The following is a 57,671-nucleotide window of genomic DNA, read 5'->3' as shown; positions in this document are numbered from 1 at the left end:
TGGGCATAAGCTACATCGAAGGCGGGTGGCCGGGAAGTAATCCCAAAGACTTGGAATTTTTCACCCGCATAAAGGAAGTTGACTTGAAGCACGCCCGCGTAACTGCGTTTAGCAGCACCCGGAAACCGAACGCCAGTGTGGGGCAGGATGCTAACCTGCAGGCTCTCTTAGAAGCCCAGACCGAGGCGGTCACGATTTTCGGTAAGAGCTGGGACTTTCACGTGTACCGCGCTTTGGGTACTACCCTGGAAGAAAACTTACAGATGGTGCGGGATACGGTTTCATACTTAAAGGATCGCGGATTAGAGGTTATTTTCGATGCCGAGCATTTTTTCGACGGTTACCGGTGTAATCCGGATTATGCTCTGCAGGTTCTGGGGGCTGCTACTGATGCCGGAGCTGACTGGTTGGTCCTCTGTGATACCAACGGGGGCACTCTCCCTTGGGACCTAGAAGAAACGATAAGCGAGGTTAAAAAGCATGTTAGCCTGCCCCTGGGTATTCACGCCCATAACGATAGTGCTTGCGCGGTAGTTAATTCCCTGATTGCGGTCAAGCTCGGTGCTACTCAGGTTCAAGGCACCATGAACGGTTACGGGGAAAGGTGTGGAAATGCTGATATTTCAAGTATAATTCCCAACCTGGAGCTGAAGATGCAGAAACGGTGTCTTCCGGGCAATCACCTGTCACGGCTTACTGAAGTGTCGCACTATGTAAGTGAAGTGGCAAATATGCCTCGATACAACAGCCAGCCCTTCGTAGGGTACGGGGCATTTGCTCACAAAGGAGGCGTTCATGTAAACGCCCTTTTGAAAGATCCTTTAACCTACGAACACATCGATCCGGCTGCGGTTGGTAACCACCGCCGGGTCTTGGTGTCAGAGCTGTCAGGCCTTTCCAACCTGCTCTACAAAGCCAAAGAGCTCAACCTCGATGTTAATGCCTATGACAGCCGAACGCGAGAGGTCATACAAGAAATAAAGGAGTTAGAAAGCCAAGGATTCCAGTTCGAAGGCGCAGATGCTTCGTTAGAGTTGTTGCTACGGAGGGCTTTTGGCGAGTATCAAGACTTTTTCCAGCTGCAAAACCTAAAGATACTCATCGAAAAGCGGGAGGATAACGGCATTATTGCCGAGGCGATGATAAAGCTAACCGTGGACAGCAAAACCGTTCATACCGCAGCTGAGGGTGACGGGCCAGTAAATGCCTTGGACAACGCTTTAAGGAAGGCTCTTACGGAGTTTTATCCAATGATACAGGAGATGCACCTGCGGGACTATAAAGTCAGGGTCTTGGACGGTACTGACGGTACGGCAGCCAAGGTTAGGGTGTTGATAGAATCTTCGGACGAGAAAGATAGCTGGAGTACCGTTGGAGTTTCGGAAAACATCATCGAAGCCAGTTGGCAGGCATTGGTAGACAGCCTCAACTACATGCTTATGAAAAGGCTGAGCCCGACTGGTTCGAAGGAAGACACAGACGAACAAGACGAATAAAAAAGAGGCCCTTTTAAGGGCCTCTTTTGATTTAGCCTGCTAAGCCCACAGCAAGGTTAGGACCGCAGCCACGCTGGTAAGTATGAGTGCTAGTATTACCGCGACTTTTATTACTTGTGACTCGGTCCCCAGGGCGTCTATGGTTGCGGCTGCGTTTTGCAGTTTAGCAGGAGATATGACGCTGGCTAGGCCTCCGGCTATCGCTGTTCCCGCCGTTACTATGAGCGCGTTTACGTTCAAGAGTTTGGAAGTTAATAGATGATACTTGGTAAACAGGGCTATGGTGGAGGCTTCGCTGCCTGTTACGAAGCCACCCAACAAACCGAGAAAGGCGGCTACGGCCGGGTATAGGCCTCTGAAGAACTCGGCTGAACTGGTGGCCAGGATGTAGACCATGTTATTGCTCGGTTTGAGCAATGACCAATTGCCTGTAACTGAAACGTAACCAGAATAATTCATTACGTAAGCTATGGCAAAAAATACAGCCGCCGAAAAAACAGGACGCGGGGCTCTATGCCACCACTTGACCAAAACCTCACGCCACTCCTGCTTGGAAGGCCGGATGAACGGCACTGCCAGCAAGGTACTTATAATAACCCAGGTGTAAGCATTCCACAGCATCCTGGTCATTATCGGTTTGCCGCCGGGAATGATGTTGACTGGCATTGCCAGCTGTTTGAACAGGTAGTCGAAGACCGGGGGATAGAAGTTGATAAAGAGGCAGGCACCGATGAGGATGAGCCACGGGCTCAAAGCCCGTTCCAGGGACATGGTACTCTCAGTTTCCAGTTCTTCCGGAGTCAAAGAAGACCGGTCGAGTATGGGGCGACCTTTCAATTTCAAGTATAGGAGCATCATGAGGATAGTGGCTATGCCGGCTATGACCCCTGTTAACACGATGCCTTTGCCGATGAGGGCTACGGCCACCGCAGTGAACCCCATGGTTAAACCCGCCAGCAAGCACGGAACAGCCCCTTCTTTCATTTTCTGCCATCCCCCGACTATCCAGAGCATACCGAAGCCAATCATAGTGGAGACCACTGGCATAAACTTCGCAAAGATTAACGCCGAAGTTGTAAGAGGGGTTCCGGTCATGTCTGCGTATACCACTAGCGGAGCACCTAAGAGGGCATAAGTGCACAATGAGTCAAACCCTAGAGCCGGAAGAGCGATTGCCACGAACGTCGAGTAGCCGAGGGCGATCATAATAGGGGGAAGAATCGATACCGGGGTAGCCCCAACCGCGACGAGAAGAGTCCCGATACCCATGTTTATAATCATGACCTGAACGCAGTGATCCTGGCGGGCCACAGTCTTTACGAAAAGAACAATGCGCTTCAAAGCCCCGGTGCATTCTAGAAAGGTTATTTGAAAAATAGAAGTAGCTACCATCAAGGAAACAGGGAAAGAAGCGATTATCCCTGCCAGGCTCGCGGTCAGACCAACCTGCATCGAGGTATGAAAGAAAAGGCCAGCGATTATAAGGGTGAGGACCCATCCTACCAACCCACTGGTATCAGCAGCCCATTTTCCGTACACCAATAACACCAATACGAGGGCAATAGGCAGCAGCGTCAACAATACTTTCACTGGTTCCATCCTCCCGTCCTTCATTGTCAAATTTGAGACACGACTCAGTGATACTTCTCCGCAGCAACCAAAAATCCTGCTTTAACTGGGGATAAGCCAAACATTTTTTGGAGCCATGCTTACTCAAGACTGCTGCCCAAGCCTTGAATTACCGCTGTTCCGATTAAAAGGGGCCATTTACGCAAAACTTTTCTAAACCGACCTACGGGGCGGAAGTTTTGATTTCCGCAATCCTGTAGCCTATATCAGCTCTTATTCTCTTAACCTGCGCTTCACAGACCGGGCAGATGACCACTTCGAAATCGGGAACCCGGTTGTCGTTGACTGCTACTACCGTCAACTTGCTCCCGCAGTCCGGGCAAACCATATCTGACCATTCCAGATCTAAGCCGTTGGCGGAAAGATAAGCTAATTCGTATGCAAGATCATCACTTATCGCCATGCGCAAACCCTCCGCTTCCTAATTATGTAGGACATTGTTCAAACCAATTCTTTCAGATGGTTTATCTTGCTGTAGTTATTGAACTGCGCGGCCTTTACGCTCCAGAACACCCGGGTAAAGAACAAGAAGCCGTCGAGTGCTACAGGCAGTCCGGCTAATACCCGTTTAAGTGTACCCGGCACTGAGCCAGCCTAAATCCCAATAGGGCGTTGAGGCCGAAAACGCCGGTCGCCAATCAAGATCGACACTGAAGGTCGGGCCAGGGTTAAGAAAACATCAAGGTGTTGTCATGGGTTTAAGGATGGACTCCCCTTTTCGATCCACTGTTAAGAAATCCCCATAAAAGTCTCGGAAGTCAACCCGTGCCTGGCAAGACTTGGGGTGTACAGTAGCTGCTACCCGAAAAAGGGATACTTTCCCCGGGCGTAAAGTCTTCGATTCGATATCGGCGGACTCGTTTTTCAAAAGATTGCCTTCTTTATCGTACAGGCTAAACACAACTTTTACTTGGTCCAAATCCTCCTTGCAAACATTTTTTATCTTGCCTTCAGCTACAAAGAAGAGGTCCGACGACTGGTACCAGCGCCAGTTTATCACCTGTACCTGGGGCGACTCGCTAGACTCCGCTTTTTTGGGTATAGGGATTTTGGAGGCACAGGAGGTTCCTCCCAATAAGGCAGCCAGCAACAAGCAAAAGATTCCAATTTTGCTAAGGTTCAGTTTAACTACACCTCCATACGACTCATCTAGGCATGCATACAAAGTTGCCGAGCTTCGAGCAGGAGAAGCCAACCACGATGTCAAATACCTTCAATAACCGAGTTATGCCTGGGCGGAGACGTTGTACTACGTCCTTAAATGGGGAGGAATATTATGGTCGTAATCCTACTCGTCGTCACCTTTATGGTCTCCTTTTCGGTGGCATTTATAACCGACCGGGTCTTTCGACGACCCATAGAGTCTATACTCAACCGGCTCATACCCGAGGACATCAATTATGCCTGGAGCAAGTACCTGCAGTTTGCCATCTATGTAGTCGGCCTGTCGAGCGGGGTCAGGATATGGGAACTAGAAAAGTATATTACACCTTTGTCACCGGGAGAAAAAACACAGGTCATAGTTTTGACTCCTGAACGCTGGGCCTTAGAAGTCTACCGGACGGTTATCCAGACCCTGGCAGGCATCGCCTGGATGCTCCTGGTCTTCTTTATTATTGCTCTCATCGCCTACGTTATCATCAAGATCTTTGAAAGTAAACGCGAAAAAAGAGCTACAGACCCTAACGACACTTAAAAGTGTCGCCACAAGAGAATTAAAACCTCATTGTTCATAGGGACCGAAGAAATTTTCAGTACAATATCATCAGTACAGGCAAATACTGGTCAACCGAAGTGTTTTTTTGGAGTAGAATTATAATACTTATTTTTCATAATAATAATTCTGCGTTAATCTGCGTCTCATTCATAACCACATCAGCTACGCGATATCTTCTGGACCTCGATTTCCGAACTCACCATTTTCTCTAATTCTTCGTTGCTAAAAGTGACTCCGTGTTTAGCCGCCAGCCTTTGCAAATGGCCCAAGTATGACCGGTCTTGGAAGAAGGTCTTGACATAGGCGGCTACCCACTGCATTTTGCTCGGTTTTTCCGGGAGTTCGGGGTTGACCTTCCGGAAAGATGACTCGAACCAGTCGTCTTGCATGGACACCAGCTCGTCTTTAACCAGTGCCCGCAAGTTGCCCAGGCAGTGCTCTACCGCCTGCAGGTAGATGTTGTCCCTTTTTAGAGCTGCTTTGAGGGCAACTATGTCCTCGTTGCTGTAGCTGAAGGTGCGGGCCCAAGCCTCTGCGTCCTGAAAACTCGGTCGCTTGCGAATCCCGTACTTGTCCAGAAGGCTCCGGATTTTCTCTTCAGACGTATCGTACTGTAAAAGGGACAAATCCACCCCTTTTTCGGCCAGGGCTGTCTCTAACTTACCCATATCCTGCCACGGGATATCTATCTCTTGAGGCCACGGAATCCCCGGTTTTCGATATCCGGCCACGAACTCGCGAATCACGGGACGTGCTTCCGATAGCATCTTTTCGTTGATTTCTTCTCGTATGAGACCGGGCAGGTTAGCCGGGGGCCGCAGGTCGTTGTCTTTAAGGATGGCGGAAATTTTTTCGGCCAAGGCCTGGACTTCTTTACGCATTATTTCTTTTTTGTCAAATACGGCGCCGAGAGACGTAGCCTCTTCAATCATTTCTGTCCAGTCGGCTAAGAGGTCTTCCCAGTTCTCTTCTAGGTAGCTTTTAATGAACGGGCGGGCATCTCCCTGTTTCGCTTTCTTACCGGTTAGAAAATCGAACCACCCCACGAAGCACAGCCCCCTTTTTCGTATCCGTCTGGTCTTCGGCTTTAATTTAAATCTCATTCTACAAAAGTTGGAAGGAATCCTGCTTGGGGTGTGCTTAGTTATCCAAGTGGCAGTCTCGGGCGGTTTATGGTAAACCCCGCGCAGTGTTATGATTAAGATAGGCTGGAGCACGAAGGAAGGGTGGGAGTATGAAGCTGGAGCAGGTAGGTTTCAACCGTTACCGCCTGCCCCGTCAGGGCAAGATGAGGGTCAGCGGTTTAGTTTATGCTAGTCCCGCGCTGCTGGAGCATGTAAGGGGGGACAACTCTTTGCAGCAGCTAGCTCACGCAGCTCAACTGCCAGGGGTAGTAGAGCCAGTGCTGGGAATGCCCGACATACACGAAGGCTTCGGTTTACCCATCGGAGGGGTAATGACAGTGAGCGAAGAAGGCGTGATTTCTGCGGGGGCGGTAGGGATGGATATCAACTGTGGGGTTCGGCTCTTGCGGACCGAGCTTTCTGCCGACAGTTTTGACCGGCCTCTCTTACGCAAGCTTATGACCGAAGTCGAAGCGCTGGTTCCGACCGGGGTCGGGAAGAAAGGACTTCACCGTGGCATTACTGCCCGCATTTTCGAAGAGGTAGTCTACCAGGGGGCAGCAGCGGTAGTAAAGGCTGGCTTTGGATGCCCGGAAGACATAGAACGTATTGAAGAAAACGGCTGCCTGCCAGGAGCTGACTTGGCAGAAGTAAGTAGAGAAGCGATCAAGCGGGGCTCGGAACAGCTGGGGACTCTAGGGGGAGGGAACCATTTCATCGAGTTACAGAGGGTAGACAAAGTCTTCGATCCGGAAGTGGCTGAACGTTTTGGCCTTTTTGAAGGACAGTTGACAGTTATGATACATACCGGGAGCCGGGGCTTCGGTCACCAAATCTGTACCGATTACTCCAAGGGCCATATCCCGGCCGCAGCCCGTTATGGAATTGAGCTTCCAAGTAAAGGGCTGGCCTGTGCTCCCATTGATTCCGCAGAAGGAAGGAGTTACTACGCTGCTATGGCCTGTGCGGTCAACTACGCTTTTGCTAACCGGCAGATAATTACGGCCGACATTCGGCAGGCTTTTGTCCAGGTACTGGGGCTGCGGTTAGAAAACATAGGATTGCAGGTAGTCTACGACGTGGCTCACAACATTGCCAAGTGGGAGGAGCACGGCGGAAGACGGCTGCTGGTGCACCGCAAAGGGGCGACCCGAGCCCTGCCTCCCGGACACCCGGCTAATCCCCCTGTCTATCGCGGGACCGGGCACCCTGCATTGGTACCGGGCAGCATGGGCACTGCTTCGTACGTATTAGTGGGGACAGATCTGGCTGCAGAGTCTTTCTTTTCCGTGAATCACGGAGCGGGAAGGACCCTGTCCCGCTCGGCTGCGGAAAGGAGTATTACGAAGGAAGAGTTCGAAGCCAGTATGGGGGAGATTCTCTACAACACGCGCAATTTTCGAGATGTTGTGGATGAGGCTCCGCAGGCCTACAAGGACATCGAGGAAGTAGTGGATACCCTGGTCGACATCGGCCTCACCCACAAAATCGCCCGCCTGGTACCCCTAGCTGTTATTAAAGGCAAGGACTAAACGGTTGTAGCTTTAAACAGCTTAACGATTTCCCACCACAGAGTTGCGACAGCCGCCAGTCCGATGGCGGTCACTAGCTGGAATGGGTTTAAGGGTGCTGTTTTTACCGCGGAGTTAGCTGCGGGCCAGTAGACAATGAGGAGATCGTGCATCTCGACGATCTTGCCGTCGGCGGGAATTCTTTCGCCTTCTTCGAGGATCATCAGGTCTCCAACCGTTAATTCTGTACTGTTTACGCTCTCTACGGTGCCGTTTGTTATGACCCTCACCGAGGGAGCAGCTAGATCCTTCAAAGCCCGCAGGGTCTTGTCCGTACGCCACTCGTGGAACAAGTTAATGGCCGACCTAAAAACCACGAAGCACAGCATAACCGTGCCGTCTCGGGGTTCCCCAAGGACGAAGTAGAGCAAGGCAGTGCAGAAAAGCAGTAGAAACATGGGTTCCTTAAAAATTGAAAGCAGCCTGGAGAGAAAAGTGCTTTTCTTTTCTTGGACCAGCTCGTTTTTTCCGTACTCGAGCTGACTGGATATGACCTCTTGCTTCGACAGACCACGGTAGTCGCCGTTAAAGCCGCTGACTCTAACTATCATTCTCATTCCTTTACGGGGTGAGAAGCTTGCATAAAAAGAAAACCCCAAAAAATTGGGGTTCTTATAACGACGATTATACGCGTATTTCCTTCTTTTGTCCAGGAGCCGGGGCTCGACACCTGTTGTCCCGACTACAGGGAACAGGCGAGAACGAGAACTGTCCGCCTCTAGTCAAATTTTCAAATAAACTTAGCGAACCTCAAAACAGGTCAGTCTCCGACATTAAAGCGCGGGTGGTTTCTAGGCGCGTTGAAGTACCTGACGATTTTCTTGCCCGGGTCCCAGCTTATCATCTTGCACCTGTCATTCTGCGGGCCCAGCATATCAGTGCCGTCCAGGTAGATGTAAGCGCGGATGATGGCATTGGCCCATTCGACCCCGCCGGTGGCGTAAGAGCGGTTGGTCCAGGAGTAGCCGCTGTCCAGAGTGCTGAGACCGGAGTTGCTGGCCCAGACGACCTGGCCGCTGTCGCGGTCGATTATTTCGATCCGGTCCAGACAAACAATGGTCCGGCCCACCCCACCTTCGGCGGAAAGGGTGATCCCGGGGGCGCTCTCCTCGATCAGGAACGACAAGAGATCGGCCGAGGTATCGCTCATGGTCGGGATCAGAGACTGGGCTGTTGCTGAAGCCGTTTCTCCCAGCACGGTCCCCGGGTTGTACTCGGTGCTGACATTGTAAATGGCAGCCGGACCGCTGGCCAACTCAACCTTGAGTTCGGCAATCTGCGAATACTCGTTGCGGTACTTCAGGCGGATGCCGAAAATACCCAAAGTGGTACTGACATCCCACCCTTGGGTGAAGAAGGTGTCGGGAACGCTGGCGGCAATAGCCCGCGCGCACCCCTTTTTCTTGATTTCATGCCAGCCCGAAGCCGGAGGTGGCGGCGGGGGCGGTGACACGACCAAGTCTACCCGGTACCTCAAGCCCGGGTAGAAGCACTCCGGTTCCGACCTGCCGCTGGCGTTGCCCTTAACGGCTTTAAGGTACATGGGATCTACATTGTGGTTGTCGAAGGTTACGGTGTAACTGCCGCTGTTGTCGGTGGTGGTAGAGGCAACGACGCTGTTATTAATCCACTTGATCACGTCTACCTTTTGGCCGCCCAGGGGATTTCCATTTTGATCTACTATTCTACCGCTTACCGTGGTCATGGTGGTATAGCTCAAGGTGCCGGTCACGTCGGTCACCTGTCCTGCCCTCACTGTGCCGGTTACGGTAGTAGGTGCGAAGCCCCGCTTGGAGAGGCGGAAGGTATAAGTGCCGGCCGGCAGGCTGAAGCTGGCGGGTCCAGCCTGGGTGGTCATGTCTTGCTGCCCTGTTCCTACAACCTCCACGGTCACTCCGGAAAGGAAATTGCCGGTAGCCTGGCTCTTGGCCCCGACCGCGGCACTCCCCATGTTGGTGAGGTAGAGCTTGACATTCATACTGCTCGAGATCAGCATACCGCTGAAGATGTCCTGACCGTTATAGCCCATATAGCCGGGCTTGCTGGCTTTTACCAACAGGTTAACCCCGATGGGGACATCGCGGAAGACAGCGATGGAGGCTTCTCCCGTGTTTATTTCCTGGGAGTAAGATCCGGCACTGCAGGTGACGGTGAACCCCCCCTGGTCGAAGATGCTGTCGTCGGGCTGGCGGATCAGAGCATACACAGTTCCGGTTTTGAGCACCTCGAGGGTGATGGTTTTACTCAGGGTCGCCGGAGAGATAAGCAGGCTTCCCGATCCCGGCGGGTTGACGGTGACGGTATAGGTGACCGTGTTCTGGCCCGGAGGTAGGGCTCCGGGTCGTACCACCACGTTGAACTCGGTAGTGACTGAGCTCTTCGGGTTGATATTGACATAAGTGGTGGTAATTGTCTGACCTTGGTAACTGAGCTGCACCGGAAGGTTGGTTATCTGGTAGTTCGAGGTGTTTTTCAAGGTGGCCTTGAAGAATATAGGGTCACCCAGAGCCGGTTTGCCGCCACCTGCCGACCAGTAACCGCTGGAGGTGAGGGAAATGAACTCCACGGTCGGCAGGAGGAGGTTCGGCTGCAGGCTCGCGCTGTTGTTGGCCGTCGAGACCTCGCCTACTCCAGAAGGCGTCGATATTTGGGCGACAAGCTTGTCGGTGGTATTGGAGGGCATGGGGAAACCGTTGAAGACCACCTGTTTTTGAGAGTTTTTGGTCATAGGCGTGGATACAGTCTGCAATGACAAGGCTCCTGGGCTTCCGGTAAGCTTCACCGTGGCTCCGGCCGGGCAGGTACCGGGTCCCAGGTTCTTGACCGTGACCGTCACTTTGACCGGCGCTCCGGGAGCGGCCTTGAAGGGACTAGTGGAAATACCAGTCACGGTGAGGTCCGGTTTGATGATGTTCGGGGTATACTGCTGGCTGTTGTTGTCCGGGTTGATATCACCCGTACCGGCAGGCGGTTCCACCTGGATGGTCATGACTGGGCTGCCAGCGGTAGGTAAAGGAACCGCACCTACGGAGAAGGTGGCACTGGCCTGGGCCGCAAGGTAAGACATGTTTTTGAGGCGGACCGTGCCGCCAGAAGTGACCTTGACTTGGCCGTTGGCCGGACAGGGAGTGCTTCCGGCGTTCTTGACGGTTACCGATAGCGTGACGCTCGTCCCCAGGCTGGCCGGATCCGGGGTCATCTTGACCGCAGTTATGGTTAGATCGAAAGACGGCAAGCTGGGCGCAAGGCTCAGGGCATTGTTGCTTGCTGAAACTTCTTTGACATCAGGCGGGGGTAGAACCTCAGCTGTTAGGCTATCGGTAGCTTTCGACGGCATCGGGAAGTTGGTAAACGTAAATTGGCGCTCCGACCCCTTGGCCATCGGGGCAGGAGAAGTTTGAGTGACCTCCGGAGTGCCGGGGCTTCCGGTTAATTTCACTACCGCCCCGGCTGGGCAGGAGCCGGGTCCCAGGTTTTTAACCGTCACCGTGACTTTAACCGGCGATCCAGGAGCGGAGACCGAGGGATCTGTTAAGATCTTGGTCACCGCGAGGTCCGGTTCCAGGGTATTAGGGCTGTACTGCCGGCTGTTGTTAGTCGGGTTGATGTCAACCGTGCCGGAAGGCGGTTCTACCTGTACGGTTATTTCCTCCTTGCTGGTCTGGGGCAAGGTGACCCCGGCTACGGTGACGGTAGAACTGGCCTGGGCATTAAGCGAAGGCAGGTTTTTGGTTTTAACTACCCCGGCAGACACTACCTTGACCGTACCCCCCGCGGGACAGGCGCTGTTGCAGGAATTCTTGACCGTTACCGAAAAGGTAACATTAGCCCCTAGATTAGCGGGATTCGGCTGCATCTTGATCTCGGTTATGGTCAGGTCAGGTCCGGTCTGGGCGGCTGAGGAGGGTATCGGTTCTTCTTCATCGGAGGCTCGAGAGAGGTCCTGTCTTTCCTGCACTGAGGGCAGGAGTTTTGATACATCCAGCGGGGTCGCAGACGTTTTAGTTGGGGGAGAGGCAGACTGGCTTTGCGGCCTGACGCTGAATGCCCCCGACATAGCGGAAATGGTGCTCTTGGATACGCTTGTGATTTTTATCTGGTAATCGTCACCTTGGGCCAGGGAAGAAGAAACCTTCCAAGAGTAGCTCCCGGATCCGTCACTGCCGGCCGACGTGTAAGAAGAAATGGTGGTCTTGAGTGAGCCACCCTTATAAAGCTGAATCCGGAGGTATCGCCCTACATCGCCGGTATAGGTCCAAGCAACGGTACAAGACTGACCGGCCAGAAGAGTCTCCCCTTCCCTCGGAGAAACGACAGAGAATGAGCCGTCCGGTGATACGCCACCGGCAGAACCGGTAAAGGGAAAGAGCAAAAGGGAGACCAACGTCACAAAAGACAAAAAGGCCGCTGAACCGCGTCTCTTCAGCAATTTCAATAGCATAAGCGTCCCTCCTTTCCTAAAAGCAAACGATTATCCGTGCTGCCTGATAAGTTTTGCCAATCGGCAGGTGAAGCCACCATGACTCGAGCCCAGCACCCCTCAGTGAAGCTGGGGTTCGTATTTTTCCTGCAGCGGCTTCAATATGTCTATCAGTTCTTTGACTTCTGGCGGGCACGGTGCCTTCAAATCGGCCACGACCGCTCGGCCATCGTAAGGGGGCGAGTTCTGGGTCTGTCCCAGCCACACCATAACCTGGTAGTAAGGGTTTTCGTCACTGGGAAACGGCCATGATTTAGGAGTCGCGGTATAGGCGACGTAGTCCTTCGTGGACCACAGGGGAACCAGGGACCAGTTAATTTTGGCCAGAGCCGACTTTACGGCAGCCAGTTCCTGGTCCGAAAGTTTACCCTTCTCGATGTTGGTATTGCCCCAGTTGCCCTCGGAATCGATTCCTATTTTATAACAGTGGGCTGAACCTACCTTTGGAAAATGGACGAAATCAACGTGCCATAATTCCGGCAAAGTCCCGCCGGGGCCTAGGCTCTGGGGACCGGACCATTCGGGCCACGTGTTTGAAGGCTGATGAGACTCAGGAACCGCACCGGTTTCGTTCTGCTGCGCTTCCTGTTTCGGTGAGCCACAGCCCGCGAGTACCGCTAGTGACAGCACCACAAGGATTATGATCGCCCAAAGGTGTCCCCGCATTCATTCATCCTCTCCTTTCTCAGTTATAACTTTTCGCGTCTTTATTTTTTTTCTGCGGCAGCGAGCATGTACCAAATACCACCTGCTCCGACTGCCGCAAAAATAAGACCAATTACCAAAACTCCAAAAGTAGCCCACGAGAATCCGGTTTCCAGGACGGCTTCCGCCGGGTTGTCGGGGTTGTAGTACACTGTTACTTTTTTCCCTTCCGGGTACCTGTCGACCAGTCGCCGGGCCGGGCCAGGACTGCCTGAGCTGTACTGGCCGAAGAAAACGTTTTCCGAGGTGTACTCTTTACCGTCAACCGTGTACCGGTAGACTACCTCCGCCCAGTAGGAAGGACCGTCTCGTGGCTCGTGGCTGATGTCTTTTACCTGAGAAGACACAACCCGCCCCGGACATGAAGGCCAGGACAGGCTGGCCAAGGCCTGGTAGACGATGCGGCCCCCCCATATGGTGACCGCGAGGCCTGCCAGCATTATGAAGCTGAAGCCGAGGATCTCCTTTGTTCGGTTGCGGTCTTCATCCATGACACGTGGTTCCTCCTTAACCGCATCCCTCTGCAGGGCGTGCTACCGATTTGGGAGGTTGACCGGGAGCTTGTTCATCATGCTGTTGAGATCCGTAACTTGGACGCCGGGAGGGAGTTCGAAGGTATCGGCCGGCAAGGAACCCACGTAGATGTTTTTGTATTCCATTATTGTCTTTTCTCCTGAAGCGGCGGTAGTTTCAACCCTGACAGGCAAACCCAGATCCTCGCGAACCCAAAGCAGGACCTTCTCTCCCTGGCTGCTCGGGGCAATCATTTCCAAGACCTTGCAGCGTGCCCCGTCGTAGATCTCGGTTCGGATTACTTTTACTTTATTGGGGTTGAGGTTTCCGGTGTAGTCGGTGGGAGAAGGGGCCTCGTTCGAATCTGTTCCTGCGGACAACTTGACGGCTTGGTTTTGTTCGGGGTAGTAAGTAATGACGGTGTTGGTAGTGCGGTCAAAAAAAGTAACTATCCTTTTGCCCTCGATAGTGGAATCGGTCTTGAGGCGATTCCCGTCGAGCCACACCTTTCCGGTTTGAGTCCCCTGGGGGGTTGTCAGAATGAATTCATACGACATGCTTTTCAGCCCTTGCCCTTTGGCCAAGACATCGGAAAGCGATTCCTCCTTCGCCGGCTCGCTGACCTGCGTCTTGGTGGAAGGCTGATTGCTTTGTCCCTGCGGCTCGTTCTTGGATTCGCCTGGGCCGCACCCGGTCAGAGAAAAACACAGTATCATCGCGAGCAACACTGCGCTGTAGACCCGAATCTTTTTCAACATAGATCGACCTCCCTTTCGTAAAAACAAAACTTGCGGTTCCCGAATACGGGAAGGAAATCCGCAAAATTCTTGAAGGAAATTATAGCGGGAGATCGTCAAAAAAACGTCAAATCCGATCTCGATTTGAAAATTTAAATATGATTCAGACGCTGATTTACGCAGGCTTTTTCGGAATTAGTAATCAGATATCACGGCGAAAAGGGTCAGCCGCATAGTCTTAACCTAATATGTTGTGGCCATTATTGGCCTCGGCGCTACATACAGGCAAACAGGCAGCCGCCGGCTCTTCGGAAGTAGTTTTTAAAGTGAAATCAAAGATGAAAAAGGTTTCCAGGTTGACACGCTCAGGGTACCGTTATAAAATACTCATACGAACATATGTTTGGGTGATGTTATGAGCAGAGTGGCCTGCATATTTTTCCCTTATCTTTATGCCGGGTGGGCCCGACGAAAGCATCCCTGGCTTGGCCGGCAGCCCCTGGTCATATTCCGTGAGGGGCGGGTAACAGGGGTTTCGCCCGAGCTGAGAGGGTACGGTTTGGAAGGGTTACCCGTAGCCGAAGCGAAAGGCAAGTGCCCGGATGCTTTTTTTCTGGCTTATGACGAGCCCCTGTACAAAGGAGCCTGTAATCGTTATCTAGAGGCTCTGACCAGGGTTTCCCCTATCATCGAACCGGTTAGTGATGAAGAATGCTTTTTTGATCTTACAGGAAGCAATATCAAAAAGGAAATAGCAAAACTGAAAAAGAGTTTGGGACCGGATAGGAGCTGGGGGCCGGTGCTGGTAGGAATAGGCAGGAACAAGTTCGTGGCCAGGCTTTTGGCCCGTGCCTTCTGGCAAGCGGGCTCGATAGGTGATTCCGGCTTCTATTGCCTCGAGACAGCTCCTGGCCAGGAAAAGTATTTTATGAAAACTGTTCCCATAACCATGGATTGGCTTTTGCCTCCGAAGGTTCTCGATGCCTTGAGCCAGTTAGGTTTCAAAAGTTACGGAGAACTGCAGGACCTGCGGTTAGACGAACTGGTGGAGATGCTGGGAGAACACGGTTATACAGTCTACCGGCACGGCCGCGGGCTTGACGACACTCCCCTCGTCAACCTCTACCCTCCGGGCAGGCTGGCTTTGGCTTTCGGCCTGGAAGGGGAAACTGAAAGCAGGGGAGTAATAGCCCGGGTTTTGCGGGAATCGGCCCGGATGCTGGCTTTTTTTCTGTATTCCAGGAGAAAGGGATGCCGCTTTGTCAAGCTGGCGCTGGCATCCGAGGAGGATACATGTGAGGAAGGACGGTTAGTACCGTGGGGATACCGGGAAGAAAGGAAGCTGTATGAAGTCCTGGTTTTGCTTTTAGACAAACTGACTCTTACCGGTCCCGTGGTTGGGGTGAGGGTAGAGGTTTCATCGCTTTACGACTGGGAACTGGCTGAGCAGGATCTTTTTGACCTTAAGCCCAGGCCCCGGCATGACCTGACAGCTGTTGCCTTGGCCTTGAACGAAAAATATCCCGGTATGATTTCGCGGGGAGTAAAGATCGGGCGCAGGGAAGAGGTTTTATCCTTTTGGGATCCCTGGCGTTTTTCGGGTGAGACCAGGTGAGTCGGCTGCTTTTCCAAGGCTTAGAAGTGATGGAAAACGAAGAAGGGGAGCCCCAGAAGGTAAAGTGGAAGGGCAGGTGGGTGGAGGTGGCGGTTATCCTAGACCGGTGGTACGATACCGGCTGCTGGTGGGAGAGCGAGCCGCCCAAGCTTTTTTACCGCCTGGAGCTCGAGAACGGGATGGTTTTAGAGTTGTTTTCCGATGGTGCCGGCCAGGGCTGGAGCCTGTACAAGATCTACGATTGACGGATAAGTCCGAAAACTAGCCACAGATGCACACTGATTTTCCTTAATTGAAGATTCTCTAAAGAATCCGAGGTTTCCATTCTCTAGTGGTGATACCGCCAGATGTCATGGGGGTCTGCTCCGGAAGTAAACCACAGATGGACACTGACCCGGCACTCAGCTCAAGTCTTTGATTAGCGGCTAGGGTTTTCGGGAACCAGTGGCATGTTACAATGTCAGTCAGCTGAGTGCCGGGCAGATGAACACAGATTTATTTTTGATTTAAACGCTGATTTACGCAACCCCCCTTATATACACCAAGCGGTATCACTACCAGAAAATGAACCGCATTCCTCGCAATTTTAAGTCGTATGCATTAATTATTAAAAAATCTGCGTTAATCAGCGTCAAATATAAACATCTGTGTTAATCAGTGCTTATCTGAGTTCATCTGTGGCTCGTTCTTGGGGCAGGTGGTAGGATGTTCGTGCATCTTCACGTGCACAGCTGTTTTTCATTTCTGGACGGGGGGAGCTCAATCAAGAGCCTGGTAGAGAAGGCAGCCGAATCAGGCATGCCGGCCCTGGCCCTGACCGATCACGACAACCTGTGCGGCGCGGTCCAGTTCAAGCTAGAAGCCCAAAAAGCGGGAATAAAGCCTATCCAGGGGGCGGAGGTGACCGTAGCCGGGGGATACCACCTTACCCTTTTAGCCGAGGATAAAGAAGGTTACCGGAACCTCTGCCGCATCTTGACTAAAGCCCACCTGGGAAACCCCCGGGGCAAGCCCCAGGTAACCCTCGACACCCTGAGAAAACATGCGAAAGGGCTTATTGCCCTTTCGGGCTGCCGTAAAGGGGAAATACCGGCCTTGATACTTTCCCGCCATTACGATGCCGCTTACCGGGCGGCTCTAACTTACCTGGAGATATGGGGAAAAGACGGCTTCTACCTGGAACTGCAAGATACCTACCTGCCCGGCACCAGGACCTTAAACCGGAACCTGGCCGAACTGGCTGAGAAACTGGGGGTGGGCGTGGTGGCCACCAACAACGTCCACTACGCGTATCCGGAGGACTTTAAGGTTCACGACATCCTGACCTGCGTCCGGACCTTAACCCGGGTGTACGAGGTACACCCGGAACGCCCGCTCAATGCCGAGAACCATCTCAAGCCAGAACGGGAAATGAAGAAGCTTTTTCGGGAGTACCCGCAGGCGGTAGCTAATACCTGGGAGATAGCGGAGCGGTGCCGGCCTTGTCTGGAACCGGGTGCCCCTCTTTTCCCTAAATTCAACCCGCCTCCCGGCCAGACGGCGGAGTCACTTCTTAGAGAACTTGCTTACCGCGGGGCCAGGAAAAAGTACGGCCGGGTAACGCGAAGGGTCGAAGAGAGGCTGGAACACGAACTTCACATCATCAATACCCTGGGTTATGCCGACTATTTCTTAGTGGTTTGGGATATAGTCGAATACGCCCGCCGGCAGGGGATACGGCATGCAGGGCGGGGATCGGTCGCCGATTCTTTTGTCGCCTATTGTTTGGGGATAACCGAGGTAGATTCCCTGGCCCGGGGGCTTTTGTTCGAGCGGTTTATGAGCCTGGAGCGGGCGGAGAAGCCGGACATCGACATCGATTTCGATGCCCGCTGGCGCGACCGCATTTCCGAGTACGTTACCCGAAAATACGGGCAGGACAAGGTGGCGAAGGTCTGCACTTACAGCACGTACAGGGCAAGATCCGCGGTACGGGAATTGGGCAAAGCTTTGGGGCTGCCCGAAGCCGAACTGGACAGTGTGGCCAAGAGGCTCCCTTATGGTGCCTACGCCGATCGGATTAGGGATATGCTGTCTTTGCTGCCGGAGCTGCGGGAGAGCGGGCTGAATAGGGATAAATTCACGTTGCTGCTGGACCTGTGTGAAAGAGTGGCCGGTTTTCCCCGTTTTCTGGGTACCCACCTGGGAGGGCTGGTAGTGAGCCGGGAGCCCCTCTGCGATATTACCCCGCTCCAGCGGTCGGCCAAAGGGGAGATAGTGACCCAGTTCGACAAAGACGATGTAGAAGAACTGGGACTCGTTAAGCTCGACCTTTTATCTTTGCGAGCGATGTCGGCGGTGGAAAACACGGTAAGGGCAGTCAAGCAGGAAAAGAAAACGTTCGACTACGAAAAAATACCCCTGGACGATGATGCTACCTACCGCATGATAAACAAAGGTGAAACCATCGGCGTTTTTCAACTGGAAAGCCCGGCCCAAAGAGCTCTGCAGGCGCGGCTGGGGGCCTCTGATATCGAGGACATCGTGGCCAGCGTGGCCCTTATAAGGCCGGGGCCGATCAAAGGCAACATGGTAGAACCCTATATATCCCGTCGGCAGGGCCGGGAACCGGTGACTTTTCTGCACCCCGCGCTCGAGCCTATCCTGGCCAAGACCTACGGGGTCATCCTTTTTCAGGAGCAGGTGATCGAGATTGCCACCGCGATTGCCAGATTCACTCCGGGAGAGGCCGACCGCCTGCGTAAAGTGATGACCCACGCCCGTTCCCAGAAAGTGATGGATGAGGTGGGGCGGGAGTTTATCAAGAAAGCGGTGAAAAACGGGGTGTCCCAGGCAGTGGCAGAGACGATATTTAAGGCCATGGCCGGTTACGCCAGCTACGGCTTCTGTGAAGCCCACGCGGCTGCTTTTGCCACTACCAGTTACAAGACCGCATACCTGCTTCGCCATTACCCGGCCGAATTCTATGCGGCTGTTCTCAGTAACCAGCCCATGGGTTACTACCCTCCTCACGTTATCGTGAACGAAGCCAAGCGGCGGGGGATAAAGATACTCTCGCCCTGCATCAACAGGAGCGGGGAAGCCTTCCAGGTGGAAAAAGGCGGCATCCGGATCCCGCTCTCCCGGGTAAAAGGTCTCAGTCGGGAAGGCTTGAAGAAAATCCTAGCTTGCCGGCCGTTTGCATCCCTGATCGAGGTTTGGGAGAAAACCGGGCTGGCCCGGGACGAGATGGAGAACCTGATAAAGTGCGGGGCCCTAGATGTGTTCGATACCAACCGGCGCCGGCTATTGGTCAAGGCCCGAAAGCTGTATTTTCGACCCCAACCGGCGGGAAACGTAAAAGAGGGGATTATAGCCTTCGATGACGGCGAGGCGGCAGGCGCGAAAATGGACATCCCCGATTTTACCGAGGACGAAAAATACGCGATGGAGTTCGAAATCTTAGGTTTGAGCCCGCGGGAGCACCTTATGGCCAGGTTCCGCGGTTACCTAAAGAATAACGGCTTCAAAAGTAGCCGGGACCTGGCAGCTCTTCCAGATGGGAGATGGGTAAAGGTGGCAGGGGTACTGCTCTGCCCCCACCGGCCCCCTACCAAAAGCGGCAGGATTACCGTTTTTATGTCGCTGGAGGACGAGTTCGGCCTCACCGATGTGACGGTTTTCGAAGACGTGTATCAGCGCTACGGAGGACTTATATTCTCTCCCCAAACCACGCCGCTGGTAGTAGAAGGGGTTTTGCAAAAAAGAGGCAACGCGACCAGCGTAGTGGCCAAGAGGATGAAACGATTATTAGACGCAGATTGACGCTGATTTGCGGCCACAGATGGACACTGACCCGGCACTCAGCTCAAGTCTTGATCAGCGACTAGCGTTTTCGGGATCAGCTGGCATGTTACAATTCGTCCAGCTGAGTGCCGGGCTGATTAGCACAGATATAAATGATTTCACTGCGAAAAGGATCAACCACAGAGTTTTAGCCTTACATATTGTTGTTATTATTGGTCCTAGAACTATATACAGGAAAATACTGGTCGATCGAGGGGGTTATTGCAGCAAAATCATAAATTAAATAGTAAAATCTGCGTCAATCAGCCTCTAATATGTATCCGTGTTAATCAGGCTCCATCTGTGTGCATCTGTGGTTGATCCCCAGCATCTCCCGGATCCGCAGGGCATTTCTCACCGCATAATCGCCGAAGTTGTTGTTCATCAGTATGTGCATTTCTTCTGCTTTCTCAGATAGGGGCAGGACTCGTCCGAGAAGCTCTTCGAGTTCTTCATCCGAGTACAGGTAATTAAACCTCTCGCCGCTCGTTTTCAGGCCTTTTCTGTACCACATCTGAGCGTTGCGGCCGTGGAAACGGCAGATTACGAGTTTCGGGTAGGTTACCTCTGCTACCATCGGTACACTGCCCTGCCCAATCTGGGGCTCATCGCAGACCACGTTGACCAGGCGGTTATCGGCGAGCAGTTTCAAGGTCTGGTCGCGCGTATCGCCCTCAAACCAAGAGCGGTGCCTGAATTCTACCGCCAGGGTGAAGGAGGCCAGCCGCTCCCGGCACCATAGAAGATAGCTTATATTCCGGGGGTTGCAGACGAAAAACGGGGGAAACTGGAGCAGAACCGCCCTCAGCTTGCCCGCTTCTTCCAAAGGAGTCAGGGAAGAGGCGAAGCGATTGACGATGTAGGCGAGCTCATCCTTGTCCATAGGGGAACGGTCGTGCCTGGTTATCACCCGGTAGGCCTTGACATCGAAGACAAAGTTTTCCGGAGTTTTTCTAGCCCAGCCGTCAAAATTGCGAGCGGGCTGAAGCGCGTAGAAGGTGCTGTCGATCTCCACTACCGGGAAAAACTGGGCATAATATTCTAGCTGTCGGGTGGGTTTTAGACCAGGGGGGTAAAAATCGGTATGATCGCTCCAGGCGCAGGTGCCTACGAGAACAGTTCCCACTTGTCTATTTTATCCTCCTCTAATAAATTGCAACCTGTTCCTTATTTTGCAAAACCTCACGCGAATACTTAAAATATATCGTAGAAGCCCTGGGGTTTGATGTCAATGCTTCTTTTTTTCATCCGAACGCGGAATTTAGGTTGTTCAAGAATCTAGACAGGGGGGCAGTTTCCTGGACATCGCGGTATTGTCAGAATTCATCACCGACCCAATAAAGGTCGTGCTTTCTTTACTGGACATACTCATCGTGTCTTACCTTTTCTACCGCTTACTCTTGTTGATCAGGGGCACCCGGGCAGAACAGCTGCTGAAGGGCCTGTTGTTGCTACTCGTTTTCTCTATCGGTTCTCGGTACCTGCAACTGGAAGTCGTGGGCTGGCTAATGGAAAAGATGTGGACCATGCTGTTCGTGGCTTTACCGGTTGTGTTCCAACCCGAGCTGCGCCGGGCTCTGGAGCAACTGGGACGGGGCCATTTTTTTGCTGGCACAACCTCCCGCTGGACCGATAGAGACACGGTCATAGAAGAAATACTTAAAGCGGTTGCTATCCTCTCTCAAACTCAGACCGGAGCCTTGATAGTCGTCGAGAGAGATACGGGTATCAAAGACTACATCGAAAGCGGCGTGCCGCTGGATGCCCTGGTCAGCTCCCAGTTGCTGGTCAACATATTTACCCCCAAGACGCCTCTGCACGACGGGGCGGTTATTGTAAGCAACGGAAGGATAGTTAGGGCTGGGTGTTTTCTGCCTTTGACCGACAACCCTAACTTGGCCGAGGACCTGGGAACCAGGCACCGGGCCGGTATTGGCATCACCGAGGTTTCCGATGCTTTGACCATAGTAGTGTCGGAGGAGACGGGGAGTGTTTCCTGCGCTCTCGAGGGCAAGCTTAGCCGCGATCTGGACCAGAAGGGAGTGCGGGAAATTCTTGAACGAGAATTGTTGGGCAAAAGAGACCGCAAAAGCGAGGTTTTCAAGGTTTTGAGGTGGCCAAATGAACGGGAGTAAGAAGAATACCACCGGTTTGAAGATTATTTCGTTGGTGCTGGCGGTGATGCTGTGGCTGTTCGTCACCAACGAGAACGTTATCATCACCCGCAACGAGATCACGGGAGTCAAGCTCAACCATATCAATCTCGAGGAAGGTCTGAAGGCTTCACATACCGACAAGGTTTCCGTGGAAGTAATTGGTACTCCTAAAGAAGCCTCGGACATAAACGCCTACATTGACCTCAAAGGGCTGGAGCCCGGCATCTATACCCTGCCGGTCAAAGTGGAGCCCGTCCCTGGGGCCCGGGTGACCAAGATCCGGCCGGAACAGGTAAAGGTTCAGGTTTTTAAGACCGAAGAAAACATCTTTCCCGTGACCTGCCGGGTGCAGAAACTTCCGCCCGCCGGTTATACTGTAGAAGGCATGATTACGGTCCCAGAAAAATGCCTGGTAAAAGGGCCGCAAGAAGTGGTGAGAAAGGTAGCCTCAGTGGTGACGTTTTTGGACCTGACTGACCGGACTGAAACATCTTCGTTCTATGCTCCGGCGCGGGCGGTAGATGCGAGGGGGGAAACCGTAACGGATAACATCACCTTGATCCCAGACCAGGTAAAGGTTTACGTGGTTGTGGGCCAAGAACGTACCCTGACCAAAGTTGCGGTTAATCCTACTCTGACGGGCAAGCTGCCGGACGGCTACGTTTTGGGGGATATACGGGCAGAGCCGTCCGAGGTCACTTTGATCGGGCCTCCCGGCACCCCGGCTCCTTCCTTGCAAGTGACGACATCCCCCGTCAGCCTGGAGGGACATACCCTTCCTTTCACGGAAGAGGCCGCTGTAACCGTTCCCCAGGGTGTCTCGGCATTCCCGGAGCGGGTCCGGGTCATGGTCGATGTTAAACCGGTTACTAAAGAGGAGAGCCCATGAAGATAAGGATTCGTAACCTGAGGCTGGGCTTGGAAGAAAACGAGAACCGGCTCAAGCATTTAGCCGCAGGCAGGCTGGGGGTCAAACCGGCTTCTCTAAGGAATTGGAGCATAGCCAGGAAGGCAGTGGACGCCCGCCGGCAAAAGGTGGTGCTGGTCTATACGGTTGATGTAGAGCTTTCCAGCCGGGCCGATTTGGACCTGGCGGTTTTGGCGTCACCGGAGGTATCGATAATTCAGGATCGCCTACCCGTTAAATTGAGGGAAGGGGAAGAGACCCTGCGCTACTCGCCGGTTATTGTCGGTTCTGGGCCTGCAGGTCTTTTTTGTGCGCTAGGACTAGCGCGATACGGCTACCGGCCTGTAGTCATCGAGCGGGGGCGCGAGGTAAGAAAGCGGGCGAAGGATGTAGAAGAGTTCTGGCAGAACGGGGTTTTGAACCCGGAATCGAACGTCCAGTTCGGGGAAGGCGGTGCCGGGACCTTTTCCGACGGCAAGTTGATCACCCGCATTGGGGATGAGCGGGTAGATAAGGTGCTCGAGACTTTTGTAAACTTTGGGGCCCCGGAGGAGATTCGCTACTTGAAAAAGCCTCACATAGGGACCGACCGGCTGCGCAAGGTGGTGGAGGGGATGCGTCGCCAAATCCTCGAGTGGGGAGGCGAAGTCTACTTCGGTGCCCGCCTTACCGACATCGACTGGGCTGCGGGCAGAGTGCGGGGGATAACCGTCAACCACCGGGTCAAGGTCCCTTGTTCGGTGTTGGTGCTTGCCACCGGCAACGGCGCTCGGGATGTTTACCGGCTCCTAGCCGACCGCAACATCAGCCTCGTGCCCAAGGGGTTTGCCGTTGGAGTGAGGGTCGAGCACGCCCAGGCCCTTATAGATACCATCCAATACGGGCAATGGGCAGGACATCCTCGCTTGGGACCTGCCGACTACCACCTCACCTACCAGGACCGGGAAACCGGCCGCTCCTTGTACACCTTCTGCATGTGTCCGGGGGGATACGTCATAGCCGCTGCCTCCGAACCAGAGACGGTGGTTACTAACGGGATGAGCTACTATGACCGGGACTCCGGCGTCGCCAACAGTGCCTTGGTGGTGACCGTGGCGCCTTCGGACTGGGATGGCACTTCACTTGGTGGAGTTAGCTTCCAGGAAGAGGTGGAGCGTAAGGCCTTTGCCGCAGGGCGGGGAGGATACCAGGCTCCGGCTCAACTGCTGGAGGATTTTCTGGCGGGTCGGCGTAGTTCCGAACTGCCGAACGGCCGGGTCACATACAAGCCTGGGGTTACCCCGGCCAACCTGTGGGAGGTACTGCCATTGGAGCTCGCCCGGGTCCTGCAGAAGGGGATAACGGAGTTCGGACGCAAAATGAAAGGATTCATTGACCCGGCAGCGGTGCTGACAGGGGTAGAAACCAGGACTTCGGCTCCAGTACGCATCGAGCGGGGGCCTGATTACAGCTCGGTCAGTGTCAGGGGACTGTATCCTTGCGGGGAAGGGGCCGGTTATGCCGGGGGCATCGTGAGCTCGGCGGTAGACGGGTTGAGAGTAGCAGAAACTATCATCACTACCTATAAAAAACCGCTTGACAAGATAACCCTCGAAGCCAATCATGGTATTATTGATGCGAGGAGTCTCTGAGCGAGCCGGTCTAATGCCCCTCGACAAAGCCACAGTGGCGGCTTGATTCCTCAATAGCGATACAGTGAGAAGCGTTGTGAGGTATTCTGCGCCGAGCGAAAGGGAGGGTAAGTTTTGGGGAGGTTATTCGGTACGGACGGGGTCCGGGGCGTAGCCAACGAAGAGCTTACTCCGGAATTAGCATATAAATTAGGTCGAGCTGGGAGTTACGTGTTGGCCCAGGAGTTCGACCACCCGCGGATACTGGTCGGCAAAGATACTAGAATATCGGGAGATATGCTGGAAGCGGCCTTGATCGCCGGGATTCTGTCTACAGGGGCGAGCGTTCTCAAAGCCGGGATAGTGCCCACCCCGGCAGTAGCATACCTTACCCGCAGGTATGAAGCTTCGAGCGGAGTGGTTATCTCCGCTTCACATAACCCTATGGAGGATAATGGCATCAAGTTTTTCAGTGCGAACGGCTATAAACTGCCCGATGAAACCGAGGACAGGATTGAAGAACTGGTTAAAAAGGGAGTGGATGACCTGGCCCGTCCAGTTGGTGACGGCATCGGCCGGGTCTACGAGGTGGCAGAAGCGGAAACGAACTACATCGATTACTTGAAAAGCTGTTACCGGGCACCGCGTGACTTAAGCGGGCTCTGCGTGGTCGTGGACTGTGCAAACGGTGCTGCTTATAGTGTGGCTCCCCGCCTTTGGGAGGAACTGGGGGCCAAGGTCATTTCTATAAGTAACCATCCCAATGGCATCAACATCAACGACCGGTGTGGGTCCACTTACCCAGAGAAGCTGCGACGGGCGGTTCTGGAACACAAGGCCGATTTTGGAGTGGCTTATGACGGGGACGCAGACCGGGTTATAGTTGTGGATGAGCGGGGTAATGTCCTGGATGGGGATGTAATAATGGTAATCTGCGGGCTGCACTGGCAGAGGACGAAGAAGCTGGTTCCTCCTAAGGTAGTGGCAACTGTGATGAGCAACATCGGGCTCGACATTGCCCTGCGCCGGGAGAAAGTTGAGGTAGAGTATTGCCAGGTCGGAGACCGGTATGTACTGGAAAAAATGATGGAAACCGGGGCTCGCATGGGAGGGGAGCAGTCGGGTCATATTATTCTGCTAGATTACGCCACTACCGGGGACGGTTTACTCTCCGGGTTGAAATTGGCTGAAGTCATGCGCGAGACTGGGTTACCCTTGTCAGAACTAGCTCTGGAGATGGAAAGATTGCCACAGATTCTGGTTAATGTGGACCTAAAAGATAAGGAAGGGATACTGGATAACGACAACGTTAAGGAGGTGATAGCCAGGGTCGAGGCGCAGTTAGGAGAATGGGGCAAGGTTTTGGTCCGCCCTTCAGGCACCGAACCCAAGATAAGGATCATGGCCCAGGGGCGGGATGAGTTCATGCTGAAGGAGGTGGTCGAAGAGATAAGGAAGGCCATACTTTTGGCCCAAAAGTAACTACCGGGAGGTGATTTTCATATTTTAATAGTGTCGACAAAGCGCCAGCCCCGGCACTCATATGGCCACTGATAGACGCGGATAGACGCAGACATATACCAATGTTGCCCATTTAATCTGCGTTAATCAGCGTCGAAATTAGGCCATGGGTTGAGTGCCGGGTGACGAGGAAGGGACTTATCGAAAGTATCGGCGGATGGTCCCTCGGTGTGCCACCATCGTCAGCCTTGCTACAAAACCTACCGGCAACGGTCGGGACAAAAGGCAAGGCGAGTGGCGGATCAGAAGAATTGAGCATGAAGAATGAAGAGGTAGCATAGGAAGTCTTGTTTATCCTTGGCCAAAGTTAATAAGTATTGAAGAATTCGTGTTCATCTGTGAATATCAGTGTTAATCTGTGGCTGATTCCTGGTAAAGTCCGAAGTCAGGGGAGGTAGTAAAATTGTGTGGAATAACCGGATATATCGGATATAACGAAGCTGTGCCTGTAATTATAGATGGCTTAAAAAGGCTTGAATACAGGGGCTACGATTCAGCCGGGATAGCGGTAATTCAGGAAGAGCGTTTGTGGCTGTTGAAGAAAGAAGGAAGGCTGGAGCGGCTGGAAGGGATGCTAAACGGCAGTCACCCCCGGTCCAGCCTGGGAATAGGACACACCCGCTGGGCCACGCATGGGGTCCCGAGCGATGACAACGCCCATCCCCACACCGACTGTCGAGGACGCATCGCCGTGGTCCACAACGGGATAATCGAGAATTTTGCCGGTCTGCGCAGGTGGCTGGAAAGGGAGGGACACCGTTTCAGTTCTGAAACGGATACTGAGGTCCTGGCTCACCTGGTGGAGCACCACTACCACGGCTCGCTGGAGGAGGCAGTGCGCAGGGCTTTAGAAGCGGTAGAAGGGTCCTACGCCTTGGCAGTCATTTGCGCGGACGAACCCGACAAGATTGTGGCAGTCAGGAACCAGAGCCCTCTGGTCGTAGGGGTGGGGGAAAACGAGTATTACCTGGCTTCTGACATCCCGGCTATCCTGAACCGGACCCGGAAGGTCTATCTCTTGGAAGACCGGGAAATGGCGGTCCTCACCCGGGACGGGGTTGCCATTTCCAACGGGGAAGGAAAGAGGGTAGCCAAAGACATGTTCACTGTTACGTGGAGTGCCGAGGCGGCGGAAAAAGGCGGGTATCCCCACTTCATGATCAAAGAAATAATGGAGCAACCCCGAGCCTTACGGGATACCCTTCGCGGGCGGATTCAAGGGGGGCGGGTTGAGTTTTCGGACGTGGATCTCGACTGCTGCTTGGATGGGGTGGAAAATGTATTTATCGTGGCCTGTGGTACCGCCTACCATGCGGGGGTGGTGGGTAAACACGTCATAGAACAGATGGCTCGGTTGCCGGTGGAAGTAGACATCGCTTCCGAGTTCAGGTACCGCGATGTATTGTGGAGAGATAAATCTCTGCTCATCGTGATAAGCCAGTCGGGCGAAACCGCCGACACCCTGGCCGCCCTGCGCGAAGCCAAGAAGAAGGGCATCAAAGTGCTGGCTGTAACCAACGTGGTGGGAAGCTCGGTAGCCAGAGAGGCCGACAGGGTGATCTACACATGGGCCGGTCCTGAGATCGCGGTAGCTTCGACCAAGGCTTATTCTACCCAGCTCCTGGTCATGTACCTTCTCGGCCTGTACCTGGCGCAGAAGCGGGGCACCTTGCCGGAGGAAGTAATAGCCTCTACTGTCCGGGAGCTGAGAGGTATCGCGGACAAGGTAGAAGCCATCCTGGAAAAAGCCGGTGCAGTGGAAGCGATAGCTGAGAAATATGCCGCTACCGCGAGCACTTTCTTTATTGGGCGGGGACTCGACTACGCCGTGGCGCTGGAGGGTGCACTCAAGCTCAAAGAAATATCGTACGTCCATGCCGAAGCCTACGCTGCGGGCGAGCTCAAACACGGAACCCTAGCCCTCATCGAAGAAGGGGTGCCGGTCATCGCGATCGTAACCCAGGACGAACTCCAAGACAAGATGATATCTAATGTTAAAGAGGTCAAAGCCCGCGGGGCCGAGGTAATAGGCATAGGAAAAGAAGGGCTTACGGGTATCGAAGAAGAAGCAGACGAACTCTTCGTTATTCCCGGTGAAGACCCTCTGTTGACCCCGATGCTGACCGTGGTTCCGTTACAGCTCTTTGCCTACTACATGGCCGTCAAACGCGGCTGCGATGTCGACAAACCGCGAAACCTGGCGAAAAGCGTGACGGTGGAGTAACGAATAAATAGGACAACGATTTTATTGTATTTCTCATTTATTCCCCTCACCCATGCGAAAAAAGGGGGTTCTGTTGAGGAAGTGTTAAGGGAAAAGGATAAATGAAGAAATAAGGATAAAGGGTAAAGAAATAAGGAAAGGGATAAGTGAAAGGCTTGAAATTAGAAGCCTCACGCCACTTATCCCTTATCCCTTTTATCCTTGACCTTGCCCTTTCGGAACAACTTTTTCATACAAATTTCAAATTATAGGAAATTTAATACTGCCTTACGGAAAATCTTTATTCCCTCCCAGAAAATCCCATGTAGATTTTATGCGGGGTGGAGCAGAGGGAAAGGGTTTTTTTAAATTAACATGAGAGAAATGGGAACGAAAAGCCTTATACCAGACTTCGAAATCCTGGATGCCGGCGCTGCTCCACTGGTAGCAGCCATGTGTAGTGGTCAAATGGGACCCCAAACAGTGTCGTCTTTCACCCGGCACCCTGATTGAAGCCCTGGTAGTCAACGTCCTGGTTGCCAGGAAACCCTTGTACCGCGTAGAAGAATGCTACCGTCGATCTTCCCGTCTTGTTCGGCAATGTGTTACGTTTGCTTAAACTCGCCGGATTCGGTGAGAGCATATATTATGCTGTGAAACGAATCCCCGGTTATTTTGTGGATTAATCAGCTTCTTCAAAAATTCTGTCGCTACCATGAATAGGGTGCGAAATGTGGACTCCGTTATTATGACCGTGCCCGGGGCAGACAACCCGTATTTCTTCCGAAGCTCAACAGGTATCACTACCTCTCCCTTCGATGTGATTTTGACGATGGCCATGGTACCGTTCTTCTTTCGTGGTTTAGTATTACCTTTAGCTTAATTGTATTACTATCGGGATATGAGTTCAACTTTGCGGAGATGTGGCTCGTTTTTCAGCTTTTAAATACTTGCTGGCAGGCATTTCGGGGAAGAATAACACACAGGAAGAATTCTGAGGATGGCGATGTAACTTGGAAAAGCTTAACCGTTTGATAAGAGAAAAATCTCCTTACCTCCTTCAGCACGCCACTAATCCGGTTAATTGGTACCCCTGGGGCGAAGAAGCCTTTGCCAAAGCCAGGAAGGAGGATAAACCGGTTTTCCTCTCCATAGGGTATTCCACCTGTCACTGGTGCCACGTTATGGAAAAAGAGTCCTTTCAAGATGAAGAGGTGGCCAGGCTCTTAAATGAACATTACGTTGCCATAAAGGTGGACCGGGAAGAGCGGCCCGACGTTGACCAGATTTACATGGCCGCCTGCCAGGCCATGACGGGGCAGGGGGGCTGGCCCTTAACCATTATTTTGACTCCAGATAAAAGACCCTTTTTTGCTGGCACCTATTTCCCAAAAAGGGGAAGGTGGGGGCGCCCGGGGCTGATGGACATTTTAGAAGAAGTCGCAAAAGTTTGGAAAAGCAAACGTGAGCAAATTGAAGAAGCGGGCCGGAGGCTGGTCGGGTACCTTGAACAGGTTTCCCGCAGCAGAGAGGGGGAACTGGACGAAAGGGTTTTGGAAAGAGCCTATCAGGAATTTGCCGGGAGATTTGATGGGGAGTACGGAGGCTTCAGCCCCGCTCCTAAATTCCCCACTCCCCACAATTTGCTGTTTTTGCTTCGCTTCTGGAAAAGGACCGGCAGGCGCCGGGCTTTGGAGATGGCGGAAAAGACCCTGGATTCCATGGCCAGAGGGGGAATATACGACCACATAGGGTTCGGGTTTCATCGTTATTCCACCGACCGAGAGTGGCTAGTTCCCCATTTTGAGAAAATGCTTTACGACAACGCCCTGCTAGCTTACACTTACCTGGAGGCTTACCAGGCGACCGGAAGAAAAGAGTACACCCGGGTGGCGGAAGAGATTTTTGCCTATGTACGAAGAAATATGACTTCGCCCGAGGGCGGTTTTTATTCCGCCGAGGATGCCGACTCAGAGGGAGTAGAAGGGAAGTTTTATGTCTGGACGCCCGACGAAATAAAGAGAGTCTTGGGCTCTGATGATGGGGAATTCTTCTGCCGGGTGTATGATATCACACCCCAGGGCAATTTTGAGGGCAAAAGCATTCCTAATTTAATTCATACCAGGATAGAGAAGGTAGCGGATGACAGGAGGTACGGCCCAAAGGAACTCGAAGAAGTTTTAGGTGATTTCCGGCAGAAGCTATTTCAGGAGAGGGAGAAAAGAACTCATCCCTTAAAAGACGACAAGATTTTAACCTCCTGGAACGGCCTGATGATAGCCGCCCTGGCCAGAGGGGCCAGAGTTTTGCAGAATGACGGCCTTTTAGACATGGCCCAAAAAGCGGCAGATTTCATCACTTCCAAACTTGTGCGGGGAGATGGCCGCCTGCTGGGCAGGTACCGGGATGGGGAGGCTGCTATTCCCGGCTATCTAGATGATTATGCCTTTTTCGTATGGGGGCTTTTAGAGCTTTATGAAGCATCCTTCGAAGTGAGGTACTTTCGCCGTGCACTGCAACTGAGTCGTCAGATGCTCGAACTTTTCTGGGACGACCATGGTGGGGGGCTCTATTTTTACGGAGCCGACGCCGAAGAGTTGATCACCCGTCCCAAAGAGATATACGACGGGGCCGTTCCTTCTGGCAACTCTGTCGCTGCTTATATCCTTTTGAAACTGGCGAGGCTCACGGAAGATGAGAGCCTGGAGGAGAAGGGGCGCGAAATTTTTTCGGCCTTTGCCGGGGAAGTGGCAAATCAGCCTTCGGCCTATTCTTTCTTAATGGTGGCGCTCCTCTTTGTCCAGGGGCCGGTAACAAAGATTGTCATTGCCGGAAGCCCGCAGGCCCAGGAGACCAGGGAAATGATCAGGATGGTAAACGCTTGCTATCTCCCCAGCGCGGTGGTGATGCTCAACGTTACCGGTGAGGAGGGCCGTGGGATCCGTGAACTGACACCTCATCTTGAGAAGATGGCTCCGCTTCCAGGGACAAAGGCTACGGCCTACATCTGCGAAAACTCCAGCTGCCGGGCACCGGTGGTGGATGCAAAGGGGTTGGGGGTAGCGCTCGAAACGAGACTGTAAACTAAACTGAGTAAACCCCGATGGAGAGGAGTCAAACTTGGGATAGATATAGTGCTTTCGATTGTTAAGAGGGGTTTTTAATAAGGATTAAGGTAATGAATTTACTGCAAATACAATTACAAGAAATATTTCAGGGCCGGCGTTTGAAGACCGGCCTTATTTGCAGGAGACCGGGCAGCGCTCGGCCGGTTTGGTTCAGACGGCTGTGTTTGTAGCCATAGATCGGTAGCACTGACATTGCGCAGGTAGTTGTACATTCTCGTCTTTACCCGTTGCCAGATTCTAGTGACAGGTGACGTCAACGTCAACAAACAAGAACAAATCATTTTTCAGAGGAAAACATGCGGTTTGCGTAGCACGTCTTGATTCCAGGTCAAGGTACTGATCAGAGACGACTCCACGGCCGAAGTACCTGCACAGAGTAACGGTTGGATAGAAATACGGACGCCATGCCCAGTTGCGTCGACGATAGCTTGTATCGACCTTCCATTCTCCCCGGTCGTCGCGGGTGAAGTTTGGCGTTATCTGGTATCCTGTACGATCGCAAACATACACGCGATAGCAGTTCACGGGAAGATCATAAACGGCATCAATAAGTATGGATTCCAGCTCCGAAGGGGTTGTGGATAGACTGTACATCCTGGCAACCGTTTCAAGCCGCTCGATCACAGCAAATTGACTCTTACGTTGTGCGATTTCTTGGTCTGCGAACTGCTCCAGTTCACGACGCATAAGCGTGCGAATGTTGGGACAAATGCTGGGACGAGGACCAGGAGACCCGAGCAAGAAGCCCTGATAATAACGAAACCCGGCCTTGAGTCCTGTTCGGAGGACCTCAGCCGTTTCAACTCCCTCCATTACTACGTCTATGCCTTCTTTTGCAGCGAAGAAACCCAGGATATCGAGAACGTTTTGGGCAGTTTGGTCATAACCAGACGCCAGGGCTAGGCGGGTATCCACCTTAAGGATGTCGGGCTTTAACGCGGCTATGCGGTCGAAGTTGCTTAATCTAGAACCCACGTCATCGACTGCAATTCTACACCCCGCTTGCCGATATTTGTCCACCAATAGGGCAAGTTGCTCCATATCTCCGCTGAATTCGGTCTCACTTATTTCGATGACTATCTTTTCGGGATCAATTCTAAAGGACTCGATGTGTTGCAGGGTAAGAAACCGTTCTCGGTTGTCAAGGAAAGGTAAGAGCCACTGCGGTTGAATGTTTAGAAGAAGCGTAAACCGCGTTGGGCCTGCCTGCATCAGTATCTTCAGAGCTTTTTCTCGGATGAGACGGTCGACCTCAAGTTTCACCGTTGCCGGTACTGTTGGGTCGTGGAAAAACGGGCCCAGGCTTTTCGGACCGTGCGGAGTTGACACCCGTCCCAATACCTCGTATCCCCATACATCGCACGTATCCGCCGCGAGTACAGGTTGAAAGAAGGGAAAAACGTCGTCCATTCCCAATCGGTGACTCATATAAGCATCCCTTCTTTGGTACAGACTCAAGCCAGAACCGAGATGGGTAGATACTGGTTCTCGTCCTTTCGCCCTTAACCTGCGAACTTTGTCTTAAGCGCCCATCAGGTGGTTCTGCCAACGACCATGTCTGCTGCCAGGGTACCTACGATTTCGCCTGTGTTGTCTCTTAAGGGTACGGAAACGGTTCGGCACGGAAGGCGAGTAATGGCAGAAATATATTCAGCTGAAACATAGTTTTCGCCCGCTATAGCCTTTTGCCACCATGGACGTATTCTTGCGTTGGCCAGTGCAGCCGGTGGTTCTGAAAATATAAAGGTGCCGTCTCTCCGATTGGAATAAACCGCTTCTACTTCGGGTCTCTCGGCCATCCATCTGCGGAGAACCGGACCATGAAGCTCAGGCTTAAGCTCCTTTAATCTTGGTTCGCGAGCGAGTACAAGTAAAGACTCGAGCACCTTGTGAACCTCCTCATCACCGTTATAACCAGATTCCTCCATCGAAAGTGACTTGGGCTTCACCAGAGTAAAACTCCCGGCATTTGCTTGCACTATTTGAGCCACATTAGTCAACATTTCCGCAACTGCCTGGATGCTGGCAAAGCTGCGTTTTATCTGTTGTCCCGCGGCTTCTAAGCGGCCGAAGTATTCTCGGATCTCGCGGTGTGCTGTCCAAACGCTTTGGCTCATAATCTCAACCTGTTGCTCGAGACCATGGAGCTCTGTTCTTATTCCATCGATCGCCTGAACGGCGAGATTTACACCACGCTGCCCGGTCTGAACAGATTGCTCCATTTGTTTCACTTTGTTCTTGACGTCTGTGAGAATTCTGCCAGTTTCCCCCACTGCCTTTTCGGTCTGAGCAGACAGCTTTTTTACCTCATCGGCGACTACTGCGAAACCTCTGCCGTGTTGTCCAGCCCGCGCGGCTTCGATGGAGGCGTTCAACGCTAGAAGTCGGGTTTGGTGCGATATTTCTCCGATACTGGTTAGAATACCGTCGACTTTTCTTACAGCCTCTTCAAGAGATGACATCTCTCGGTAAGTATTATCGGTGTCAAGACAGACACGTTCTGTAAGCGCGAGAGTCTGCACCAAGGCCTCGCGGGCTCGTCGCGTGGAACTAGTGGTTTCTTCAACCTGCTGAGTTAGTTTTTCGCCCAATGCGCCGATCACGTCAGCAGCACGTTGAACATAATCGAAGGCCGTGATGGCTTGAGAAGCGGTTTCGGTAACTAGTTTCATTTGGTCAACAGAGGACAGGATCTGGCTGGCCGTGACTTGGTAGTCGCCAGCCAATACTGCAAGTTTGCTCTTAAGTTCCTCTGCTTCTGGGTCCGAACACCACCCGGAAGACACGGCGGAGGTCTCGGTTTCGCCTAACACGTTCCCCTGATAAGGCTCGGGAAGTCTTGCCAAACGACGGCGTTCCAACCGCGCAAGATACGATGTAAGCCGGGGCAATAGTGCTGAAATGACAATTATGGTCAAAACTATCGTGATTACCTGCCACGGAAAGGCTGCTTCCCAAGATGAGATACCGCTGACCCACACGCAGCCGGGGGATGCAGCTGGCAAAACGTGGGATAAAGGGTAAACGGGGTGCTGCATAGTACCAACTCCTTTTTCTCTGCACTCCAAAAAAACAAACCCCTGTGTGGCCCGTCGTGGGCCCAACAGGGGCACCTTTGCCTTCTCTAACTTCGATTCAACTTTAGCAGAAATCTTCATTTAGAGTCAAGCGGTAATAACGGTGGCTTGTTATCGATCTGTGATATTGTCACCTTATTATAATGACTATTAACCAGGCCATTAACCAGGCCGCCCGCATCCTTGGCCTGTCAAACCGCCAGGTCAAGAGACTGAAAAAAGGAGTGTTGGAACTGGGCCCTCACCCCGAGGCTTAGTGGAGGCTTAGTGCGGCGGTTTTGTAAGACAGTATTTACTTATAAGGTGCGTTCGGCCGACGGTGGCTTTGGGCTTGCTTCGCTAACGGACCTAATGTATACACGTATACTTGTCAAGGAGATATTGTCTTTTGGATGAGTAGTGAATAAAATGAAATCATAATACAACCGCAAAGACATTCGGCAGATGTTACGGCGAAGCAGCCTAAACGGGATGAAGAAGTCCCCCTCAATGTGAGCGGGGACTTTACGTTTCGTGTACTTCTGCCAGAGCGAAACAATATAGGCCGGGAAACGTGCCGAAGCGTGACCGGTACGCAGCGATGCCCCTGTTTGAGGAACGAGGTAGTTCCGATAAACGGGGGCTTTGTGTTTCCTCAAAGACCTTCCAATGGAGCGAAGATTACAAATTTCTTGTCGGAAAGGGAGATGGTGTTGGATGACCAGAAAGATTGCGATTTACGGCAAGGGTGGCATCGGCAAGTCCACCACCCAGCAGAACACGGCAGCCGCACTGACCTACTTCTACGGGAAGAAGGTTTTGATTCACGGCTGTGATCCTAAAGCCGACTGTACCCGCATGGTGCTGGGAGGGAAGCCGCAGGAGACCGTAATGGATACCCTGCGGGAACTCGGTGAGGATGCAGTTACCCTGGAAAAGGTGGTTAAAACCGGTTTCTGCGGCATCAGGTGCGTGGAGTCCGGGGGGCCGGAGCCCGGTGTGGGTTGCGCCGGAAGGGGTGTGATCACCGCCATCAACCTGATGGAAGAACTCGGTGCCTACACGCCCGATCTGGATTTTATCTTCTTTGATGTGCTGGGGGATGTGGTCTGCGGTGGCTTCGCCATGCCGGTCCGGGAAGGAAAGGCAGAAGAGATATACATCGTTGCATCGGGCGAAATGATGGCCCTTTATGCGGCAAACAACATCTGCCGCGGTATGGTGAAGTATGCCGAACAGAGCGGGGTACGCCTCGGCGGAATCATCTGCAACAGCCGCAATGTTGACGGCGAGAGGGAATTAATGGAGGAATTCTGCAAGAGAATCGGAACCCAGTTGATTCATTTTGTTCCCCGGGACAACATCGTGCAGAAGGCGGAATTTAGTCGGCAGACGGTGACGGAGTTCGACCCTGACTGTAACCAGGCCAGGGAGTACAAGGAACTCGCCCGGAAAATTATCGAGAACAAGATGTTCGTTATCCCGAAGCCTATGACGATGGACGAGATGGAAGCCCTTGTCGTGAAATACGGACTTTTGGATTAGGAGGGAATAGCTATGAAAATGATACGCGCTATCGTACGGCCGGAAAAGGCCGAGGATGTGGTCGACGCCCTTGCTGAGGCGGGGTTTGTGGCCCTGACTAAGATGGACGTCGTCGGCCGGGGAAAACAAAAAGGGATTCACGTCGGCAGCGTTTACTACGACGAACTCCCCAAGGTAATGATTCTGATGGTTACGGAGGACGAAAATGTGGAGAAGGTTATGCAGATCATCACGCAGGCGGCGTTTACGGGAAATATCGGTGATGGAAAGATATTTGTCAGTCCCGTGGACGAAGCCTACACCATCAGGACGGGAAGTAAAGGGCTATAAGGGTTTGGAGGTGAGGTTCAATGAAAGAAATAATGGCGGTTATCCGTCCGAAGCAGATGACCAGAACAAAGGAAGTGCTGGCCGCCCTGGGTTTTCCGGCCCTGACCGCCTGGAGAGTGCTGGGGCGTGGAAAACAGAAGGGGCTTGCCGGAGAGGTATCCTTTGAGATCCAACCGGAGCTAATGAAGCAGGATGGGGGTATGAAATTTGTCCCAAAGAGGTTGATCTCCCTGGTTGTAGAGGATGAGGACGTCCCCCTGGTTGTCGCTGCCATTATCAAAGTGAACCGGACGGGTGCAATAGGTGATGGCCGCATCTTCGTCTGTCCCGTGGATGATGCCGTCCGGATCCGGACGCAGGAAAGGTCGTCAGAAGCGATTTCGTGAAGGAGGAAGGACTATGCCTCTTGTCAACATGAAGTGTGATGAGAAGATCCCAGAACGAGGAAAGCACATTTACATACACGATCCGGAAAACCCGGTAATTCCCGCCTGTAACATCAAGACCATTCCAGGGGATATGACCGAACGAGGCTGTGCCTTTGCAGGCTCGCGGGGCGTTATCGGAGGGCCGATCAAGGACGTCATTTGCATGGTGCACGCTCCGGTGGGGTGCGCCTGGTTCACCTGGGGGTCGCGGCGCAACCTGTCCGATCTCCATGCCTGGGCGACGCAGACCCGGCTTACCAATGTCGCCTTCAACCGCCGTTACTGTGTTGTTACCGATATGCAGGAACGGGACGTGGTGTTCGGCGGGATCAAGAAGCTTAAGGCCTCCTGCCTGGAAGCATTCCGGCTCTTTCCGGAAGCGCGGGGCATGATCATCTTTACCACCTGTACCACCGGCCTCATCGGTGACGACGTCCAGGGGGTGGCCAGACAGGTAGAAAAGGAGGTCGGAAAGCCGGTGTTCACCGCCGAGTCTCCCGGGTGTTCCGGGGTGAGCCAGTCCAAGGGCCACCACGACTTTAATATCCAGTTTTACCGCCAGATTAACGCCCTGCGGGAACGCCGCCCGGAGCTGAAGATGCGGGAAGAGGAAAAAACGCCCTACGACATCTGCCTGATCGGTGAGTACAACATGGACTGGGATCTGCAGACCATCCGTCCCCTCTTTGAAAAGATCGGTGTGCGCGTTGCTGCAGTGTTCTCGGGGAATGAGCGTATTGAGAACCTGATCAAGATGCTGGACGTAAAGCTCAACGTTGTTCACTGCCAGCGCTCTGCTGAGTACATCGCTCAGATGATTAAAGACGGGTATAATACCCCGTTTATACGGGTTTCTCTTTTCGGCATTGAACAGACCAGTGAGGCCCTGCGTGAGGTGGCGGCTTTCTTTGGCCTTGAGGAAAAAGCGGAGCAGGTCATTGCCGAGGAGAAGGCCCGGGTGGAAAAGGCTCTGGCCTTTTACAGGGCCAGACTGGCCGGCAAGAGGATCGCCGTCTATGTAGGCGGCCCGCGGGTCTGGCACTGGATTAAGCTGTTGGAGGAGCTGGGCATGGAGGTTGTGGCCGGTGCCTGCACCTTTGCCCACGAGGATGACTACGAAAAGATCAACGCCCGGCACAAGGGGGGGATCTTGGTCATTGATGCCCCGAACGAGTTCGAGATCGAGGAGATGCTGGTGACCCTCAAGCCCGACCTTTTCTTGACCGGGCTTAAGGAGAAATACCTGGCCCGCAAGATGGGGATTCCCACGGTAAACTCCCACTCCTACGAAAAGGGGCCCTACGCGGGGTTTGCCGGTATGGTGAACTTTGCCCGGGACATCTACCAGGGTATTTACGCACCGGTGTGGCGCTTCCAGGGCGGCCTGCCGGAGGTGGAAGAGGAGGTTGAAACAGAATGAGGTTGAGAGAAATACCGGTAGACGGCATTCCGTACGACAGGCTGTGTGTCGAGAAGATTCCCGCCACCCCCGAGTACGTCCCGCGCGATCCGGAACTGGTACCGGCATCAAACCGGTCGGTGGTTGTAAACCCGAACCGTATCTGCATGCCGATCGGGGCCATGTGGGCGGTGCTCGGGGTACACCGGGCAATCCCCTTTGTTCAGGGGGCCCAGGGCTGCACCACCTACGCCCGCTACACCTTTTGCCGGATCTTCAAAGAGCCTGCCACCATTGCCACCGCCTCCTTCCACGAGGACGCCGCGGTTTTTGGGGGGCGTAAGAATGTGATCGAGGGGATCCGCAACCTGGTGGTACGCTACTGGCCTGAGGTCATCGGGGTTGTGACCACCTGCTCCAGCGAGATTATGGGGGATGACATGGTGAGCTTTTTGAAAGAGGCCAGGGCGCGGCTTAGCAGGGAGATCGGGGAAAAAAAGATGGAAGAGATCGCCATCGTCCTGATCAACACCCCGAGCTTCGCCGGTTCCCACGTGGAGGGGTACGACCGGGCGTCCAGAGCTTTTTTGGAATCACTGGCAACCACCAGGGACGTGCCCTCGGAACGGGTGAACATCATTCCGGGGATGTTGTACCCGGGTGACATCCGGGAGATCAGGCACCTGCTTGAGGAAATGAACGTGGAAGGGACGGTACTGTTCGACATCTCCGATACCCTGGACGCCCCCCTGAACCCTCCGCAGGAGATCCCCTATTACCCGCCTGGGGGCACCCCTGTGTCCGAGATCAGGCAGATGGCCAATGCCCGGGCGACCTTTGCCCTGCAGCCCCATGCCGGGGGAAGCGGGGCGCACTACCTGGAGCGAAAATTCGGTATACCCGCTTTTATCGGGCCTGTGCCGATCGGGGTAGCCGCCACTGATGCCTTTCTTCAAAACTTGAGCCGGATTACGGGGCGTGAGATACCGGCGTCGCTGCGAGACGAGCGCGGGCGCCTGGTGGATGCCATGGCCGATACCCTGCACCACACCATGATGAAGCGTGTCGCCATCTTCGGCGACCCCGATGTGGTCATTGGGATGACCAGGTTTGCCTGTGAACTGGGCATGACGCCCGTTGCGGTGTCGTCGGGAACCCCGAGCAAAACCTTTGAAAGCGAGATGGAGTCAATATTTAGTGAATACCGGGAGCTGTTCCTGGCAGAGCCCAGGGTATTCAACGGCGGTGACCTGTTTGAGTTCGAAGAGTATTTAAAAACCCTCCCGCGGATCGACTTGATACTCGGCCATTCAAAGGGGGTTGATATTTCCAGGGAACTGGAAGTTCCCCTGGTGCGGGTTGGCTTCCCGATCTACGACCGGTTCGGTTACCAGAAGAAGCCGGTAGTGGGGTACCGTGGGTCGGAACTGCTGCTTTACGAAATAGTTAACGAACTCCTGGACTACCGCTATCCTGACGACCGGACGCAGCAGCTTTAGTGATGTAAGAGCGAGGTGAAGAAAGTGCTGGGCGCAGAGAAGCTTTTACCGGAACGGCGGAGGCACGTGGTGACCAAAGGTGATGGTACGGCGGTTCTTCCGGAATGCGGCAGGCCCACCGTGCCGGGGCTGGTGTCGGAGCGTGCCTGTGCCTTCTACGGGGCACGCTGGATGCTGGCAGCCATCCCTGATGTCATTCACCTGGTGCACGGCCCGGCAGGTTGCGCCTATTTCGGGAGCATCGTGCGCCGGAAGAGCTACCGGGTGTTTTCCACCCAGCTGGAGGAGCGCGACATCGTATTCGGGGCAGGGGAGAAGCTCTACCGGGCGGTGCTGGATGCCGTTACAGCCGATCCCGGTGCAAGGGCGGTGCTGGTCTATGCCACATGCTCCGCCGGGCTGATCGGAGATGACCTGGAAGGCATCTGCAAGCGTGCCGCCCTGGCTGTCGGCCGCCCTGTTGTGCCGGTGAACTCCCCCGGTTTCTGCGGTTACAGCCAGGCGGCAGGGCACGATATCGCCGCCGGGGTGCTGCTGGAGCATTTCATCGGTACCGGGAAGGCCCAGGAACCGGTTGCCAACGGTGTGAATCTCCTGGGCGAGTTTGATGTGATGGGGGACCTGGGGGAAATCGAGAGGCTGCTGCAGCAGTTGGGTCTGAGAATCCTCTGCGCCTTCTCCGGCAGGGCGGCGACGACGGCTATGGCCGATGCCCACCGCGCCAGGCTCAACATAGTTCACTGCCGTCGCACCGGGCAGAGACTGCCGATGCCATGCAGGAAAGGTTCGGCACGCCGCAGTTGAAGGTTTCCTTTTTCGGTTTTGAGGAGACTGCATCTGCCCTGCGCTCCATCGGAAAGTTTTTCGGATCGGCCGGGGTGGAGGAGATCGTGGAGCAAGGGCGCCGGGAAGTTGGGAACGCGGCTCCCTTTTTGAAGAAACTGGCCGGCAAACGGGTGGCCCTGTTTTTCGGAGCTTCCCGGATAGGAACGATGGCCAGGGCCTTCGCCGAACTGGGGATGGAGGTGGTCATGATCGGGTCCCAGTTCGGTTGCCTGGAAGATTACGGGGATGCCGGGGCCAGGGTGCGGGCGGGTACGGTTCTGATCGACGATCCCCCAGAAAAGGAACTGGAAGAGTTCATCAGGAAACACAGGCCCCACCTGTTCGTGGGGGGCACAAAGGAGAAGTACCTTGCCACGAAACTAGGAGTTCCCTTTCTGGTTTTTCCTCAGGAGATGAGTTCCTTCGCCGGGTTCCGGGGGTTTGTGAACCTGGCGCGGGAGGCGGCGGGTCTGGTTGGCGCTCCCGTATGGCGGCTGGCGCGGTGTGAAAGATATTACCGTACTTTGCAAACAGCGGAGGGATGAGTATGTACAGCGATATTGAGCAAGATATTGTTCACGAACACCCGTGTTTGAATAAAGCGGCAGCCAAGTGGTTCGGTCGCATCCACCTGCCGGTGGCGCCGGAATGCAACATCAGGTGCCGCTACTGCACCAGGGTCTACGACTGCGCCAACGAAAACCGTCCCGGTGTAACCAGCCGGATTATTGGTCCCGGCGAGGCACTGCAACTGGTCACGGAAGCGGTTGAGCGCGACCCTCGCCTCCGGGTGGTAGGGATAGCCGGCCCCGGTGATCCCCTGGCTAATCCTGAGACATTTGAAACGTTGGATCTGGTACACGAGCGATTTCCTCATTTAATCAAGTGTGTCAGCACCAACGGCCTTTTGTTGGAGGAGTGCCTGCCCCTGCTCAAGGCTGTGGGGGTAAAAGCGGTTACCGTGACTGTAAACGCGGTTAACCGGACAGTTGCGTCTTTTATTTACGGCGATATTTGCTACCATGGCGAGATCTACCGCGGCGGTTCGGGCGTCGATCTGTTTATGGAGGCGCAACGGGCGGGGATAAGAATGGCGGTGGAGGTGGGTATGGTTGTGAAGATAAACACGGTGTACATTCCCGGGATTAACGACTACCACTTGGTGGAGGTGGCCAAGTCGGTAAAGGCAGCAGGAGCACAAATCATGAACGTGATGCCGCTTATCCCCCAGGGCGAGTTCGCGGGACTGCCGCATCCCGACAGAGAACAGGTCCGGCTTACCCGGCGGAATCTAGCTCGCTTTATCGGACAAATAGATCACTGTCGCCAGTGCAGGTCCGACGCGGTGGGTATGCTGTTGTGAGTTGGGAGATCGGGTAGCACCTGGGTATTGTCCCTTCCCGGTGTCCTGATGCTTGGTGGGGGGATATGGCGGTCAGCAGGGAAAGGGTGAATACTTGATGGTGAGAATTAAAGCCTGGCATGCGTTAGTCTTGGTCCTTCTTTTCACAACGGCGGGATGCGGACAGGGGAAAGAAGAGATTACGGTATCGGCACCTATGAGCTTGAAGGATGCATTGGAGGAAACCAAAAAAGGTTATCCGGCCAAAAATGTCGTGATCAACTTGAACTTCGGTGCGTCGGGGGTTTTACAACATCAGGTTGAAGAGGGAGCGCCCGTTGACGTGCTCATAACAGCCGACCAGGAGCGGATGAAAGATCTGGAAGGGAAAGGGCTTGTTGACCCTTCCTCGCGGAAAGACTTTCTTACTAACGAACTGGTGCTCATCACCCCAAAAGACGTCAAGATAGTTGAGAACTTCAGGGACTTGTTGAAGGCGGGAGTCGAGAAAATCGCTATAGGCGATCCTGGAGTTGTGCCTGCGGGTAAATACGCCAAGCAGACGTTGGACAGTTTGAATCTGTGGGATGAGCTGAAACACAAGCTGGTCTTAGCCAAAGATGTTCGCCAGGTTCTGCATTACGTTGAAACCGGCAGTGCTGATGCCGGGCTCGTGTACCTTTCTGACGCTTATTCTTCAAGGAAGGTGAGAGTGGCCGCTATTGCCGGCAAGGATTTGCACCAAGAAATTGTTTATTCAATTGCTATTCTGAACAATAGCCGTAATCAAAAAGCCGCCTCGGATTTTGTTCACTACCTGACAGGGGCGGAGGCTGCGAGCGTCTTTGCCAAGTACGGCTTTTCCCCCATATCTGTTCAACAGTGAGATTTTCGTAACTGTTGCCCAAGGGGTTAAGAACATGATGGTTGAAGATGTCTTGATTCCAATCCTCCTATCTTTAAAAATAGTCCTCGTCGCTACGGCGTGTGTTTTTGTGGGGGGCGTGTTCCTGGCTCGTCTGCTGCTAACACAAAACTTTTTTGGAAAGGAAGTAATCGAGTCACTGCTCCTTCTCCCGATGGTGTTGCCTCCGACGGTTACAGGGTTCGGTCTTTTGGTTCTTTTTGGCAAACACGGTCCTTTGGGAGTGCTTACCCGTTTTCTATTCGGAGCACAGGTGCTTTTCACGTGGGGTGCAGCGGTGATAGCTGCCGTGATCGTGGCCTTCCCCCTGATGTACCAGAGCGCCCGAGCAGCTTTTGAAAAAGTTGATGCCAGGCAGGAACAGGCTGCACGAACACTGGGAGCAGGGGAGCTCAGGGTTTTCTTTACGATTACATTGCCACAGGCGTGGCCTGGTATCCTGTCAGGTTTGGTACTAGCGTTCACCCGTGCCTACGGGGAATTCGGCGCAACTCTGATGGTGGCCGGGAATATTCCGGGTAAGACTCAAACCGTTCCCATGGCCATCTACTTCGCGGTGGAATCGGGGAATTACCGTGTTGCCGTTCCCCTGGTAGCAGCCACCGTCCTGATTTCGCTTGGCGCGATTCTTTGGTTGAAAATCTGGTCGAAAAGGAAATTCTGGTGTTATACGGAAAGAAAGATGGGATGAAGCATGTTGACTGCCTGTTTCCGTAAAAGGTTGCCTGTCTTTACGTTAAACGTTAGCTTCGCCGTTGAGGAAGAGATCCTGGTTTTGGCAGGCCCTTCCGGCTCCGGCAAGACCACCATCCTGGAATGCCTGTGCGGGCTGCAAAAACCGGAGGAAGGCAGAATCCTCCTGAACGACAAGATTTTATATTCATCCGATGCGAGGATCAATCTTCCTCCTTCCGAGCGCGGAATCGGGTATATTTTTCAGGATTATGCTCTTTTTGAACATATGACGGTAAAGGATAATATCCTGTATGGCGTAAAAAGAACCCGCCGTACGGGAAGAGACGAACGGCTTCCTGCGGTTTTGGAACGGATGGGGATCGTCCACCTGATGGACCGCTACCCCATTCAGTTGTCAGGCGGTGAAAGGCAGAGGGTGGCACTGGCCAGGGCGCTGATGACCAGACCTTCGATCCTGTTGCTGGATGAACCGCTGGCGGCCCTGGACAGGTGCTTGCGAGAAAAAATGCGGCAGGAACTGCGGGAGCTGCATCGCGCATGGCAGATCCCTTTTATCCTTGTAACCCATTGCTGCTGTGAAGAGCAGCTGGCGGATAAAATTCTGCGGCCCTTGGAGGGCCCGGATAACGTGAGTTGGGCAGAAAGAAAGGAGGATGTCCTGTGCAAGCATTAGTAGTGCAGCATGTGGCCTGCGAAGGGCCGGGTTTGCTTCAGGATGTACTTGTTGGAAAGGGCTGGGGTCTTGACATCAGGTGCATGGACCAGCCTGGGGCAAATCTGCCGGAAAGCGTGGGGAACCATGATGCCTTCGTGATTCTTGGGGGGCCGATGGGAGCTTACGAGGAAGAGAGTTATCCTTATCTTCTCCGGGTGCAGGAGTTGATACGGGAAGCGGTAGCACTACGCCTACCCGCCCTGGGAATCTGCCTGGGTGGCCAGCTGATTGCCCGGGCGCTGGGAGCAAAAGTGGAGCCGAACCCGGTCAAGGAGATCGGCTGGTACAAGGTTCGCTTGACTTCGGCAGGCCGGCTGGTGCCGCTATTCACTGGCATGCCGCCCGAGTTGTTGGTTTTTCAGTGGCACGGCGATACGTTTGCTTTACCCAAAGGTGCGTTTTTGCTTGCCACCGGTGATTCGTGCTTTAATCAGGCATTCGTCTACGGGGCGCATGCTTACGGCGGTTACGCATGGGGGCTTCAATTCCACCCGGAAATATCCCCAGAAATGATCGAGGAGTGGGTAAAGTTTAATGCCGACGAGCTTGCCGATTTCGGTGGTCCGGGAGCAGGGGACAGAATTCTCCAGGAAACTAGGCTGCGATGGGAAAAGATACGGCCCTTCCAGGAGCTTTTACTCAATAACGTCGAAGAAGTCTTGCGTGGTACCAGACCCACGAACTGATTTATCGAAGTTCTCTAAAGTATACGTGTATACTTGTAAAAAAGGGTTGTATTTCTGAGATAATCGAGTATTATTTTATATAAATTATTCGATACGGCGAGGCAGCCGGCAATTGGGATGAGGAAGTCCCCGAAAAATTCGGGGATTTTGCATTTCCACCGTCGGCCTTGGCCAAACATTTGCACCGGAGTCCGCACAGCAGCGGAACCGGCCAGGCAGTGATGCCCCTGTTTAGGAACGCAGAGGTTCCTAAAACAGGGGTTTTTCACTTTTTAGCATCGCGGCATAAACAGCGAGGTTAGCGATGCTCTGTCAGGGAACGATGATGTTTCTAGCTGGGGTTTGCTTGGGAAAAACCTTGGCCCTGAAAGGGGGGATTTGGAATTAGCGGGCATCATAAAGAATATCGGAAGAAGGGGGGGCTGGATACTCTGTCAATTAATACACGGTGCAATTTGTCTTGAAGGGGGTAAAAAGATGAAAAAGGCGCGAACCTTTCTGTTAATCTTGAATATCCTTCTTGTGGGACTGCTCCTTTTCGGCTTTGCCTCGATTGCCCTGGCGGCCGATCCCACCGGAGCGGAAACCTTAAAGGAAAACCCGGAAGCCCCCGTAGACTACGTGTGGGTGCTTGTCTCCGGATTTCTAGTCTTCTTTATGCAGGCGGGATTTGCGATGGTGGAAACTGGGTTCTGCCGGGCGAAGAACGCTACGAACCTGCTCAGTAAGAACCTGATAGACTTTGTCGTGGCTTCTCTTGTGTTGTTCGCTGTGGGTTACGGATTCCTCAAGGGGACGGACGTGGCTGGATTTATAGGAATGGGGAACTGGTTTTTGCATGGGGATTCCTATGATGTGGGAATTTACCTGGATTTCTTCTGGCAGCTTGTGTTCTGTGGTACGGCTGCAACGATCGTTTCCGGAGCGGTTGCCGAGCGGCTTAAGTTCCCTGCTTACTTGATCTACACCTTTTTTGTCAGTCTGATTATTTACCCCATCTATGCCCACTGGGTATGGGGCGGCGGTTGGCTTTCTAAGCTGCCTTTGGGATTGGGGCATTTGGACTTTGCAGGCTCTGGTGTGGTCCATACCATTGGCGGTATGGTTGGCCTGGCTGGTGCCATGGTACTCGGGCCGCGGTTCGGCAAGTACGGGCGTGACGGCAAACCGCGCCCCGTTATTGGACATAATATGGCGCTCGCCGCGCTGGGTACCTTCATTCTGTGGTTTGGTTGGTTCGGGTTTAACCCGGGCAGCACTTTCAGCGCGCACCACCTCAGGATCGCTGTTGTGGCCGTAAACACGAACCTTGCAGCGGCGGCAGGTGCCCTGACGGCACTCATTACCGTTTACATTAAAACCCGGAAGTGGGACCTGGGCATGGCCTTGAACGGTACCCTGGGCGGTCTTGTAGCCATTACGGCGCCTGCAGCCTGGGTAGAGGCCTGGGCAGCCGTGGTTATCGGAGTGATTGCAGGGCTTATTGTTGTGGGAGGAGTATACTTTTTGGAATCCCGGGGGGTCGACGATCCTGTGGGCGCGGTGAGCGTTCATGGTTTCAACGGGATATGGGGTCTCTTAAGCGTCGGATTATTTGCAGACGGCACTTACGGTGTTTATTCAATCGAAAAGCCCTTCGTTACCGGACTCTTCTACGGCGGAGGTTTCGGCCAACTAATCGCCCAGCTCATCGGTGTAGTGGTTGTGGTGGTATGGGCTTTCGGATTAGGTTATATACTGTTCAAAGTGATGGATATGATCTTCGGCATCAGGGTATCTCCTGAGGAGGAATTGGCTGGTCTGGATGTCCTGGAGCATGGGACTCCTGCCTATCCGGAGTTTCAACACCGGCGCACGACCCTGATAAATGCATCGTAAGGGTTTGAAATTAAATATGGGAGAAAGGAGGGCTTTTCTTGTTTAAGTTAGAAATCATCGTCCGAGAAGAAAAACTTGAGGAAGTCATTGAAGCACTCGGCGAAGTTGGTTACCCAGGGCTCTCGATTGCCTCAATCGAGGGGCGGGGTCAGCAAAAGGGGTTGCAGGAGCAATTCCGTGGGCGTGCTTACACGATTCCCTTTCTTCCCAAGAGAAAGATAGAGGTTTTAATCAGGGAAAACGATCTGGAAAGGGTTAAAGAGACTGTAATCAAAGCAGCCAGAACCGGAGAGCCCGGTGATGGAAAGATCTTCATCACGCCGGTAGTGGATGTAATTAGAATTCGCACCGGAGAGATGGGGGAGAGCGCGATCTAAGCGGTTCCCGGTTTCAGCCGACCCGCCAATCTAACACGACTTAACCGATCAAAATGGTGGGTGGTCAGGTGTTAAGATACCTGGTGTCAGGAATGGCAATGGGTGGGCTTGTCACCATTCGAGGTAATCAATGGTCTACAAGTACCGTCGGCCGTGTGCCCAATTGGTGCTGATTTCAAGGATCACTGCCCCAATTAGCCTTGGGGTGACTCCCGCCTCAGAAGAGGCGCGGATTACTATTACATCGACAACAGTAAAAAGGCACCTCGATTTTGGTGGTGGAAGGCGTTGACTGCGATTATAACTACAAGAAATATTTCAGGGCCGGTGTTTGAAGACCGGCCTGAATTGTTTGTAGCCGGACGAAAACTCGGCCATTAGATTAAGGCGGCTGTGTTTGTGAAGAAGTACAAGAACTGCTGCTTGAAGCAGGAAGAAGAAAAACAAGGAGCGGGCAATCCAGCACGGGAGCTTGTGGATACCTTTGACCCGGATGAAACTCTTTGGATGAAGAAATTAGAAAAGCAGTTCGACGACCTTCCAAAAGAACAGGGGGAAAAGCGGCAGAAACTGACAGGAACCAGCAGGACCAGGCTTGATGAAAGGATTAATCGGGAGATAATGGACGGGTTGGTTAAGGCTTTTCTCAGGTTTGTCGAGCTTAGTCCGTGGCAGTGGATGAGTGACATAGACCTTTTTGCAGTGCAGGTTCCCGGCGAAGAAGAACTCACTTATGCGTGCGTTCTCGGCAACGCGGGAGTTGTATACGGATTGGCCATATACCCTGGAGATGACGGTATTCAGTATTACCTGCGGCAGCGTGCAGTAGAGGAGATGGGCCCTTTGAGTGCGTTTGACGAGTATGGGCCCAGCCTTTTACTTAGCTTGGGCGACCGGGAAGAGCTTTTGCCCGAAGAACGAAAGACTCACAGGGAACTGGGCTACAGCTTCCGGGGCAGGGAAGCCTGGCCGGTTTTCCGCAGTTACAGCCCAGGCTATTATACGTGGAAACTGACTGCCGATGAGATGCGCTTGGCAACCGTCGTTTTGGAACAAAGCATCCAATTTGCCCTGCATTGCAAAAAGCACCGCCGCCAGTGGAACAATAGGATAGAGCAGGATACGATACCGTGGTGTGCGGCCGGCTATAGCTTGGAGGAGATGGAGAAGAAGCTACGATGGATGCCCTTGCCGGAGATGCGGCACCGGGTTGAAGTAGTACCCGCAGACGAGATCCTGATTAGAAAGGTTAGAGACGAGGTGTCCCGCCGTCAGAGAATATGGGAGCTTGACTGGTTCTACAGCCCCATGCCAGTGCGGGAACGCAAGCATCACGTTCCGGTACGGCCGTTGATGTTAGCTATTTGCGATCACGAGACCGGGTTAGGGCTGGATTTTGAATTAGTTTACCGCGAGGAAGCAGATATTGCGGGATTCGTGGTTGAAACCATCCGGGGACTTAAGAGGCGTCCCCAGGTGATAATGGTCAACAGTCCATTCAAAGCCTTGTCTGTTTACAAGCTGTTTTCGTTGCTGGGGTGCGAAGTTCGGGTTGCCGATCACATGATGATGGATAGTTTTAAGGATCGTGCCGCAGACAATAGCGGAAAAGCAGGAGGAATGTTTGTGTCTCGGTGAGATTGAACTAGTAGGAGCTACTTACCTTGATAACCACCGGATCTCACAGGTAGCTCTTGTCGCATCAGGTGACGGTACGGACAGTAGTATGAAGCCGAGATACACGTTGGAAATTACGAGCGAAAACGGCTTTTATGAACTTGTGGTCGAGAATAGCGGATATCCACGGATGTGCGATGTTCAGCGTAGTTTTAGCCAGGTTGTTTGGCAAACGATTCGTTTTGATGGACAGGTAGGCGGAAGATTAGGTGAAGAGAATCTCCGACTAGCATGTCGAGCAGTTAGTGTCCTTGAAACCTTCAGCTGATCTAGCGCAAGGATGCTAAAAGGGGATTGAAATCCGACAGTGTATTCGTATTTGCGTTTAACTCTTTAATACACGGGCTGAAGAAAGCAGGTATAGAGATAACGGGGACAACGGTCTTGCTTCACGAAGAGAGCACAATTATAATTACGCGAAATATCTCAGGGCCGGCGTTTAAAGACCGGACGGATTTGTGTGCGCGCGGATGACAATTCATTGGTTTGGTTTAATAGGCTGTATTTATAGCCATACCCAAAGTAGATAACGATTTGTAATGCAAGCCACACCGTGAACCTTATCCAGGTCAGGCGTGAAAGATTGAAGGCCAAGTATGCGGACACAAGGGCTGAAAGAACGGGAAGATATGGACTAAACGGAGTGTGGAATGGCAGCTTTTCAGGAGAGATCTTCTTTTCCAGGGCTAGAACCGCCAGAGAGGTAATGAAAAAGGCACTGAGTATTCCGATGTTGGCCATTTCGGCTATAGTGGCTATGGGGAGGAAGCCGCCTACTAGGGAGACGAAGAGTCCGACCCCGATGGTTATGCGGTAGGGACTTTGGTAAACAGGGTGTACGGCAGCCAGCCATGACGGCAGTAGGCCATCCCGTGCCATGGCGAACAATATACGGCTCTGCGCGAATATGGTGGCAAAGAGGACGCTCGCAAGGCCGGCCAGGGCGCCTAGGGAAACCAGGAGTGAGCCCCAGCGGATCCCTGCCGCAAGCAGGGCCTGCGCGATAGGAGCAGCTGTGTCAAGGTACTTGTAGCTGACGAGACCGGTCAGCACAAGGGCCACTAAGATGTATAGTATGGTGGATATACCAAGCGAAGCGATGATCCCTACAGGAAGGTTACGCTGCGGGTCCTTGACTTCTTCGGCTGCGGTAGCCACGGCATCGAACCCTATATAGGCAAAAAAGACAACGGCAGCACCCTTGATGGCACCCAGTACGCCTAGGGGGAAAAAAGGCTGCCAGTTAGACGGGTTGATTCGAGACGCGCCTACTGCTAGGAAAACTAGCACTACGCTTAATTTAATCATAACTACAACTCTATTGAAGACAGCACCTTGCCGAGCCCCGCGTATCAAGAAATAGGTCATGAAGAGAGGGAGCAGGATTGCAGGAAGATTGATAATGCCTCCCTGGGCTGGCGAAGACATAATCCCGGCTGGCAGGTAAATCCGGGCGGCGGCGAGGAGGCTGGCGAGGTAAGCAGACCAGCCCGAAGCGACTGCTCCGGCAGCTACTCCGTATCCCAAGACAAGACTCCAACCTACCATCCATGCTAGAAACTCGCCCAATGTAACGTAGGCGTACGTATAGGCACTGCCGGCTGAGGGTACGGCGGCTGCCATCTCCGCATACACCAGTGCTGCTAGGGCAGCCGCAAAACCGGAAGTTACAAAGGACAAGACCACGGCCGGGCCAGCGTAGCGGGCAGCAGCGATTCCGGTCAGGACAAATATCCCGGTTCCGATTGTAGCCCCTATTCCCAGAGCGGTCAGATCCAGAACCCCCAGGCTTTTGGAGAGATTACGGTAAGCAGGGTCGTTTTGTTTCCGGAAATCTATCTGCTTGCAGCGCATAATGCTCAGTTTAACCACCTCTTCTAGCCTTGTTTTGCCCGGCATCAGCAATAATATTCAGGAAGTTTTTCATGCCGCGCAAAAGTCCGAATGATGGTTTTGGCGATGATGTCAAAAAGGGGTTTTTCTCCGTTCCTGTGTGATAGGTTTCCCGGGATCCATGATTTCAGGGCTTCTACGGGGGCGTTGGTGGGAAACTGAGATAAGGCTTGGAAATGAGCACAGCGTGACAGGAAAGCGGCTCCCCGTCACGCTGTAAAGGGCAGGTCAGTCCTCGATGTAGTAGCGGGCGTTGCAGCCCGGGCATTCGATGTATTCGCCTTTATCGTCTTGGTGGAGACAACCTTCGCCTACCGTAACCACTTCTTTACCCTGGGCATCTACCGAGGTCATGTTCATGTCCGGGCAGTAAACCCACTCCCCGCAGTTCTCACAGTACAGGTCCTCCGTTAAAACCTTCTGCTTCTTTACCCGATATTCGGCCACCCTCATCCCTCCCTCGCTTGATGATTAAACAATACTCCCGTGTGACCTATTTCGCGACGGCAACCGAAAATCCTGCTCGAGTTTTGGATAGACGGAGATACGGTTAAATGCCCGGGGCAGCAGCATCTCTCAAGACAGTTCGAGTCAATCACTATGAGGTCTGTTTCAATTGTCGGCTTACAACCAACCTGGATCACCGATGATAACTTAATAATTTTTGCAGGAGGACAATTGTTTATACTATAATTAAAATTATTAGACATATTAATATTCTGGCGAGGGAGGTGAAACGGGTTGTTGACTCAAGAAATCAAAGATGTTGTTACCCAGTCGCCTTTCATTCCGATCACCACGGTCTCCAAGGATGGACAACCCCACCTGATCGTGGCAGGTAAAGTAAAAGAGATTAGGGGCGACGACACCTTGGTTTTCGGTGTTTACAAGATGGTAAAGACTAGACAGAACCTAGCCGAAACCGGAATCATGCAAGCAGTAGCAGTAGTCGGCAAAAAGGGTTACCGTTTCAGTGGGAAAGGGTACTCGGAAGACAAAGAAGTCATCTTAAAAGTGGAAAAGGTGGATTCGCTGCTGTAAGAGCAGCAACGAGCTGATGAACCTTAGAATAGAGCTGTCCTCGGGTACAGCTCTTTTTTGTGCTGTCTTTGCTAGTTATGACAAGAACTTAGGAGGCAAGGGATCAGACTCTAAAAAAGAAACTACGTCGGCCGAAATTGATCTTCCGGCAAGCACGATCATTTTCGAGTTACCTCGAGCTATTAACTTGCCATCTTGATCGTTTACTGAGGCCAAAGCTAGGCATACCGTCTTACCACAGCGGATACTTTTCCCTTCAACTACTAGTCTTCCTTTCTGGGCCGGCGCGACAAAATCTACGGTAACATCGAGGCTAGTAATACCTATTTCTTCCGGCAAATCACAGTAAACGGCCCAGTAGGCAGCGGTGTCGATGAGCGAAGCGTAAAGCCCACCGTGCACGCTGCCGAAGGGATTAAAGTGTTTTCTTTCCAGGTCTACTTCAAGACGGCAAAAGCCTTTGCCTAGGGCACACACCCTCATGGACAACAACTGAAAGTACGGGCTGCGATTCAAAAGAGGGATCAGCGCCTCAATATGACGAGGATTAACCATTTTGCTCATGGCCAGACCTCAAGGGTAAGATTTGTGAGACCATTATAACCTACTTCTCACAACTCTGGTACAAAAAACTATATATAATAGAATTATTCTTATCCCTCCAAAGAAGGTCCGCGCTCAAACCTCAGGATTGGAGAGCTTGTTGATCAAACGAGGCACTATTTCAAACAGGTCACCGACAAGCCCGTAATCAGCAACCTTGAAGATGGGAGCCCTCGCATCCTTATTGATGGCAACGATGGTACTTGCAGACTGTATGCCTACCAGGTGTTGTACGGTGCCCGAAATACCGCAGGCTATGTACAGCCTAGGGGCTACGATTTTACCGGTTTGTCCTACTTGGTATTCGGACGATATCCACCCTTCATCCACCGGGCCCCGGGAAACCGCAAGTTGCCCGCCTAAAACCCGGGCCAGTTGTTCCAGGAGCTTCAGACCCTTGGATCCGCCAACACCGCGTCCCCCGGCTACGATGATGTCGGCTTCCTCGAGTCTTACATCAGGCTTGTTCGAAGGGATAAAACCTAAGATATTCGACAAGCGAAACCGCGGCTCTGGACACGGCCAGTCTATAATTTCTCCCGCCCGTGAATAATCGGCAGGAGGCTTCTTGATAACGCCTGGGCGGACCGTGGCCAGCTGAGGCCTGTGGTTAGGGGTAAGGATCGTGGCCATAATGTTTCCACCGAAAGCGGGCCGGGTTTGCAGGAGATGGCCGGTGGAAGGTTCTATAGCAAGGCCGGTACAGTCGGCGGTTAAGCCGGTTCGCAGCCTGGCAGCTACCCGGGGAGCCAGGTCCCGACCGTTATACGTGGCACCGAACAGTATAACTGAGGGATGATAACGCTTGGCCAATTCATCCACTGCGGCTGCATATAATCCGGTTTCGTAATACTTCAGCTCTTGAGAGGAAATCCTCCACACCTTGTCGGCTCCATGGGCGATAGCCATCTCAGCCAAACCCTCAAGTTCATCGCCGATTAAGATGCCGGCCACTCTCTCTTTGCGGGTGTCGGCTAGTTCTCTGGCGATCCCTAGCAACTCAAGGCTCACCGGTTTAATCTGCTTATCCGAAATCTCAAGCCAGACCCACACGTCTCTAGCCTCAGAGGCTACTCCCGCCTTCATTTCGGGACGCGTAATCACAATTGCTCCAACTGGGCATTCGTGAGAGCAGGACCCACAAAGGTTACAGGTATCCGAGACCACTGGCACGTTATTCACCAAGGTAATGGAGTCAAAAGGACAGGTTTCGACACAAATGCCACAACCTATGCACAAAGTCTCGTCTATGGTAATCAAGTTACTCACCTTCTATCTCCATAGTTTCTAAACCCAGATTCTCCAAGCCGGGCGTTGACGCAGGCCGGGAGTTCACACGGGCTGGGGCTGAAAATAGAGTATCGCCTGTAACTGGGATAATATTTACGACATGCCTTGTTGGGTCAAGATACTAACCAGCCAGTCGCTTAGATCCTGCGGACCTCCTTGGCGGATTTGCCCTCGCCGGGAATGGTCAGGATAAAAAACCTTCCGCACTTGCGTAGGAGATCCGGCCAGCCCAACGCGTTCCTGGTAAACCATTATGTCATTCTTAGTCCAGACCGTAACGTGTGCTCGATTTGCAGCCATCCTTCCCTTTATGGTCGGCAGCCTGGGTTCGTTTATGTTCTTGGTCACAGTGACCAAGGCAGGTAGGGAAGCATGCACTTCGAGATGACCGCCTTCTTGTTCCCGCCACGCACGTATCTCGTTGCCTTCCAAGATGACACGATCGACGCTCGTCAACTGAGGAATGCCCAACCATTCCGCCAGTTCAGGACCTACTTGAGCAGTATCACCGTCTACTGCTTGTTTACCGCAGATAACTAACGCAAAAGGCTGCAATTGTCTGATAGCCGCGGCTAGTGTATAGGAGGTTGCTAAAGTGTCTGATCCCCGAAAGGCGGGGTCAGAGAGGAGAATGCCCTCGTCAGCTCCCATCGCCAGGGCGTCACGCAGGCACTCTTCTGCTGACGGCGGCCCCATAGAAATGGCGACTACTCTTCCTCCAAACTTTTCCTGCAGGTCAAGAGCGGTTTCCAGGGCATGAAGATCATAAGGGTTCATGATAGCCGGAACACCTTCGCGCAGAAGGTTGTTGGTTTGACGGTCTATTCGGATATCAGATGTGTTCGGAACTTGCTTGATACATACAATCCATTTCATCGACTTACACCCCCGCCCAACAAATTCCTAGCGATGATGTCCAGCTGGATTTGCGTGGTGCCCCCGCCGATCTCGAGAATTTTATAATCCCTGAGCGAACGCTCAAGCGGATACTCTTTCATCATTCCATTGGCGCCGTGAATCTGCACGGCATAATCGGCGTTTTTCTTCAGAGCCCGGGCCAGGAAATATTTGGCCGATGAAGCCTCGGTTGGGGCCGGGACCATACCCTGATCTATCATCCATGCTACTCGGTAGCACATAAGCCTGGCTGCGTCCAGTTCTACCTTCATTTCAGCCAGCATGTGCTGGATAGCCTGAAATTCCGCGATTGGTCGCTTGAACTGTATTCTTTCTTTGGCATACCTGATACAAGTTTGGAGGTTGTATTCCATCACTCCAAGAAAGAACGAAAAGTTGGCTCTTTCCCATTCAAGGATCTGGTGGGCTATAATCTTAAACCCTTCACCCTCGGCCCCAAGCCGGTTCTCTACGGGAATTTCGCAGTCGCTGAAGATGAGCTCTGAGGTAGGGGAACTGCGGACTCCGAGCTTATTGAGTTTCTTACCTCGGAAAAATCCAGGGAAGGAACTTTCCACTAAGAAAACGCTGATACCGCGGGGCCCCAGGTCAGGATTGGTAGAGACGAAAACCAGGCACAGGTCAGCAATCGGCCCGTTGGTGACAAATGACTTGGTGCCATTTACGATGTAATAATCACCGCGGCGGACGGCTTGGGTTCTGATACTGCCGGCATCCGACCCGGCATCCGGTTCGGTTAGGCAGAAGGCGCATATAAGGTCGCCGTTGGCAATCCGAGGCAGGTAGCGCTTCTTTTGTTCTTCGGTACCGAATTTCATAAGGGCTACCGAACCGAGAACCATACTGACTGCCCAGGATAACAAATGGCCGGCAGCAGCTCCACCGCGTCCCGCTGCTTCCAGGCACATATAAGTGTCGAGGGCCCCTAATCCGGCACCTCCATATTCGGTAGGGATTGGGAGACCGCAATAGCCGAGCGAAGCCATTTTTCGCCATATCGGCGCCGGTATGAACTCCTGCTTCTCGTCGCACTCTGCAGCAATAGGGGCAAGATAACGGCGGGAAAACTCCTCAATATCTTTCATCAAGGTCTTTTGATCAAGCGACAATGCAAAATCCATTGGTCTTACCTCCCCCACTGAAAAGAGTTAGAATAGCACGCTGGATAAACCTCTATCTTTTTCGGTTTTCCAGCTATTTAGTTAAGGAAGCCCTGTAAACCAATTTCCCATATAGTCACCTCCTTCGGGTTTTTCGGCTATTTGGTTAAGGAAGCCCCCAGATGGTATTCTCCAGGCTATAGCCGATATCCTTCTAAAATTAGGGTGCTGTCTGTGCATGCCCAACCAAGGCGTAGTTTTGTAAAGGTGCGGGCGCAAGCGATTGGTCCTAATTTTGGCTTGTTACTCCGACTAAAGCAGGCTATCATTATATCAGTGACGCCGGGAACGAACACCTGCCGTTTAGCGTTGCTTGTTCTTTCTTAGATACTCTGTTCAATCCTTTAATTTCTTTGGAGTGCGGGGTGATGGGAGTGGATTGCAGGTACCATCCGGGAGAAGAAACTTGTGAACAGTGCAAGCTGTGCTGGACACCGATATGTTTGGAGTGCCTAGATATGGCCTTGAGCGTAGGGTACAGTCAGATATGCCCTAAATGTTTGAGGGCCTTGGGAATAGAGTTTGAAGACATCATAATACCGCCAAGGGGTAGGATTTCCGATCAGTAGAGCTGGCTATGGTCAGTTTTGTAAAGGCAACCTTTTAGTATTGAGCTTTCTAAGGGGTAGAACAGAGAGAGAACTGCGTGATCAAGACGGCTGAGGGAGGGTGTACTCGATATTGGCCAAGAACATAATGGTACAGGGAACCGGCTCTTCCGTGGGCAAGAGCCTTATCGTTGCCGGTTTGTGCCGGATAATTAAGAGCGCCGGTTACAAAGTGGCTCCATTCAAAGCTCAGAACATGTCCCTGAACTCCTATATCACCGCTGAAGGGGGAGAAATGGGTCGGGCTCAGGTCGTGCAGGCCGAAGCCAGCGGGATTGAACCCTCGGTTTTGATGAACCCAATATTGATTAAACCTACCGGGGACATGAGTAGCCAGGTAATAGTTTTGGGGAAAGTTTACCGGCAGCTAGGGGCCGAAGAGTATTATAAAGTGGTTCCAGAACTAGTAGAAACGGTGAGACGAGCCTATCAAGAACTGGCAGCCCAGTACGATGTCATAGTTTTGGAGGGGGCCGGCAGCCCTGCCGAGATAAACCTCTATCACCGGGATGTGGTTAACATGGGTATGGCTCGGATGGTAGACGCCCCGGTAGTCCTGGTAGGGGATATCGAAAAAGGTGGGGTTTTTGCATCAATTTTTGGTACAGTTTCGCTGCTCCCTGAGGAAGACCGGAAACGGGTCAAGGGTTGGGTTATCAACAAATTCAGGGGATCATTACCTATACTCGAACCGGGGATAAAGGATCTGGAACGGATGATGGGCATCCCCTGCCTAGGAGTGATACCGCACGTTAAGCTTGCTCTAGATGAAGAGGACGGAGCGATAGAACTCTTGGACAACCGTACGGCTATACCGGTTTTCAGAACGGACGAGACAGGGCAAAACACGGTGGTGGCCGTCATCCGCTTGCCTCATATTTCCAATTTCACCGACTTCGATGTTTTTGCTCACCTCCCTGATACCTCTGTGGTTTATGCCAATCATCCTTCCCAGCTGGAAAACGCCGATATCGTGATCCTGCCCGGGAGTAAGAATACCATCGGTGACCTGACTTACCTTGAAAACGCCGGGTTTGTAGAGGCTATCATGAGGCATTACTGTGAAGGCGGTTTCATTATAGGGGTGTGCGGCGGTTACCAGATGCTGGGCAAAGAGATACACGATCCTCACCATACGGAGAGCCGGCAAGAGAAGATAAAAGGATTAGGACTTTTAGACATTGTGACCGTTTTTGCACCGCAGAAGACAACGGCTCAGGTGCAGGGCCATTTCTTGCCTTCCGGCTGTCCGTGGACGAAAAAACTAGCCCGGCGGCATTTCCGGGGCTACGAAATTCACATGGGGGTGAGTCATTTGGGCCCGGAAGCGAGGCCGCTATTGTGCTGTGTCAAAAACGATGGCTCTCTCTACGAAGACGGGACTTTCAGTACTGATGGCCGGGTGCTGGGGAGCTACGTGCATGGTCTTTTCGATGACCCGGTCATAGCCGCTGAGATCGTTAACCATGTCCGGCGCAGCCGCGGGTGGCAGGAGATAAGTTGCGGTAGTTTAGACTACCGGTCGGCGAAGGAACGGGAATACCAGCGATGGGCCGATATCGTGGCTGCCAGCCTGGACATGGACCGGGTTTTTGAATTGATTTTTAGACGCTGATTAACGAAAAATTTGAGTAACGGCCACAGATGCACACAGATGAGCACAGATTTGCACAGATGTTTGTTAGACGCTGATTAACGCAGAAAGACCCAGGACTGCCCTGTAGGTAAGGCGCAGACCTCTATGAAGCTAAACAGTGTTACCACTAGAGAACGAAAATGAGAGGGTGTTGGGCTGGCGAGTCATACGTTACTCGATTCGGCTAACACTCGTCTCAATTCTGAG

At 53.0% G+C, this 57,671-nt stretch carries 47 protein-coding genes and 1 pseudogene (1 of these 48 running past the window's edge); 29 read left to right on the top strand and 19 right to left on the bottom strand.

What is annotated here, in order from left to right:
* Nucleotides 1-1,496, top strand: the 3' portion of a protein-coding gene (gene cimA, locus HPY90_RS04955) for a citramalate synthase (protein ID WP_287191932.1). The gene continues 130 nt to the left of window position 1, outside the view; the window shows 1,496 of its 1,626 coding nt (coding positions 131-1,626); the start codon falls outside the window, past its left edge; it ends in the stop codon at nt 1,494-1,496.
* Between the two features lie 39 nt (nt 1,497-1,535).
* On the opposite strand, the gene HPY90_RS04950 is transcribed toward cimA, so the two are convergent.
* From HPY90_RS04950 to HPY90_RS04935, 4 genes are all read right to left on the bottom strand, one after another.
* Complete coding sequence (locus HPY90_RS04950) at nt 1,536-3,095, bottom strand: L-lactate permease (RefSeq protein WP_287191930.1); 1,560 nt, start codon at nt 3,093-3,095, stop codon at nt 1,536-1,538.
* Between the two features lie 193 nt (nt 3,096-3,288).
* On the bottom strand, nt 3,289-3,528 hold the full coding sequence (locus tag HPY90_RS04945; protein WP_287191928.1) for a hypothetical protein: 240 nt from the start codon (nt 3,526-3,528) through the stop codon (nt 3,289-3,291).
* A gap of 38 nt (nt 3,529-3,566) precedes the next feature.
* On the bottom strand, nt 3,567-3,710 hold the full coding sequence (locus HPY90_RS04940; protein WP_287191926.1) for a hypothetical protein: 144 nt from the start codon (nt 3,708-3,710) through the stop codon (nt 3,567-3,569).
* 94 nt (nt 3,711-3,804) lie between these two features.
* Nucleotides 3,805-4,215 carry an FxLYD domain-containing protein gene (locus HPY90_RS04935; RefSeq protein WP_287191923.1) on the bottom strand — a complete coding sequence of 137 codons (411 nt, stop codon included), beginning with the start codon at nt 4,213-4,215 and terminating at the stop codon, nt 3,805-3,807.
* A 186-nt stretch (nt 4,216-4,401) separates the two neighbouring features.
* On the opposite strand from HPY90_RS04935, the gene HPY90_RS04930 reads away from it, so the two are divergent.
* Complete coding sequence (locus HPY90_RS04930; protein ID WP_287191920.1) at nt 4,402-4,821, top strand: hypothetical protein; 420 nt, start codon at nt 4,402-4,404, stop codon at nt 4,819-4,821.
* A 179-nt stretch (nt 4,822-5,000) separates the two neighbouring features.
* Here the strand turns inward: HPY90_RS04930 and HPY90_RS04925 are convergent, their stop codons facing one another.
* On the bottom strand, nt 5,001-5,888 hold the full coding sequence (locus tag HPY90_RS04925) for a hypothetical protein (RefSeq protein ID WP_287191917.1): 888 nt from the start codon (nt 5,886-5,888) through the stop codon (nt 5,001-5,003).
* Nucleotides 5,889-6,076: 188 nt separating this feature from the next.
* Between HPY90_RS04925 and HPY90_RS04920 the strand changes: the two genes are divergently transcribed.
* A complete protein-coding gene (locus HPY90_RS04920) occupies nt 6,077-7,498 on the top strand; it encodes an RtcB family protein (protein ID WP_287191914.1) in 1,422 nt (473 codons plus the stop codon).
* Here the strand turns inward: HPY90_RS04920 and HPY90_RS04915 are convergent.
* The 5 genes from HPY90_RS04915 to HPY90_RS04895 form a co-directional block, all read right to left on the bottom strand.
* Nucleotides 7,495-8,088, bottom strand: coding sequence for a P-type ATPase actuator domain-containing protein (locus HPY90_RS04915; protein ID WP_287191913.1), 594 nt, complete (start codon nt 8,086-8,088; stop codon nt 7,495-7,497). The genes HPY90_RS04920 and HPY90_RS04915 overlap by 4 nt on opposite strands.
* A gap of 209 nt (nt 8,089-8,297) precedes the next feature.
* Nucleotides 8,298-11,978, bottom strand: a complete 3,681-nt coding sequence (locus HPY90_RS04910) for a CARDB domain-containing protein (protein WP_287191911.1) — start codon at nt 11,976-11,978, stop codon at nt 8,298-8,300.
* A 99-nt stretch (nt 11,979-12,077) separates the two neighbouring features.
* The gene (locus tag HPY90_RS04905; protein ID WP_287191908.1) at nt 12,078-12,683 is read right to left on the bottom strand and encodes a hypothetical protein; all 606 of its coding nucleotides are present in this window, start codon (nt 12,681-12,683) and stop codon (nt 12,078-12,080) included.
* 41 nt (nt 12,684-12,724) lie between these two features.
* Nucleotides 12,725-13,213 carry a DUF3592 domain-containing protein gene (locus HPY90_RS04900; RefSeq protein WP_287191905.1) on the bottom strand — a complete coding sequence of 163 codons (489 nt, stop codon included), beginning with the start codon at nt 13,211-13,213 and terminating at the stop codon, nt 12,725-12,727.
* 42 nt (nt 13,214-13,255) lie between these two features.
* Nucleotides 13,256-13,993: a LolA family protein gene (locus HPY90_RS04895; protein WP_287191902.1), complete on the bottom strand. Its 738-nt coding sequence runs from the start codon at nt 13,991-13,993 to the stop codon at nt 13,256-13,258.
* 394 nt (nt 13,994-14,387) lie between these two features.
* Here HPY90_RS04895 and HPY90_RS04890 point away from each other — a divergent pair, with 394 nt between their 5' ends.
* The 3 genes from HPY90_RS04890 to HPY90_RS04880 all read left to right on the top strand — a co-directional run bounded on the left by HPY90_RS04890 (nt 14,388) and on the right by HPY90_RS04880 (nt 19,391).
* The gene (locus HPY90_RS04890; protein WP_287191899.1) at nt 14,388-15,587 is read left to right on the top strand and encodes a DNA polymerase Y family protein; all 1,200 of its coding nucleotides are present in this window, start codon (nt 14,388-14,390) and stop codon (nt 15,585-15,587) included.
* Nucleotides 15,584-15,832, top strand: a complete 249-nt coding sequence (locus tag HPY90_RS04885; RefSeq protein ID WP_287191896.1) for a DUF6504 family protein — start codon at nt 15,584-15,586, stop codon at nt 15,830-15,832. Before HPY90_RS04890 ends, HPY90_RS04885 begins: the two co-directional genes overlap by 4 nt.
* A 460-nt stretch (nt 15,833-16,292) precedes the next feature.
* Nucleotides 16,293-19,391 (top strand): DNA polymerase III subunit alpha, encoded by a 3,099-nt coding sequence (locus HPY90_RS04880; RefSeq protein WP_287191893.1) that lies wholly within the window; start codon nt 16,293-16,295, stop codon nt 19,389-19,391.
* 307 nt (nt 19,392-19,698) lie between these two features.
* Here the strand turns inward: HPY90_RS04880 and HPY90_RS04875 are convergent, their stop codons facing one another.
* Nucleotides 19,699-20,538: a DUF72 domain-containing protein gene (locus HPY90_RS04875; protein ID WP_287191890.1), complete on the bottom strand. Its 840-nt coding sequence runs from the start codon at nt 20,536-20,538 to the stop codon at nt 19,699-19,701.
* A 187-nt stretch (nt 20,539-20,725) separates the two neighbouring features.
* Between HPY90_RS04875 and cdaA the strand changes: the two genes are divergently transcribed.
* From cdaA to HPY90_RS04845, 6 genes are all read left to right on the top strand, one after another.
* A complete protein-coding gene (cdaA, locus tag HPY90_RS04870; RefSeq protein WP_013176284.1) occupies nt 20,726-21,547 on the top strand; it encodes a diadenylate cyclase CdaA in 822 nt (273 codons plus the stop codon).
* Nucleotides 21,534-22,457: a CdaR family protein gene (locus HPY90_RS04865; RefSeq protein WP_287191887.1), complete on the top strand. Its 924-nt coding sequence runs from the start codon at nt 21,534-21,536 to the stop codon at nt 22,455-22,457. Before cdaA ends, HPY90_RS04865 begins: the two co-directional genes overlap by 14 nt.
* Nucleotides 22,454-24,106, top strand: a complete 1,653-nt coding sequence (locus HPY90_RS04860) for an NAD(P)/FAD-dependent oxidoreductase (protein ID WP_287191884.1) — start codon at nt 22,454-22,456, stop codon at nt 24,104-24,106. The genes HPY90_RS04865 and HPY90_RS04860 overlap by 4 nt, the downstream gene beginning before the upstream one ends.
* A 114-nt stretch (nt 24,107-24,220) precedes the next feature.
* Nucleotides 24,221-25,567, top strand: coding sequence for a phosphoglucosamine mutase (gene glmM, locus HPY90_RS04855; protein ID WP_287191881.1), 1,347 nt, complete (start codon nt 24,221-24,223; stop codon nt 25,565-25,567).
* Nucleotides 25,568-26,009: 442 nt separating this feature from the next.
* Complete coding sequence (gene glmS / locus HPY90_RS04850) at nt 26,010-27,830, top strand: glutamine--fructose-6-phosphate transaminase (isomerizing) (protein ID WP_287191877.1); 1,821 nt, start codon at nt 26,010-26,012, stop codon at nt 27,828-27,830.
* A 992-nt stretch (nt 27,831-28,822) separates the two neighbouring features.
* Nucleotides 28,823-30,892, top strand: coding sequence for a thioredoxin domain-containing protein (locus HPY90_RS04845; protein ID WP_287191873.1), 2,070 nt, complete (start codon nt 28,823-28,825; stop codon nt 30,890-30,892).
* 282 nt (nt 30,893-31,174) lie between these two features.
* Here HPY90_RS04845 and HPY90_RS04840 read toward each other — a convergent pair whose 3' ends face one another.
* Both HPY90_RS04840 and HPY90_RS04835 read right to left on the bottom strand, forming a co-directional pair.
* Nucleotides 31,175-32,365 carry an EAL domain-containing protein gene (locus tag HPY90_RS04840; RefSeq protein WP_287191871.1) on the bottom strand — a complete coding sequence of 397 codons (1,191 nt, stop codon included), beginning with the start codon at nt 32,363-32,365 and terminating at the stop codon, nt 31,175-31,177.
* Nucleotides 32,366-32,469: 104 nt separating this feature from the next.
* Nucleotides 32,470-34,005: a methyl-accepting chemotaxis protein gene (locus HPY90_RS04835; protein WP_287191869.1), complete on the bottom strand. Its 1,536-nt coding sequence runs from the start codon at nt 34,003-34,005 to the stop codon at nt 32,470-32,472.
* A 705-nt stretch (nt 34,006-34,710) separates the two neighbouring features.
* On the opposite strand from HPY90_RS04835, the gene nifH reads away from it, so the two are divergent.
* The 14 genes and pseudogenes from nifH (at nt 34,711) to HPY90_RS04760 (ending at nt 48,276) form a co-directional block, all read left to right on the top strand.
* Nucleotides 34,711-35,538, top strand: coding sequence for a nitrogenase iron protein (gene nifH, locus HPY90_RS04830; RefSeq protein WP_287191867.1), 828 nt, complete (start codon nt 34,711-34,713; stop codon nt 35,536-35,538).
* 12 nt (nt 35,539-35,550) lie between these two features.
* Nucleotides 35,551-35,868: a P-II family nitrogen regulator gene (locus HPY90_RS04825; protein ID WP_287191864.1), complete on the top strand. Its 318-nt coding sequence runs from the start codon at nt 35,551-35,553 to the stop codon at nt 35,866-35,868.
* A gap of 20 nt (nt 35,869-35,888) precedes the next feature.
* Complete coding sequence (locus tag HPY90_RS04820) at nt 35,889-36,254, top strand: P-II family nitrogen regulator (protein WP_287191861.1); 366 nt, start codon at nt 35,889-35,891, stop codon at nt 36,252-36,254.
* 13 nt (nt 36,255-36,267) lie between these two features.
* Nucleotides 36,268-37,716: a nitrogenase component I subunit alpha gene (locus tag HPY90_RS04815; protein ID WP_287191859.1), complete on the top strand. Its 1,449-nt coding sequence runs from the start codon at nt 36,268-36,270 to the stop codon at nt 37,714-37,716.
* Nucleotides 37,713-39,194: a nitrogenase component 1 gene (locus HPY90_RS04810; RefSeq protein WP_287191857.1), complete on the top strand. Its 1,482-nt coding sequence runs from the start codon at nt 37,713-37,715 to the stop codon at nt 39,192-39,194. Before HPY90_RS04815 ends, HPY90_RS04810 begins: the two co-directional genes overlap by 4 nt.
* A gap of 171 nt (nt 39,195-39,365) precedes the next feature.
* Nucleotides 39,366-40,564 (top strand): annotated as a pseudogene (locus tag HPY90_RS16095) (nitrogenase component 1).
* Nucleotides 40,565-40,566: 2 nt separating this feature from the next.
* On the top strand, nt 40,567-41,382 hold the full coding sequence (locus tag HPY90_RS04795) for a radical SAM protein (protein WP_287191849.1): 816 nt from the start codon (nt 40,567-40,569) through the stop codon (nt 41,380-41,382).
* A gap of 97 nt (nt 41,383-41,479) precedes the next feature.
* Entirely contained in the window at nt 41,480-42,247 is a 768-nt protein-coding gene (gene modA, locus HPY90_RS04790) for a molybdate ABC transporter substrate-binding protein (protein ID WP_287191846.1), read from the top strand.
* 34 nt (nt 42,248-42,281) lie between these two features.
* Complete coding sequence (gene modB, locus HPY90_RS04785; RefSeq protein ID WP_287191844.1) at nt 42,282-42,977, top strand: molybdate ABC transporter permease subunit; 696 nt, start codon at nt 42,282-42,284, stop codon at nt 42,975-42,977.
* A gap of 3 nt (nt 42,978-42,980) precedes the next feature.
* Nucleotides 42,981-43,655 (top strand): ATP-binding cassette domain-containing protein, encoded by a 675-nt coding sequence (locus tag HPY90_RS04780; RefSeq protein ID WP_287191842.1) that lies wholly within the window; start codon nt 42,981-42,983, stop codon nt 43,653-43,655.
* Nucleotides 43,643-44,383 (top strand): type 1 glutamine amidotransferase, encoded by a 741-nt coding sequence (locus HPY90_RS04775; RefSeq protein WP_287191839.1) that lies wholly within the window; start codon nt 43,643-43,645, stop codon nt 44,381-44,383. The genes HPY90_RS04780 and HPY90_RS04775 overlap by 13 nt, the downstream gene beginning before the upstream one ends.
* Nucleotides 44,384-44,860: 477 nt before the next feature.
* A complete protein-coding gene (locus HPY90_RS04770) occupies nt 44,861-46,261 on the top strand; it encodes an ammonium transporter (RefSeq protein WP_287191836.1) in 1,401 nt (466 codons plus the stop codon).
* A gap of 38 nt (nt 46,262-46,299) precedes the next feature.
* Complete coding sequence (locus HPY90_RS04765) at nt 46,300-46,638, top strand: P-II family nitrogen regulator (RefSeq protein ID WP_287191833.1); 339 nt, start codon at nt 46,300-46,302, stop codon at nt 46,636-46,638.
* A 399-nt stretch (nt 46,639-47,037) separates the two neighbouring features.
* Nucleotides 47,038-48,276: a DUF7309 domain-containing protein gene (locus tag HPY90_RS04760; protein WP_287191831.1), complete on the top strand. Its 1,239-nt coding sequence runs from the start codon at nt 47,038-47,040 to the stop codon at nt 48,274-48,276.
* A gap of 465 nt (nt 48,277-48,741) precedes the next feature.
* Here the strand turns inward: HPY90_RS04760 and HPY90_RS04755 are convergent, their stop codons facing one another.
* Both HPY90_RS04755 and HPY90_RS04750 read right to left on the bottom strand, forming a co-directional pair.
* Nucleotides 48,742-50,169 (bottom strand): amino acid permease, encoded by a 1,428-nt coding sequence (locus HPY90_RS04755; protein WP_287191828.1) that lies wholly within the window; start codon nt 50,167-50,169, stop codon nt 48,742-48,744.
* A 267-nt stretch (nt 50,170-50,436) separates the two neighbouring features.
* Nucleotides 50,437-50,661, bottom strand: coding sequence for a hypothetical protein (locus tag HPY90_RS04750; RefSeq protein WP_287191825.1), 225 nt, complete (start codon nt 50,659-50,661; stop codon nt 50,437-50,439).
* Between the two features lie 288 nt (nt 50,662-50,949).
* On the opposite strand from HPY90_RS04750, the gene HPY90_RS04745 reads away from it, so the two are divergent.
* Nucleotides 50,950-51,249 carry a pyridoxamine 5'-phosphate oxidase family protein gene (locus HPY90_RS04745; RefSeq protein WP_013176260.1) on the top strand — a complete coding sequence of 100 codons (300 nt, stop codon included), beginning with the start codon at nt 50,950-50,952 and terminating at the stop codon, nt 51,247-51,249.
* A 75-nt stretch (nt 51,250-51,324) separates the two neighbouring features.
* On the opposite strand, the gene HPY90_RS04740 is transcribed toward HPY90_RS04745, so the two are convergent.
* From HPY90_RS04740 to HPY90_RS04725, 4 genes are all read right to left on the bottom strand, one after another.
* Nucleotides 51,325-51,813, bottom strand: coding sequence for a PaaI family thioesterase (locus HPY90_RS04740; protein ID WP_287191819.1), 489 nt, complete (start codon nt 51,811-51,813; stop codon nt 51,325-51,327).
* A 114-nt stretch (nt 51,814-51,927) separates the two neighbouring features.
* A complete protein-coding gene (locus HPY90_RS04735; protein WP_287191818.1) occupies nt 51,928-53,121 on the bottom strand; it encodes an electron transfer flavoprotein subunit alpha in 1,194 nt (397 codons plus the stop codon).
* A gap of 114 nt (nt 53,122-53,235) precedes the next feature.
* Nucleotides 53,236-54,018 (bottom strand): electron transfer flavoprotein subunit beta/FixA family protein, encoded by a 783-nt coding sequence (locus tag HPY90_RS04730; protein WP_287191815.1) that lies wholly within the window; start codon nt 54,016-54,018, stop codon nt 53,236-53,238.
* On the bottom strand, nt 54,015-55,181 hold the full coding sequence (locus HPY90_RS04725; RefSeq protein WP_287191812.1) for an acyl-CoA dehydrogenase family protein: 1,167 nt from the start codon (nt 55,179-55,181) through the stop codon (nt 54,015-54,017). The genes HPY90_RS04730 and HPY90_RS04725 overlap by 4 nt, the downstream gene beginning before the upstream one ends.
* 407 nt (nt 55,182-55,588) lie before the next feature.
* On the opposite strand from HPY90_RS04725, the gene HPY90_RS04720 reads away from it, so the two are divergent.
* Both HPY90_RS04720 and HPY90_RS04715 read left to right on the top strand, forming a co-directional pair.
* The gene (locus HPY90_RS04720; protein ID WP_287191809.1) at nt 55,589-55,789 is read left to right on the top strand and encodes a hypothetical protein; all 201 of its coding nucleotides are present in this window, start codon (nt 55,589-55,591) and stop codon (nt 55,787-55,789) included.
* Between the two features lie 127 nt (nt 55,790-55,916).
* Entirely contained in the window at nt 55,917-57,443 is a 1,527-nt protein-coding gene (locus HPY90_RS04715; RefSeq protein ID WP_287191947.1) for a cobyric acid synthase, read from the top strand.
* The last annotated feature ends 228 nt before the right edge of the window (nt 57,444-57,671 follow it).

This window comes from Syntrophothermus sp. (genome assembly GCF_013314835.1).
Classification (GTDB): Bacteria; Bacillota; Syntrophomonadia; order Syntrophomonadales; family Syntrophothermaceae; genus Syntrophothermus; species Syntrophothermus lipocalidus.
The sequence above is the reverse complement of the archived record's forward strand: the minus strand, read 5'-3'. Positions and strand labels throughout refer to the sequence as shown.

Excerpts from the sequence above, each read along its gene's own strand:
- HPY90_RS04950 (WP_287191930.1), bottom strand. The coding sequence starts at position 3,095 with ATGGAACCAGTGAAAGTATTGTTGACGCTGCTGCCTATTGCCCTCGTA.
- HPY90_RS04945 (WP_287191928.1), bottom strand. The coding sequence starts at position 3,528 with ATGGCGATAAGTGATGATCTTGCATACGAATTAGCTTATCTTTCCGCC.
- HPY90_RS04930 (WP_287191920.1), top strand. The coding sequence starts at position 4,402 with ATGGTCGTAATCCTACTCGTCGTCACCTTTATGGTCTCCTTTTCGGTG.
- HPY90_RS04920 (WP_287191914.1), top strand. The coding sequence starts at position 6,077 with ATGAAGCTGGAGCAGGTAGGTTTCAACCGTTACCGCCTGCCCCGTCAG.
- HPY90_RS04915 (WP_287191913.1), bottom strand. The coding sequence starts at position 8,088 with ATGATAGTTAGAGTCAGCGGCTTTAACGGCGACTACCGTGGTCTGTCG.
- HPY90_RS04910 (WP_287191911.1), bottom strand. The coding sequence starts at position 11,978 with ATGCTATTGAAATTGCTGAAGAGACGCGGTTCAGCGGCCTTTTTGTCT.
- HPY90_RS04905 (WP_287191908.1), bottom strand. The coding sequence starts at position 12,683 with ATGCGGGGACACCTTTGGGCGATCATAATCCTTGTGGTGCTGTCACTA.
- HPY90_RS04900 (WP_287191905.1), bottom strand. The coding sequence starts at position 13,213 with ATGGATGAAGACCGCAACCGAACAAAGGAGATCCTCGGCTTCAGCTTC.
- HPY90_RS04895 (WP_287191902.1), bottom strand. The coding sequence starts at position 13,993 with ATGTTGAAAAAGATTCGGGTCTACAGCGCAGTGTTGCTCGCGATGATA.
- HPY90_RS04890 (WP_287191899.1), top strand. The coding sequence starts at position 14,388 with ATGAGCAGAGTGGCCTGCATATTTTTCCCTTATCTTTATGCCGGGTGG.
- HPY90_RS04880 (WP_287191893.1), top strand. The coding sequence starts at position 16,293 with ATGTTCGTGCATCTTCACGTGCACAGCTGTTTTTCATTTCTGGACGGG.
- HPY90_RS04865 (WP_287191887.1), top strand. The coding sequence starts at position 21,534 with ATGAACGGGAGTAAGAAGAATACCACCGGTTTGAAGATTATTTCGTTG.
- HPY90_RS04860 (WP_287191884.1), top strand. The coding sequence starts at position 22,454 with ATGAAGATAAGGATTCGTAACCTGAGGCTGGGCTTGGAAGAAAACGAG.
- HPY90_RS04840 (WP_287191871.1), bottom strand. The coding sequence starts at position 32,365 with ATGAGTCACCGATTGGGAATGGACGACGTTTTTCCCTTCTTTCAACCT.
- nifH (WP_287191867.1), top strand. The coding sequence starts at position 34,711 with ATGACCAGAAAGATTGCGATTTACGGCAAGGGTGGCATCGGCAAGTCC.
- HPY90_RS04825 (WP_287191864.1), top strand. The coding sequence starts at position 35,551 with ATGAAAATGATACGCGCTATCGTACGGCCGGAAAAGGCCGAGGATGTG.
- HPY90_RS04820 (WP_287191861.1), top strand. The coding sequence starts at position 35,889 with ATGAAAGAAATAATGGCGGTTATCCGTCCGAAGCAGATGACCAGAACA.
- HPY90_RS04815 (WP_287191859.1), top strand. The coding sequence starts at position 36,268 with ATGCCTCTTGTCAACATGAAGTGTGATGAGAAGATCCCAGAACGAGGA.
- HPY90_RS04810 (WP_287191857.1), top strand. The coding sequence starts at position 37,713 with ATGAGGTTGAGAGAAATACCGGTAGACGGCATTCCGTACGACAGGCTG.
- HPY90_RS04795 (WP_287191849.1), top strand. The coding sequence starts at position 40,567 with ATGTACAGCGATATTGAGCAAGATATTGTTCACGAACACCCGTGTTTG.
- modA (WP_287191846.1), top strand. The coding sequence starts at position 41,480 with ATGGTGAGAATTAAAGCCTGGCATGCGTTAGTCTTGGTCCTTCTTTTC.
- modB (WP_287191844.1), top strand. The coding sequence starts at position 42,282 with ATGATGGTTGAAGATGTCTTGATTCCAATCCTCCTATCTTTAAAAATA.
- HPY90_RS04780 (WP_287191842.1), top strand. The coding sequence starts at position 42,981 with ATGTTGACTGCCTGTTTCCGTAAAAGGTTGCCTGTCTTTACGTTAAAC.
- HPY90_RS04770 (WP_287191836.1), top strand. The coding sequence starts at position 44,861 with ATGAAAAAGGCGCGAACCTTTCTGTTAATCTTGAATATCCTTCTTGTG.
- HPY90_RS04755 (WP_287191828.1), bottom strand. The coding sequence starts at position 50,169 with ATGCGCTGCAAGCAGATAGATTTCCGGAAACAAAACGACCCTGCTTAC.
- HPY90_RS04750 (WP_287191825.1), bottom strand. The coding sequence starts at position 50,661 with ATGAGGGTGGCCGAATATCGGGTAAAGAAGCAGAAGGTTTTAACGGAG.
- HPY90_RS04740 (WP_287191819.1), bottom strand. The coding sequence starts at position 51,813 with ATGAGCAAAATGGTTAATCCTCGTCATATTGAGGCGCTGATCCCTCTT.
- HPY90_RS04730 (WP_287191815.1), bottom strand. The coding sequence starts at position 54,018 with ATGAAATGGATTGTATGTATCAAGCAAGTTCCGAACACATCTGATATC.
- HPY90_RS04725 (WP_287191812.1), bottom strand. The coding sequence starts at position 55,181 with ATGGATTTTGCATTGTCGCTTGATCAAAAGACCTTGATGAAAGATATT.
- HPY90_RS04720 (WP_287191809.1), top strand. The coding sequence starts at position 55,589 with ATGGGAGTGGATTGCAGGTACCATCCGGGAGAAGAAACTTGTGAACAG.
- HPY90_RS04715 (WP_287191947.1), top strand. The coding sequence starts at position 55,917 with ATGGTACAGGGAACCGGCTCTTCCGTGGGCAAGAGCCTTATCGTTGCC.